The 57,671-nt window shown below is 62.8% G+C and carries 51 protein-coding genes (1 of these 51 only partly in view); 27 read left to right on the forward strand and 24 right to left on the reverse strand.

The features are described 5' to 3' along the window. Nucleotides 1-117 precede the first annotated feature (117 nt). The 3 genes from HDE78_RS18000 to ugpC form a co-directional block, all read right to left on the reverse strand. Entirely contained in the window at nucleotides 118-993 is an 876-nt protein-coding gene (locus HDE78_RS18000; protein WP_179482054.1) for a ParB/RepB/Spo0J family partition protein, read from the reverse strand. A gap of 2 nt (nucleotides 994-995) precedes the next feature. Further along, the gene (locus tag HDE78_RS18005) at nucleotides 996-1,871 is read right to left on the reverse strand and encodes a ParA family protein (protein ID WP_179482056.1); all 876 of its coding nucleotides are present in this window, start codon (nucleotides 1,869-1,871) and stop codon (nucleotides 996-998) included. Nucleotides 1,872-1,960: 89 nt separating this feature from the next. Continuing rightward, entirely contained in the window at nucleotides 1,961-3,052 is a 1,092-nt protein-coding gene (gene ugpC, locus HDE78_RS18010; protein WP_179482058.1) for a sn-glycerol-3-phosphate ABC transporter ATP-binding protein UgpC, read from the reverse strand. A 142-nt stretch (nucleotides 3,053-3,194) separates the two neighbouring features. Here ugpC and HDE78_RS18015 point away from each other — a divergent pair, with 142 nt between their 5' ends. Continuing rightward, the gene (locus HDE78_RS18015) at nucleotides 3,195-4,553 is read left to right on the forward strand and encodes a GH1 family beta-glucosidase (protein ID WP_179482060.1); all 1,359 of its coding nucleotides are present in this window, start codon (nucleotides 3,195-3,197) and stop codon (nucleotides 4,551-4,553) included. A gap of 54 nt (nucleotides 4,554-4,607) precedes the next feature. Here the strand turns inward: HDE78_RS18015 and rsmG are convergent, their stop codons facing one another. Both rsmG and HDE78_RS18025 read right to left on the reverse strand, forming a co-directional pair. Continuing rightward, nucleotides 4,608-5,237, reverse strand: a complete 630-nt coding sequence (gene rsmG, locus HDE78_RS18020) for a 16S rRNA (guanine(527)-N(7))-methyltransferase RsmG (protein ID WP_179482062.1) — start codon at nucleotides 5,235-5,237, stop codon at nucleotides 4,608-4,610. Nucleotides 5,238-5,407: 170 nt separating this feature from the next. Then, nucleotides 5,408-5,866: an SPFH domain-containing protein gene (locus HDE78_RS18025; protein WP_179482064.1), complete on the reverse strand. Its 459-nt coding sequence runs from the start codon at nucleotides 5,864-5,866 to the stop codon at nucleotides 5,408-5,410. A gap of 599 nt (nucleotides 5,867-6,465) precedes the next feature. Between HDE78_RS18025 and HDE78_RS18030 the strand changes: the two genes are divergently transcribed. The 8 genes from HDE78_RS18030 (at nucleotide 6,466) to HDE78_RS18065 (ending at nucleotide 19,694) form a co-directional block, all read left to right on the forward strand. Continuing rightward, nucleotides 6,466-7,488 (forward strand): LacI family DNA-binding transcriptional regulator, encoded by a 1,023-nt coding sequence (locus tag HDE78_RS18030; protein WP_179482066.1) that lies wholly within the window; start codon nucleotides 6,466-6,468, stop codon nucleotides 7,486-7,488. A gap of 40 nt (nucleotides 7,489-7,528) precedes the next feature. Next, nucleotides 7,529-10,564 carry a TonB-dependent receptor gene (locus tag HDE78_RS18035; protein ID WP_179482068.1) on the forward strand — a complete coding sequence of 1,012 codons (3,036 nt, stop codon included), beginning with the start codon at nucleotides 7,529-7,531 and terminating at the stop codon, nucleotides 10,562-10,564. A gap of 99 nt (nucleotides 10,565-10,663) precedes the next feature. After that, nucleotides 10,664-12,184, forward strand: coding sequence for a tryptophan halogenase family protein (locus HDE78_RS18040; RefSeq protein WP_179482070.1), 1,521 nt, complete (start codon nucleotides 10,664-10,666; stop codon nucleotides 12,182-12,184). Nucleotides 12,185-12,386: 202 nt separating this feature from the next. Beyond that, nucleotides 12,387-13,736: a glucoamylase family protein gene (locus tag HDE78_RS18045; RefSeq protein ID WP_255457887.1), complete on the forward strand. Its 1,350-nt coding sequence runs from the start codon at nucleotides 12,387-12,389 to the stop codon at nucleotides 13,734-13,736. 113 nt (nucleotides 13,737-13,849) lie between these two features. Further along, the gene (locus tag HDE78_RS18050) at nucleotides 13,850-15,043 is read left to right on the forward strand and encodes a sugar ABC transporter substrate-binding protein (RefSeq protein WP_255457893.1); all 1,194 of its coding nucleotides are present in this window, start codon (nucleotides 13,850-13,852) and stop codon (nucleotides 15,041-15,043) included. Nucleotides 15,044-15,053: 10 nt separating this feature from the next. Further along, complete coding sequence (locus HDE78_RS18055; protein ID WP_179482074.1) at nucleotides 15,054-15,938, forward strand: sugar ABC transporter permease; 885 nt, start codon at nucleotides 15,054-15,056, stop codon at nucleotides 15,936-15,938. Continuing rightward, nucleotides 15,935-16,756, forward strand: a complete 822-nt coding sequence (locus HDE78_RS18060) for a carbohydrate ABC transporter permease (protein ID WP_179482076.1) — start codon at nucleotides 15,935-15,937, stop codon at nucleotides 16,754-16,756. Before HDE78_RS18055 ends, HDE78_RS18060 begins: the two co-directional genes overlap by 4 nt. Before the next feature lie 166 nt (nucleotides 16,757-16,922). Continuing rightward, entirely contained in the window at nucleotides 16,923-19,694 is a 2,772-nt protein-coding gene (locus HDE78_RS18065) for a carbohydrate binding domain-containing protein (RefSeq protein ID WP_179482152.1), read from the forward strand. A gap of 49 nt (nucleotides 19,695-19,743) precedes the next feature. Here HDE78_RS18065 and HDE78_RS18070 read toward each other — a convergent pair whose 3' ends face one another. From HDE78_RS18070 to xth, 5 genes are all read right to left on the reverse strand, one after another. After that, nucleotides 19,744-20,577 (reverse strand): pirin family protein, encoded by an 834-nt coding sequence (locus tag HDE78_RS18070; protein WP_179482078.1) that lies wholly within the window; start codon nucleotides 20,575-20,577, stop codon nucleotides 19,744-19,746. A 117-nt stretch (nucleotides 20,578-20,694) separates the two neighbouring features. Continuing rightward, nucleotides 20,695-21,600, reverse strand: coding sequence for a hypothetical protein (locus tag HDE78_RS18075; RefSeq protein WP_179482080.1), 906 nt, complete (start codon nucleotides 21,598-21,600; stop codon nucleotides 20,695-20,697). 53 nt (nucleotides 21,601-21,653) lie between these two features. Beyond that, entirely contained in the window at nucleotides 21,654-23,435 is a 1,782-nt protein-coding gene (locus HDE78_RS18080; RefSeq protein WP_179482083.1) for a zinc ribbon domain-containing protein, read from the reverse strand. A gap of 87 nt (nucleotides 23,436-23,522) precedes the next feature. Then, nucleotides 23,523-24,200, reverse strand: coding sequence for a YecA family protein (locus HDE78_RS18085; protein ID WP_179482085.1), 678 nt, complete (start codon nucleotides 24,198-24,200; stop codon nucleotides 23,523-23,525). Then, complete coding sequence (xth, locus tag HDE78_RS18090) at nucleotides 24,197-24,979, reverse strand: exodeoxyribonuclease III (RefSeq protein ID WP_179482087.1); 783 nt, start codon at nucleotides 24,977-24,979, stop codon at nucleotides 24,197-24,199. The genes HDE78_RS18085 and xth overlap by 4 nt, the downstream gene beginning before the upstream one ends. A 337-nt stretch (nucleotides 24,980-25,316) precedes the next feature. On the opposite strand from xth, the gene HDE78_RS18095 reads away from it, so the two are divergent. Next, nucleotides 25,317-25,526 carry a cold-shock protein gene (locus HDE78_RS18095; RefSeq protein ID WP_007809889.1) on the forward strand — a complete coding sequence of 70 codons (210 nt, stop codon included), beginning with the start codon at nucleotides 25,317-25,319 and terminating at the stop codon, nucleotides 25,524-25,526. A gap of 152 nt (nucleotides 25,527-25,678) precedes the next feature. Here the strand turns inward: HDE78_RS18095 and HDE78_RS18100 are convergent, their stop codons facing one another. Continuing rightward, nucleotides 25,679-27,736: a M3 family metallopeptidase gene (locus HDE78_RS18100; RefSeq protein ID WP_179482089.1), complete on the reverse strand. Its 2,058-nt coding sequence runs from the start codon at nucleotides 27,734-27,736 to the stop codon at nucleotides 25,679-25,681. 150 nt (nucleotides 27,737-27,886) lie between these two features. On the opposite strand from HDE78_RS18100, the gene HDE78_RS18105 reads away from it, so the two are divergent. Then, nucleotides 27,887-29,614 carry a patatin-like phospholipase family protein gene (locus tag HDE78_RS18105; RefSeq protein ID WP_179482091.1) on the forward strand — a complete coding sequence of 576 codons (1,728 nt, stop codon included), beginning with the start codon at nucleotides 27,887-27,889 and terminating at the stop codon, nucleotides 29,612-29,614. A gap of 38 nt (nucleotides 29,615-29,652) precedes the next feature. Here the strand turns inward: HDE78_RS18105 and HDE78_RS18110 are convergent, their stop codons facing one another. Continuing rightward, nucleotides 29,653-32,553 carry a type 2 lanthipeptide synthetase LanM family protein gene (locus tag HDE78_RS18110; RefSeq protein ID WP_179482093.1) on the reverse strand — a complete coding sequence of 967 codons (2,901 nt, stop codon included), beginning with the start codon at nucleotides 32,551-32,553 and terminating at the stop codon, nucleotides 29,653-29,655. A gap of 106 nt (nucleotides 32,554-32,659) precedes the next feature. Then, a complete protein-coding gene (locus tag HDE78_RS21145) occupies nucleotides 32,660-32,863 on the reverse strand; it encodes a DUF6229 family protein (protein WP_179482095.1) in 204 nt (67 codons plus the stop codon). Nucleotides 32,864-33,298: 435 nt separating this feature from the next. Here HDE78_RS21145 and HDE78_RS18120 point away from each other — a divergent pair, with 435 nt between their 5' ends. Next, nucleotides 33,299-33,835: a gamma carbonic anhydrase family protein gene (locus HDE78_RS18120; RefSeq protein WP_179482097.1), complete on the forward strand. Its 537-nt coding sequence runs from the start codon at nucleotides 33,299-33,301 to the stop codon at nucleotides 33,833-33,835. Further along, nucleotides 33,835-34,164, forward strand: a complete 330-nt coding sequence (locus HDE78_RS18125) for a low molecular weight protein tyrosine phosphatase family protein (RefSeq protein WP_218862521.1) — start codon at nucleotides 33,835-33,837, stop codon at nucleotides 34,162-34,164. The genes HDE78_RS18120 and HDE78_RS18125 overlap by 1 nt, the downstream gene beginning before the upstream one ends. A 37-nt stretch (nucleotides 34,165-34,201) precedes the next feature. On the opposite strand, the gene HDE78_RS18130 is transcribed toward HDE78_RS18125, so the two are convergent. The 4 genes from HDE78_RS18130 to aroE form a co-directional block, all read right to left on the reverse strand. After that, the gene (locus HDE78_RS18130; RefSeq protein ID WP_255457889.1) at nucleotides 34,202-34,669 is read right to left on the reverse strand and encodes an energy transducer TonB; all 468 of its coding nucleotides are present in this window, start codon (nucleotides 34,667-34,669) and stop codon (nucleotides 34,202-34,204) included. 237 nt (nucleotides 34,670-34,906) lie between these two features. Beyond that, a complete protein-coding gene (locus HDE78_RS18135) occupies nucleotides 34,907-36,685 on the reverse strand; it encodes a peptide-N4-asparagine amidase (RefSeq protein WP_255457890.1) in 1,779 nt (592 codons plus the stop codon). Nucleotides 36,686-36,803: 118 nt separating this feature from the next. Next, nucleotides 36,804-37,070: a YkgJ family cysteine cluster protein gene (locus HDE78_RS18140; protein WP_343205712.1), complete on the reverse strand. Its 267-nt coding sequence runs from the start codon at nucleotides 37,068-37,070 to the stop codon at nucleotides 36,804-36,806. Continuing rightward, nucleotides 37,067-37,897: a shikimate dehydrogenase gene (gene aroE / locus HDE78_RS18145; RefSeq protein ID WP_179482103.1), complete on the reverse strand. Its 831-nt coding sequence runs from the start codon at nucleotides 37,895-37,897 to the stop codon at nucleotides 37,067-37,069. Before aroE ends, HDE78_RS18140 begins: the two co-directional genes overlap by 4 nt. Nucleotides 37,898-38,097: 200 nt before the next feature. Here aroE and HDE78_RS18150 point away from each other — a divergent pair, with 200 nt between their 5' ends. After that, entirely contained in the window at nucleotides 38,098-38,370 is a 273-nt protein-coding gene (locus tag HDE78_RS18150) for a hypothetical protein (protein WP_179482105.1), read from the forward strand. Between the two features lie 19 nt (nucleotides 38,371-38,389). On the opposite strand, the gene HDE78_RS18155 is transcribed toward HDE78_RS18150, so the two are convergent. Beyond that, nucleotides 38,390-39,874, reverse strand: a complete 1,485-nt coding sequence (locus HDE78_RS18155) for a RimK family protein (RefSeq protein WP_179482107.1) — start codon at nucleotides 39,872-39,874, stop codon at nucleotides 38,390-38,392. A 341-nt stretch (nucleotides 39,875-40,215) separates the two neighbouring features. Between HDE78_RS18155 and HDE78_RS18160 the strand changes: the two genes are divergently transcribed. Continuing rightward, nucleotides 40,216-40,689, forward strand: a complete 474-nt coding sequence (locus HDE78_RS18160) for an N-acetyltransferase (protein ID WP_179482109.1) — start codon at nucleotides 40,216-40,218, stop codon at nucleotides 40,687-40,689. A gap of 57 nt (nucleotides 40,690-40,746) precedes the next feature. Here the strand turns inward: HDE78_RS18160 and HDE78_RS18165 are convergent, their stop codons facing one another. Then, complete coding sequence (locus tag HDE78_RS18165; RefSeq protein ID WP_179482110.1) at nucleotides 40,747-41,436, reverse strand: hypothetical protein; 690 nt, start codon at nucleotides 41,434-41,436, stop codon at nucleotides 40,747-40,749. Between the two features lie 125 nt (nucleotides 41,437-41,561). On the opposite strand from HDE78_RS18165, the gene HDE78_RS18170 reads away from it, so the two are divergent. The 9 genes from HDE78_RS18170 (at nucleotide 41,562) to HDE78_RS18210 (ending at nucleotide 50,293) form a co-directional block, all read left to right on the forward strand. Further along, complete coding sequence (locus tag HDE78_RS18170; RefSeq protein ID WP_179482111.1) at nucleotides 41,562-41,780, forward strand: lipoprotein; 219 nt, start codon at nucleotides 41,562-41,564, stop codon at nucleotides 41,778-41,780. A 13-nt stretch (nucleotides 41,781-41,793) separates the two neighbouring features. Further along, nucleotides 41,794-42,642, forward strand: coding sequence for a diaminopimelate epimerase (gene dapF / locus HDE78_RS18175; protein WP_179482112.1), 849 nt, complete (start codon nucleotides 41,794-41,796; stop codon nucleotides 42,640-42,642). 148 nt (nucleotides 42,643-42,790) lie between these two features. Beyond that, entirely contained in the window at nucleotides 42,791-43,474 is a 684-nt protein-coding gene (locus tag HDE78_RS18180) for a DUF484 family protein (RefSeq protein WP_179482113.1), read from the forward strand. 7 nt (nucleotides 43,475-43,481) lie between these two features. Next, the gene (gene xerC / locus HDE78_RS18185) at nucleotides 43,482-44,384 is read left to right on the forward strand and encodes a tyrosine recombinase XerC (protein WP_179482114.1); all 903 of its coding nucleotides are present in this window, start codon (nucleotides 43,482-43,484) and stop codon (nucleotides 44,382-44,384) included. Continuing rightward, nucleotides 44,385-45,533 carry an acyltransferase gene (locus HDE78_RS18190; RefSeq protein WP_179482115.1) on the forward strand — a complete coding sequence of 383 codons (1,149 nt, stop codon included), beginning with the start codon at nucleotides 44,385-44,387 and terminating at the stop codon, nucleotides 45,531-45,533. A 72-nt stretch (nucleotides 45,534-45,605) separates the two neighbouring features. After that, complete coding sequence (hslV, locus tag HDE78_RS18195) at nucleotides 45,606-46,142, forward strand: ATP-dependent protease subunit HslV (protein WP_179482116.1); 537 nt, start codon at nucleotides 45,606-45,608, stop codon at nucleotides 46,140-46,142. A gap of 174 nt (nucleotides 46,143-46,316) precedes the next feature. Beyond that, a complete protein-coding gene (hslU, locus tag HDE78_RS18200; protein ID WP_179482117.1) occupies nucleotides 46,317-47,657 on the forward strand; it encodes an ATP-dependent protease ATPase subunit HslU in 1,341 nt (446 codons plus the stop codon). 115 nt (nucleotides 47,658-47,772) lie between these two features. After that, complete coding sequence (locus tag HDE78_RS18205) at nucleotides 47,773-48,384, forward strand: hypothetical protein (RefSeq protein ID WP_179482118.1); 612 nt, start codon at nucleotides 47,773-47,775, stop codon at nucleotides 48,382-48,384. A 190-nt stretch (nucleotides 48,385-48,574) separates the two neighbouring features. Further along, nucleotides 48,575-50,293 carry a thiamine pyrophosphate-dependent enzyme gene (locus HDE78_RS18210; RefSeq protein WP_179482119.1) on the forward strand — a complete coding sequence of 573 codons (1,719 nt, stop codon included), beginning with the start codon at nucleotides 48,575-48,577 and terminating at the stop codon, nucleotides 50,291-50,293. 50 nt (nucleotides 50,294-50,343) lie between these two features. Here the strand turns inward: HDE78_RS18210 and HDE78_RS18215 are convergent, their stop codons facing one another. After that, nucleotides 50,344-51,045, reverse strand: a complete 702-nt coding sequence (locus HDE78_RS18215; protein WP_179482120.1) for a glutathione binding-like protein — start codon at nucleotides 51,043-51,045, stop codon at nucleotides 50,344-50,346. A gap of 167 nt (nucleotides 51,046-51,212) precedes the next feature. On the opposite strand from HDE78_RS18215, the gene HDE78_RS18220 reads away from it, so the two are divergent. Beyond that, complete coding sequence (locus HDE78_RS18220) at nucleotides 51,213-51,668, forward strand: hypothetical protein (protein WP_179482121.1); 456 nt, start codon at nucleotides 51,213-51,215, stop codon at nucleotides 51,666-51,668. A gap of 70 nt (nucleotides 51,669-51,738) precedes the next feature. Here HDE78_RS18220 and mnmE read toward each other — a convergent pair whose 3' ends face one another. The 4 genes from mnmE to rpmH all read right to left on the reverse strand — a co-directional run bounded on the left by mnmE (nucleotide 51,739) and on the right by rpmH (nucleotide 55,572). After that, the gene (gene mnmE / locus HDE78_RS18225; protein WP_218862525.1) at nucleotides 51,739-53,112 is read right to left on the reverse strand and encodes a tRNA uridine-5-carboxymethylaminomethyl(34) synthesis GTPase MnmE; all 1,374 of its coding nucleotides are present in this window, start codon (nucleotides 53,110-53,112) and stop codon (nucleotides 51,739-51,741) included. A 76-nt stretch (nucleotides 53,113-53,188) separates the two neighbouring features. Continuing rightward, complete coding sequence (gene yidC, locus HDE78_RS18230) at nucleotides 53,189-54,925, reverse strand: membrane protein insertase YidC (RefSeq protein WP_179482123.1); 1,737 nt, start codon at nucleotides 54,923-54,925, stop codon at nucleotides 53,189-53,191. Nucleotides 54,926-55,057: 132 nt separating this feature from the next. Next, nucleotides 55,058-55,423 (reverse strand): ribonuclease P protein component, encoded by a 366-nt coding sequence (gene rnpA, locus HDE78_RS18235; protein WP_179482125.1) that lies wholly within the window; start codon nucleotides 55,421-55,423, stop codon nucleotides 55,058-55,060. Nucleotides 55,424-55,437: 14 nt separating this feature from the next. Then, complete coding sequence (rpmH, locus tag HDE78_RS18240; RefSeq protein ID WP_007082494.1) at nucleotides 55,438-55,572, reverse strand: 50S ribosomal protein L34; 135 nt, start codon at nucleotides 55,570-55,572, stop codon at nucleotides 55,438-55,440. A gap of 216 nt (nucleotides 55,573-55,788) precedes the next feature. On the opposite strand from rpmH, the gene dnaA reads away from it, so the two are divergent. Both dnaA and dnaN read left to right on the forward strand, forming a co-directional pair. Continuing rightward, complete coding sequence (dnaA, locus tag HDE78_RS18245; protein WP_179482127.1) at nucleotides 55,789-57,123, forward strand: chromosomal replication initiator protein DnaA; 1,335 nt, start codon at nucleotides 55,789-55,791, stop codon at nucleotides 57,121-57,123. Nucleotides 57,124-57,379: 256 nt separating this feature from the next. After that, nucleotides 57,380-57,671, forward strand: the start of a protein-coding gene (dnaN, locus tag HDE78_RS18250) for a DNA polymerase III subunit beta (RefSeq protein ID WP_179482129.1). Its footprint extends 809 nt past the window's final position; 292 of the gene's 1,101 nt are visible here — the first part of the coding sequence; it begins with the start codon at nucleotides 57,380-57,382; its stop codon lies off the right edge, out of view.

A 57,671-nucleotide genomic window follows, 5' to 3' on the forward strand; every position in this document is an offset into this window, starting at 1 on the left:
GCCAAGTTGTCTAGATTCGGGGCGTCACAGCATGAGTCTTTTCCACATTTTTCGTCGCATCCCGTCGGAGCGCCCTCGCTACTCGCCCCTCGCCCTCTTCCCTGCTCTATCCCTGCTTTACCGTATCTTGCCCAGAATCCCTTCCAGCTCGTCGTTGCTGTGGTAGTGGATGACCAGTTTGCCGCGCCCGCCGCGGCCCTGCGCCAGCTCGACGCGGGTGGCGAAGCGCTCGCCCAGCTCGCGTTCCAGATCGCCGATGTTCGGATCGCGCGCCGGGGCGGCTTTGGCCTTGCCCTTCGGCACGGTCTGGGCGCGCCGCGCGGCTTCTTCGAGTTCGCGCACGCTCCAGCCGTTGCGCGCGGCTTCCAGCGCCAGGCTTTCGGCCTGATGTTCGGGCAGGGTCAGCAGGCAGCGGGCGTGGCCCATGTCGAGCTTGCCTTCGTCGAGCAGTTTCTTGATCGAGGCGGGCAGTTCGGTGAGACGCAGCAGGTTGGATACCGACGCGCGCGAACGGCCGACCGCGTCGGCCGCCTGCTGATGGGTGAGGGCGAAGTCGTCGATCAGCCGCTTCAGCGCATCGGCTTCTTCCAGCGGAGTGAGGTCTTCGCGCTGAATGTTCTCGATCAGCGCCATCGCCGGCACCGAGGCCTCGGGCACGATTTTCACCAGCGCCGGCAGCTCGCTCAGCTGGGCGCGCTGCGCCGCACGCCAGCGGCGCTCGCCGGCGATCAGCTCGTAGCTGTCCTTGCCCAGCGCGCGCACCACCACGGGCTGGATCAGCCCCTGCGCCTTGATCGATGCGGCCAGTTCGTCCAGCGCCTCGTCGTTCCAATGCCGGCGCGGCTGATACTTGCCGGGCTGGATCTGCTGGATCGGCAGGATGCGCAGCTCGCCTTCCTGCCCGATCACCGACGGCGAGCCCTCGCCGTCACCATCGCCGCCGAGCAGGGCGTCGAGCCCGCGTCCGAGTCCACGTTTTTTTGCAGCAGCCATGCCTAGTCCTGTTGATTGGCCGCCGGCGCCTTCAGCGTCGGGCCGTTTTTGCTTGGGGCCGGTGGTTCGACCGCTTCGATATCGGCTTCCGCGTCGACGTTCGCGGCCGGCGGCAAGCCGCGTTCGCGCCGGATGATTTCGCCGGCCAGACCGATATAGGCGATCGCCCCGCGCGAGCTGCGGTCGTACAGATGGATCGGCTGACCATGGCTCGGCGCCTCGGCGAGGCGCACGTTGCGCGGAATGATCGAGCGCAACACCTTGTCGCCGAAGTGCTGGGTCAGCTGTGCGGAGACCTCGTTGCCGAGGTTGTTGCGCACGTCGTACATCGTGCGCAGCAGGCCTTCGATCTCGAGTTTCGGATTCAACCGGTGACGCACGGCCTTGACCGTATCGAGCAGACTGGACAGACCTTCCAGCGCGAAATATTCGCACTGCACCGGGATCAGCACGCCGTTGGCGGCGGTCAGCGCATTCAGCGTCAGCAGATTCAGCGACGGCGGGCAGTCGATCAAAATGGTGTCGTAGCTGCCGAGCACCTTGGCCAGGATTTCCTTCAGCCGGTGCTCGCGCGCCAGCGCATCCATCAGCTTCAGCTCGGCGGCGGTGACGTCGCCGTTGCCGGGCAGCAGGTCGTAGTGGGCGTCGGTGGGCACGATGGCGGCCGTGATCTCCGCTTCTTCCAGCAACACTTCGCACGCGTTCGGCTTGGCTTCGCGCTTGTTCACGCCCGACGCCATGGTGGCGTTGCCCTGTGGGTCCAGATCGACCAGCAGCACGCGACGTTTCGCCGCCGCCAAGGCGGCCGCGAGATTGACGGCAGTGGTGGTCTTGCCGACGCCGCCCTTCTGGTTGGCGACAGCGATGATGCGGGCCATGGATAGATAGCTACCGGACGCGTGAAGAGGGCTAGTGTAATGCGTCGACCCGACCGGTGCGCTGACGGCGCTCGGCGTGCTGCCCTAGCTCAAACGCCGATGCGCAGGCCGCTGGCGGGATCGAACAGGTGCAGGCGCTCGGCAGCCAGCCCCAGCGGCACCGTGCTGCCGGCCTCGGGCAAAGCGCGCGGCGACACGCGCGACACCAGCGCCTGGCTACCGTAGCGCAGGTTGAGAAAGATCTCATTGCCGACCGGTTCGAGCACTTCGAGCTGTGCGATCAACGCTGCCTCATCCGCTTCCACGGGCAGCAGGTCTTCCGGACGTATGCCCAGCACGATCTCGCGATCGCGCCATTCCTGCCAGCCCGCCGCCTGCGCCGGCCGGCCCAGCATCACCTCGCCGTGCTCGGTCACCACCGACCAGCCCCTGCCGAGAGTCAGCCTGCCGCGCAGCAGGTTCATGCCGGGACTGCCGACGAAGCCGGCTACGAACAAATTGGCCGGCCGGTCGTACAGATGCATCGGCGTGTCGATCTGCTGGATCACACCGCCGTCGAGCACCACGATGCGCTGGCCCAGGGTCATCGCCTCGATCTGGTCGTGCGTGACATAGATCATCGTGGCCTTGAGCTGGCGATGCAGCCGCGCGATCTCGACCCGCATGGTCAGGCGCAGCTTGGCATCCAGATTGGACAGCGGCTCATCCAGCAGAAACACCTTCGGATCGCGCACCAGCGCCCGACCGAGCGCCACGCGCTGGCGCTGACCGCCGGACAATGCACCTGGCCGCGATGCCAGCCGCGGCTCCAGTTCCAGCGTCTTGGCGGCCTCACGCACGCGGCGGTCGATCTCGCCTTTGGACTGGCCGCGCAGCTTCAGGCCGAAGGCCAGGTTTTCCGCTACGGTCATATGCGGATACAGCGCGTAGTTCTGGAACACCATCGCGATATCGCGATCCTTCGGTTCCACGTCGTTCACCACGCGACCGTCGATGCTCAGCGTACCGCCGCTGATCGACTCCAGCCCAGCAATCATCCGCAACAACGTGGTCTTGCCGCAGCCCGATGGCCCGACCAGCACCAGCAGCTCGCCATCGGCGATATCGAAACTCGCGCCGGCGACGCCGACGTGGCCGCCGGGGTAAACCTTGCGCAGTTGATCCAGACGAACGGTGGCCATCGGCATTTCCTGTGCGGTCGGCCACAAAGGCCAGCATTCGGCGTGTGAAGGTGTCTGCACATCGGCGAAACATTCGGCTATTCTGCCTACGTAATCGTTTACATCAAGCCTTAATCACCCGTTTTCATCTGCAGGAAGCTCCATGACCGGTCGTTTTCGTTTTCCCGAGGGTTTTCACTGGGGTGCCGCCACGTCGGCCTACCAGATCGAAGGTTCACCGCTGGCCGATGGCGCCGGCCCCAGCATCTGGCAGCGTTTTGCGCATACGCCAGGCATGATGTCCAACGGCGATACGGGCGACGTCGCCTGCGATCACTACAACCGCTACAAGGACGACGTGCAGCTGATGCGCGCGCTGGGCCTGCAAGGCTATCGTTTCAGCATTAACTGGGCGCGCGTGCTGCCCGAGGGCACCGGCAGGGTCAACGCCAAGGGCCTGGGTTTTTATTCGCGACTGGTCGACGAACTGCTGGAAAACGGCATCGTGCCGAACGCCACGCTGTTCCACTGGGACCTGCCGGCGGCGCTTGACGATCGTGGCGGCTGGCTCAACCGCGACGTCGCGCACTGGTTTGCCGATTACGCCGAAGTGATGTTCAAGGCGCTCGGCGATCGCGTGCCGCGCTGGGCCACGCTCAACGAGCCCTGGGTCGTCACCGACGGCGGCTACCTGCACGGCGCGCTGGCGCCCGGACACCGCAGCAAGTACGAGGCGCCGATCGCCGCGCACAATCTGATGCGCGCCAGCGGCGCCGGCATCCAGGCATATCGCGCGCACGGCAAGCACGAGATCGGCGTGGTGTTCAACATCGAGCCCAAGTACCCCGCCTCGGACAGCGCCGAGGATCTCGCCGCGACCAAGCGCGCCCACGCCTATATGAACAAGCAGTTTGCCGACCCGGCGCTGCTCGGCAGCTATCCGCCTGAGCTGAAGGAAATCTTCGGCGATGCGTGGCCGGATTTTCCGGAAGACGACTTCAAGCTGACGAATCAGAAGGTCGATTTTGTCGGCATCAACTATTACACCCGCGCCGTGGTCAAACACGACGCCGACGCGTATCCGCTGAAGGCCGTGCCGGTGCGCCAGCCCAACAAGACCTACACGGAAACCGGCTGGGAAGTGTTCGAGCAGGGCCTGACCGACACGCTCACCTGGTTCAAGCACCGCTACGGCGACATTCCGCTGTACATCACCGAAAACGGCTCGGCTTTCTACGATCCACCGGTGGCGGAGAACGGTGTGCTGGACGACCCGCTGCGCACCAACTATCTACGCAAGCACCTCGGCGCCATGCACAAGGCGATCGAGGCGGGCGTCAATATCAAGGGTTATTACGCCTGGTCGCTGATGGACAACCTCGAATGGTCGCTGGGCTTCTCCAAGCGCTTCGGGCTCTACCACGTCGACTTCGCCACGCAGAAGCGCACGGCGAAGGCGACGGCCAAACTCTACGCCCAGGTGATCGGGAGCAACGGCGCCGTGCTGGACGAACAGGGGTAAATCCACGAAGGTCAGGTTGCGCGACACGCCACCTGACCTTCCGGCACCCTGCAATCAGGCCCTGCCGAGCACCACGAGACGGCGCTCGGCATCCAGCCCCGGTACCGTCAGCACATGCGTTTCCCGCACGGCGAAACCGGACGGCACGCCCGACAGTTCGTCCTCCGACAGCTTGCCCTTCATGGCCAGCCAGATGCCGTCGGGCGCCAGCAGGTGTCCGCCCCAACCGAGCATGTCGGCGAAGCTGGCGAAGGCGCGCGCGGTGACGCAGTCAAACTGGCCTTGCACGTCTTCCACGCGCGACTGTACGGCGCGCACGCCGTCGAGCTTCAGCGCGCGGATCGCCTCGCGCAAAAAACGCACCTTCTTGCCGTTGGAATCGACCAGCAGCATCTCCCGGCCCGGCGCCGCAATCGCCAGCACGATGCCGGGCAACCCGGGGCCGGTGCCCAGATCCGCCAGGGTGGCGCCGCGCACATAGGGCAGAATCGCCAGCGAATCGAGCAGGTGGCGGGTAATCATCTCGCCCGCGTCGCGTACGGCGGTGAGGTTATAGGCGCCGTTCCAGCGCTCCAGCAGTACCTGATAATCCAGCAAGCGCGACACGGCCTCTGCCGGCAGGCCAAGCCCCAACTCGGCGATGCCGCGTACCAGTTGGGTCTGCAAGAGGTCGCGCGCGGTCATCCGGATTCCTGGTAGCTTGGCGTAAGAGAGCAGTATCTCCGGCAACGACCGGCAATGCCAAAGCGCGTGCCAAGAAACTATGCAAAAGAAAACCCGCCGCAGCGGGTTTCGGTTTGCCAGTCGTGCGAGCAACTCGGCCTATTTGACGCCAGTCGAGCGGCGCAATGGGCTCAGGCCGCGTCCAGTTCGACCCGCGTCACCATCATGCCGCGCTCGCGCAGGCTCTGGTTGAGCAGCTGCTTCATATGCGAGCCGAGCACGCGGCGATCGGCATGCGCCACATCGCGCTCGGTGCACAGCGCCTCGTGAGCGCCGCGAAGAATCAGCTGGTCGACTTGGCCGAATACCGCATCGGCGCGCTCCGGCTCCAGCACCTGCCAGTAAACCGTGCCGCTGACGTCGCGATCGTCCGCCATCGGCTCTTCGAATCGCAGTACCTGGCCGGAGAGGTTGATCTTGTTGGCGATGCGCTCCACCAGCGGCAGCACCACGTGCACACCCGGCTGCAGCAGCCGCGCCGGCTTGCCCTGGCGATAGAGGCTGTAGACCTGACCCGCAGGCACGCGCTTGACGGCGCTGACGAACAGCGCGGCGAAGAACAGGGCGATAACGATGAGCGAGATGAACATAATGTTTCAGAAACAGCGACTTAATCGCTTTATGGTGAATGTTTGCAGGAAGTTGATGGTACAGGCGCTTGAGCGGTCAAATATTAACCTTGATTTAACGGCATCTGCAAAACTTTAACAAGTCCTTCTTTTTGCGTGGACATAACCCTCGGCGATCAATCAGCGGCCGGCTTGATCCAAGTAGCAGGCAACAAATACGCACCCCCTTCAACGCCACCCATCACCGACAGCCATATCGCTTTCTCCAAACGCTTTCCGTTCAGCGCGGGTGCGTGCGTGATCGTCTCCATCTACTTAAACGTCTGCTGGCGCCAAAACTTTAGCGAGGACACTGAGCGTGTGACGATGCAAAAGTCACCCATCGCCCGATCCCGAGACCCGACGGTGTCAGCGCCTGATGTTGCGGAGCCGCACTGGTTTTTTCGACGCTCAAACGTAATATTTAGCGCCAATTAGGCGTTTTCCGATTCGGCACGCTCGGCATCCCGAAAACCCTTTTGCGCTGCAACAAATATTTGTTTTGCAAACACTTTACAAGCAGCCATGAAAACGTTTACGTTCCCGCCACTGGGGGATTCCGGGGGTTAGCGAAGCTTGTCATGGCAACCATCACAATCAAGGATGTAGCGCGCGAAGCCAACGTGTCGGTGGCTTCGGTGTCGCGTGCGCTGAACGGCGGCAGCGGCGTCACCGCCGAAACCGGCCAGCGTATTCGCGACGTGGCCCTGCGCCTGCGCTATATCCCGCACGCCGCGGCGCGCATGCTGATCACCCGTCGCACCAACACCATCGGCGCCCTGCTTCCGGATTTATACGGCGAATTCTTTTCCGAATTGATTCGCGGCATCGATCTGGCCGCCCGCGCGCACGGCTTGCATCTGCTGGTTTCCAGCTCCCACGACAGTTCCGAGGACGCCGCCGCGGCCCTGCGCGCCATGCAGGGCCGCGTCGACGGCATGCTGATCATGTCCGCGCACGTCGACGACGCATTCCTGCGCGCCAATCTGCCCGAGGATCTGCCGACCGTACTGATCAACAGCCCGGTGCAAGATGAGGCCTACCGCGTCATCAACGTCGACAATTACGCTGGCGCGCGCGCGATGACCAAGCATCTGATCGACACCGGTCACCAGGACATTGCGTTTATTGCCGGCCCAGAGAACAACTTCGACGCACAGCAGCGCGAGAACGGCTATCGCGCGGCGATGGCCAAGTACGCGTCCAAGGTCGAACCCGTTGTCGTCGCCGGCGACTTCACCGAGGAAGCCGGCTTTCGCGCCGGTGAAGCACTGCTAGCTCGGAAGAAGCGACCGAATGCAGTATTCGCGGCCAACGACATGATGGCGGTCGGTTGCATGCACGCATTCCGCGAAGCCGGTGTCTGTGTACCCCAAGACATCGCTTTGGCCGGCTTCGACGATATTCCGGTCGCCCGTTATGTCGCGCCGCCCCTCAGCACGGTGCGCGTGCGCATCGTCGACCTCGGACGCAGCGCGCTCGAGGCTGTGGCGAGCATGCTGGAAAACCCCGATCACCAAGTCACAGCCGGACCGACCTTCGGCTGCGAAATCGTTGTGCGCGAAACCTGCGGTGCCAGTAGCGCCCCAGCGTCCCACGAATAAAGTCCGAATTAGCACGTCACATTGCCCGGGGAGGGGAATCATGAAAACGTCAACGCGCTTCAAGAAGAAATTGCTCGCCAGTCTGATCACGGCATCGGTTACCGCGATCGCGGCGGGTGTACCCAGTATGTCGGTCGCGGCGAGTGCCGATGCCAACCTTCGAGGACATGCCGCTCCTGGAGCCGTGATAACGGCCAAGCAGATTTCCACCGGTGCCGTTCGTCGCACCAAGGCCGACACGGACGGCAGCTATGCGCTGGTCGGCTTGCCGCCGGGCACGTATCAGGTCGATGCCGGTCCGGGAACCGAAAGAACCGTCACGCTGAGCGTAGCCTCCACCGCGTCTCTCGACCTGCTTGCGGCGGCCGCCAACGCACCATCGACCGCCAACGCCACCAACCTCAACGGCGTCACCGTGTCGGCCACCGATCTGCGCGAAGTCAAAACGTCGGAAGTCGGCACCACGGTCTCGCTGCATCAGATCAACACCACGCCGCAAGCCTCGCGCAACTTCCTCGAGTTTGCCGACGTCGTGCCGGGTATGGTTTTCACCCGGAGCGCCGATGGCACCACCAGCCTACGCGCCGGTGCTCAGGCGACATCGGCCATCAACGTGTATATCGACGGCGTCGGCCAGAAGAACTACGTGCTGTCGGGCGGCGTCACCGGCCAGAACAACAGCCAGGGCAATCCGTTCCCGCAACTTGCCGTCGGCGAATACAAGGTCATTACCTCCAACTACAAGGCGGAATACGACCAGATATCGAGCGCCGCCGTGACCGCCGAAACCAAGTCCGGCACCAATGAATTCCACGGCGATGTGCTGGGCAGTTTCACCAACACGGCCATGCGTGCGGAAACGCCCGCCGAACAGGCCGCCGACAAGAAAACGTCGTCGCATGAAAAGGATTATGGATTCGATCTGGGCGGTCCGATTGCGAAGGACCTGGCGCACTTCTTCATTGCTTACGAAGGCAAGGAATTCGATAGCCCGACGACCGTCGTCCCGGCCGGTGACGCTTCTTACATCAGCCAGCTGCCCACAAGCGTGCAGAGCCTGCTGGGCCCAGCCAGCCTGCCGTTCAAGGAAAACGACTGGTTCGGCAAGATAGACTTCGAGCCGACCGACCGCGATCGTTTCGAAATAAGCGGCAAATATCGCGATGAAAGCGCGATCAGCGGCATTGGTGGGCCTATCGCTGCCACCGCCGCACTCAATACCAAGAACTTCGACAAACGCTTCGATATCCGCTGGGATCACAGCACGGACAGCTGGTTCAACCGTTTGCAGGCAACCTACGAAAATGCTTTCTACACGCCAACGCCTGTGTTTACCGGTGACGGCAGCGCCTACGTCGAGCAGCAGAACCAGAACCAGACCATTCTGACTACCGGCAACTCGCCGCTGTCCCAGCAGAACAAGGGTCAGAAAGGTCCGGCGCTGCAGGACGACCTGACCTTCAACGACTTCGAATGGCATGGCGACCACGTCATCAAGATGGGCGTGAAGTACAAGGAGGCGAAGCTCACCGCACAAGACGCTGGCGACACGAACGCGCTCTACAGCTACGCCGTCAGCCAGAACAATGGCACCGAGAGCATTCCGTATCAGGTGCAGTTCGGCTCGCCTACACCGGGCTTGAGCCCGGTGGCGAGAAGCTCGGACAAACAGTTCGGTACGTATATCCAGGACGACTGGGCGGTCAACGACAAGCTGACCTTGAACCTCGGCATCCGCTGGGATTACGAGAAAACGCCGTCGTACCTCAACTACGTCACGCCGCAAAATGTCATCGACGCCTTCAACAGCCAGGATCCCAACGCGCCGCCGGGCCAGACCTATGCCCAGACGCTGGCTAAAGGCGGCGTCAATGTAAACGATTACATCAGTACGGGTCACAACCGCAGCGCGCCGAAGAACGAGTTCCAGCCAAGGCTGGGCTTCTCCTACGACCTCAACGGCGACGAGGCGCACGTGATCTTTGGCGGCATCGGCCGCTCTTACGACCGCGACCTGTACGAGGCTTTGCAGGTCGAACAGACCAAGTCGGTCCTGTCGCAGCCAACGCTGCTTTTCAATACACCCGACAAACCCTGCGTCGTGGGGCAGAACTCCTGCTACGCGTGGGATCCGAAGTACTACCAGATTCCCAATCTGCAGGCGCTCGTGGCAGGCAGCACCTCCGGCAAGGAAGTCGATCTGATCACCAACAACCTGAAGGCGCCGTATTCCGACCAGCTCAGTCTCGGCATGCGCAACAAGCTGGGCGACTGGAATACCAGCGCCGCGGTGGCCTATGTGCACAGCCACGATGGTTTGGTCTACACGCTCGGCAACCGCTATCCGGACGGCGCTTTCTGGCAGAACGGCAGCCAGCCCTGGGGCAACGGTATTCCCGGTTTCGGCAGCCTGATCATCGGCAACAACGGCTTGGTCACTAAGACCACTCAGGTACTGCTGTCAGCCGAAAAACCGTACACCCACGAATCCGGCTGGGGCGCGACCATTGCCTACACCTACACCCATGCGCTGCAGAACAACGACAACAACTCGCCGGACGACCAGTACGCATTCGATTACGAGACGATCGGCAACTACCCGTATACCGGCTCGGGCGTTTCCAAACATCGCCTGGTCGCCACCGGGACCATCGACGGCCCCTGGGGCTTCGTGTTCGGCTCCAAGCTGACGCTTTCCACGCCAGTACCCGATCTCAACCTGGCTTGCTACGGGGCCGCTGCCACCAATCAAGATGCCAACGGTATCAACGGTGCGGGCTGTCGGTCGGTGTCGTTTGCTCCGGCGGCCACCGGCCGCTTTCTGATCGGTGGAAAGTTCTTCGGCTATCGCGACATCGATTTTCAGGCAACGAAGAATTTTACCTTCTACGGCGGCCTGGGTGGCTACGTCCGGCTGGACCTGATCAACGCGTTCAACTGGGACAACTACACCGACTATATTGAAACCTTCGGCGCCAACGGCGTGCTCAACAAGGTACGCGTTTCGTACAACCCGACCGGCGAAATCACCGGCTACACGCGCACGCTGAAAGTATCCGTAGGCATCAACTTCTAGGCTTGCCCTGTAGGCTCCGTGCCGGCAACGGCACGCGGGCCTCGACCCGAGCCCGCGACGTGCGGGCTTTGTTTTTTGCGACACGATGAGCGCTTTTCGATGACAGCTGACCGCATCAAAAACATTCTTATCGTCGGTGGCGGCACGGCCGGCTGGATGGCTGCATCTGCGATGGCCAAGGTACTTGGCCCCGGTTATTCGATACGCCTGATCGAGTCGGAAGAGATCGGCATCGTCGGCGTGGGTGAGGCGACAGTGCCGCATCTGAAGCTGTTCAACGACCTGCTCGGCATCGACGACATCGAGTTCGTCAAACAGACCCAGGGCACGTTCAAGCTCGGCATCCAGTTCAATGACTGGGGTCAGCTGGGCGACTCGTATATTCATGGCTTCGGCAGCATCGGCCACGACATCAGCCTGCTGCCTTTTCATCAGTTCTGGATCAAGGCCCGTCAGTTGGGTCTCGCGACCGACATCGGCGCGTATTCGATCAATACCGTAGCGGCGCCGCGCGGCAAGTTCATGCCGTCGGCGACGGACGTTCCCGCCGGTTCGCCGCTGGCGGATATCGCGTACGCCTATCACTTCGACGCCGGGCTGTACGCCAAATTTCTGCGCGGCTACGCCGAGCGCATCGGCGTGACGCGCACCGAGGGCAAGATCGCGCAGACGCGCCTCCGTGCGGACGACGGCTTTGTCGAATCCGTTGTTCTGGAAAGCGGCGAAACCATCGAGGCCGATCTTTTCATCGACTGCTCGGGCTTTCGCGGGTTGCTGATCGAACAGGCGCTGCATACCGGCTATATCGATTTCACCCACTGGCTGCCGTGCGATCGGGCGCTCGCAGTACCCTGCGAAAAGGTCGGGCCGCCCACGCCGTATACGCGCTCGACCGCGCGCGCGGCCGGCTGGCAGTGGCGCATTCCGCTGCAGCACCGTACCGGCAACGGCTACGTTTACTCCAGCGCACACCTCAGCGACGACGAGGCGGCCGCCACGCTGCTGAAGCATCTCGACGGTCGCCCACTGGCCGAACCGCGACCGCTGCGCTTTACCACCGGCATGCGCCGCAAGGGCTGGAACAAGAACGTGGTCGCACTCGGCCTGGCCAGTGGGTTCATGGAACCGCTGGAATCGACCAGCATCTATCTGATCCAGTCCGGCATCACCCGTCTGCTGAGCCTGTTTCCGCAGCGCGATTGCAGCACGGTTCTGGCCGACCGCTACAACGCACAAACAGCCTTCGAGTTCGAGCGCATCCGCGATTTTCTGATCCTGCACTACTGCGCGACCCAGCGCGACGACACGGCGTTCTGGAACGACTGCCGCACCCTGTCGATTCCTGAATCGCTGCGGGAAAACATGCGCTTGTTCGAGGATAGCGGGCGCTTCTATCGCAACGCCGAAGAGATGTTCGCCAGCGTGAGCTGGGTGCAGGTGATGATCGGCCAAGGGATCGTGCCACAGGGCTATCACCCGATGGTCGATCAGATGCCGCAGGACGACCTGCAGAAATTCATGGCCAGCGTGGGTCACGTGATCTCCAGCTGCGTCGATGCGATGCCGATGCATCAGGCGTTTATCGACCGGCATTGCGCCGCGCCAAAGGTGACTTTCTAACGGCAGCCGACATGTTCTCCGCGGTCCAGCGCGATTGCCTGGCCGCACATTCCCCTTCACCGCAACAACATCGAGCCTTTTGACGATGGCAAAAAAACTGCTTCGCACCCTCGCTACCAAACTTTTTGTCTCGCTTCTCGTCGTCGGCGTCGGCGGTGTCTCTGCGCTATCTGCCAGAGACGTCCCCACTGGCTACGCTGCGTTGGCAAAGCCGCAGCAGGCGATGGTGGCGGATATCGAAAAACGCAGCTTCGACTGGTTCTGGCAGAGCGCCAACCCCGTCAACGGCCTGATACCGGACCACTACCCGGCGGATTCGTTTGCCAGCATCGCGTCGGTCGGCTTTGGCCTGACCGCGTACGGCATCGGTGTGGAGCGCGGCTACATCACGCGCGACCAGGCGATCGATCGAACCCTGGCCACGCTGCACTTTTTCAAGGAAGCGCCGCAGAACGACAGCGAGGACGATGCCACCGGCTACCACGGCTTTTTCTATCACTTCCTCAATATGCAGACCGGCAAACGCGAGGCGCGCTGGGTCGAAGTATCCACCGTGGATACCTCGCTGCTGCTCGGCGGCATCCTGTTCGCGCAGTCGTATTACGACCGCGACACGCCGAAGGAAAAGGAAATCCGTCAGCTGGCCGACGCCATTTATCGCGGCGTCGACTGGACCTGGGCACAGCCTCGCGCGCCACTGATCAATATGGGCTGGACGCCCGGCGGCAAGTTCATACCGCACGACTGGGAGGGCTACAACGAAGGCATGCTGATCTACGTGTTGGCGCTGGGCTCGCCGACGCATGCCGTGGGCAGCGATGCGTGGGCGGCGTGGACGTCCACCTACGATCGTCAGTGGGGCAAGTTTCAGGGGCAGCAGCTGCTGAACTTCGCGCCGCTGTTCGGCCACCAGTACAGCCAGTCGTGGATCGATTTTCGCGGCATCCGCGATGCGTGGAACCGCCAGCACGATCTGGACTATTTCGAGAACAGCCGCCGCGCGGCCTACTCGCAGCAGGCGTATGCGATCGCCAACCCGGGCCATTGGAACGACTACGGCAAAAACATCTGGGGCCTGACCGCCAGCAACGGCCCCGGCGGTTTCGTAGTGAAGGATGCCGGCGGCGAGCGCACGTATTACGGCTACACCGCACGCGGTGCGGGGATGGATTACATCAGCGACGACGGCACCATCGCACCGACAGCCGCGGCCGGCTCGATCGCCTTTGCACCGGAAATCGTGGTGCCCGCACTGCAGGAAATGCAGCGCCGCTACGGCAAGCGCGTGTACAACCGATTCGGCTTCGTCGACGCGTTCAACCCTACCTTCCACACCAAAACCGAGACGCGCACCGGTCAGCTGCTGCCAGGCCAGGGCTGGTTTGACACCGAACAGCTGGGTATCGACCAGGGTCCGATCGTGCTGATGAGCGAGAACTGGCGCAGCGGTTTTGTCTGGCGGGTGATGCGGAAGAACCCCTATATCCGCAAGGGGCTCGAGCGCGCCGGCTTCACCGGCGGCTGGCTGGATGCGGAGAAGGCAGCGCCGTGAATCGCCTTCGCTCACTGCGCATCTTTCGCTATCGACGCCTGTGGTCGGTCGGCCTTCTGCTATGCCTTGGCGCGCTTGGCAGCTGCGCGAAAACCACGGTAGACGATAACGCGCTGGTGTTCTGGACGATCGGTCGGGAAGGCGAAGCCATCGCCAAACTGCTGCCGGATTTCGAACGCCTAAATCCGGATATCCACGTCAAGGTGCAGCAGCTGCCGCTGACCGCCGCCCACCAGAAACTGCTGACCGCCTTCGCCGGCAACTCGACGCCGGACCTGACCCAGCTCGGCAACACCTGGCTGCCGGAAATGGTGGCGCTGGATGCGCTGGAACCGCTGCAGTCGCGCGTCGATCGTTCGAGCATCGTGAAACGCGACGATTACTTCCCGAGCATCTGGTCGACCAATCTGATCGACGGCACGCTGTACGGGGTACCGTGGTATGTCGATACGCGCATTCTGTTCTATCGCACCGATCTGCTGAAGCAGGCCGGCTTCGACCGCTCGCCGCAGGACTGGGCGCAGTGGCGAAACGTTCTCGGCGCACTCAGCGATCCTGCAAGGCACCGCTACGGCATTCTGCTACCGACGAATGAATACGAACCGCTGATGGCGCTGGCGCTGCAGTCACCCGACCCGCTGCTGCGCGACGGCGGACGCTACGGCAACTTCGAAAGCGCGGGCTTCAAGCGGGTGCTGACGTTTTATGTGGACACGTTCAAGCTGCATCAGGCACCGGCGATCACCAATGTCGAAGCCGGCAACCCGTGGTCCGAATTCGGCCGCGGCGTCTACGCGTTTTATCTTTCCGGCCCTTGGAATATCGGCGAGTTTCGCTCACGCCTTCCCGCTACCGAACAGGCCGACTGGTCGACGATGCCGCTGCCCGGTGAGAACGGCCCCGGCGCATCGGTGGCCGGCGGCTCCAGCCTGGTGATCTTTCGCACGTCCACGCACAAGCAGGCGGCGTGGACGCTGATCGAATACCTGTCGCAGCCGGCGGTGCAGCAGCGCTTCTACGATCTGCTGGGCGACATGCCGCCGCGGCGGTCGTCGTGGGAAGGTGCCAGCCTGCGCGACGACCCGAAGGCGCACGCCTTCCGCGAACAGATGGAACGTATGAAACCGACACCGCCGGTGCCGGAATGGGAGCGCATCGCCAGCGAGATGCAGCTCGTCGCGGCGCAGGCCATCGCCGGCGAACTCAGCATCGACCAGGCGACGGCAAAACTCGATCAGCGTACCGACGCGATTCTCGAGAAGCGTCGCTGGATGCTCGATCACTCGCTGCGGAGCGACGCACGATGAAAGGTTTCCGATGAACAAGCAGCGCATGGCATGGCTATTCCTGGCACCGGCACTGATCGTGCTGGGGCTGTTCTTTCTGCTGCCGGTAATTGCGGCGCTGGCGCTGAGCCTGACAGACTACGATATCTATGCGCTGGCGAATATCCACAACCTGCGCTTCGTGGCGCTGAGCAATTACTGGCTGCTGCTGCAGCGGCCGCTGTTCTGGTCGGCGCTCGGGCACACGGTGTATTTCGTCGCCGTCGGCGTACCGCTGTCGATGGGAGCTTCACTGGGCGCCGCCATGCTGCTGAACTCGCCGCTGGCACGGATGAAGCCGTTCTTCCGCACCGCGCTGTTTGCGCCAGTGGTGACCACGGTGGTGGCGATGGCGGTGATCTGGCGCTACCTGTTCAACACCAAGTACGGCATAGCCAACTATGTGCTCGGACATTTGGGCGTCCATCCGATCGACTGGCTCGGCGATCCGCACTGGGCCATGCCGACGATCATTCTGTTCGCTGTGTGGAAGAACTTCGGCTACAACATGATCATCTTTCTGGCCGGCCTGCAGGCGATTCCGATCGATCTGTACGAGGCCGCCCGCATCGACGGCGCCTCGGCGTTGCGGCAGTTCCGCCACATCACCCTGCCGATGCTGGGGCCGACGCTGTTGATGGTGAGCATTCTCACGGTGTCGGGCTATTTCCAGCTGTTCGCCGAACCCTATGTCATGACCGAGGGTGGGCCACTGCAGAGCACGACCAGCGTGCTGTACCTGATGTACGAGGAAGGTTTCAAGTGGTGGAATCTTGGCTCGGCCTCCGCCGTGGCCTTTCTGCTTTTCCTGATCATGTTTGCGGTGACGGCGATGATGCTGCGCCTGTCCCGGCGCAGCGAAGGAGCCGACGCATGAGCCCGCGCATGGCCAAGGCAATGATCAACGGGCTGCTGATCGGCGGCGCCGTGATCGCGCTGTTTCCGCTTTTGTGGATGCTGTCCGTGTCTTTCATGCAGCCGGGCGAGGCCAGCTCGCTGCCGCCGCCGCTGCTGCCATCGCATGCAACACTCAACAACTATCGCGAGCTGTTCGTGCATGCCGGCATGGGTACGTACCTGCTCAACAGCCTGCTGGTATCGGGTGCCATCACGCTGCTGTCGCTGTCGTTCAATCTGATGGCCGGCTATGCCTTCGCCAAGCTGCGCTTCGCCGGGCGCGAGCGCCTGTTCCAGGCGCTGATTGGCGCGTTGGTGATTCCCGCCCAGGTCGCGATGTTGCCGCTTTTTCTGTTGCTGAAATACATCGGACTGGTGAACAGCTATGCCGGCGTGATCGTGCCCGGGATGGCCACGGTGTTCGGCATCTTTCTGGTGCGCCAGTATGCGCGCGGCATTCCCGACGAGTTGATGGAAGCCGCGCGCATCGACGGCGCGGGCGAATGGCGGATCTTTCTGCAGATCGTGATGCCGCTGCTGAAGCCGATCATGGTGACGCTGGCGATCTTCAGTTTTCTCGCCGCTTGGAACGATTTCATGTGGCCGCTGATCGTGCTGACCGGGCAGGAACATTACACCCTGCCGATCGGGCTGGCCTCGCTGGCGCGTGAGCACTCGCAGGACAGCGAACTGATGATGGCCGGTTCGGTCGTCACCGTGCTGCCCGTGCTGGTGCTGTTTCTGGCGATGCAGCGCTATTACCTGGAAGGTCTGCTGCTGGGCAGCGTCAAAGGCTGAGGCAGGCAGAGGTTGAAACACACGGGATAGGGCAGGCAGGGTAGAAATGATGATGGTTAAGCCATTGAAGTGCGTGTGCATCGACCTTTGTCGCCATGCCGGCGCGACGCTAGTGATGATGGCTGGCCTGTTGCCGACGTTGGCCGTCGCGGGGCATGCGGCAAAGATGCCTTCCGTCGAAGCGTTGGATGATTTCAGCCACCCGGACGCCTGGAAGGCCACCGGCACTGATGACATCAGTGCGTCGGTAAAAGCGGTCAAGGGCAAAAGCGGCGATGCCGTCTGCGTGGATTTCAATTTCAACGGCGTGTCCGGCGGTGTGACGCTGCACCGCGCGCTGCCTATCCGGTTCCCCGCCAACTATGCGCTGTCGTTCGACGTGCGTGGTGCGATGCCGGCGAACGATCTGCAGCTGCGCCTGGTCGATGCCAGTGGCGACAATGTGTGGTGGTACCGTCACGAGGCGTTTCAGCCCGGCGAAAACTGGCAGACGATCGAGGTCGGCAAGCGGGATATCGATTTCGCCTGGGGAACCGCCAAGGACAAGGTGTTGCACCAGAGCAGTGCGATCGAGTTCACCGTCTACGCCGGCCACGGCGGCAAGGGCGAGCTTTGCTTCGGCAACCTGCGCCTGACGCCGCTGCCGGTGACCGCTGCTTCGGAACAGACTACGCCAACCGATGATCCGAACAAGACCCCGCTGGTGCAGCAGGCGCGGCGTGCGGTACGCGGTATGTACCCGCGCGGTCTCAGCGGCGAACAGAGCTACTGGACTCTTGTCGGCGTCGATGGTGGCGCGCCGCATTCGGCACTGATGTCCGAAGACGGCGCGATCGAGGTGGGCAAGGGCGGCTGGTCGATCGAGCCGATGCTGTTCGATGGCCATACGGTCATCGATTGGGCGACGGTAAAAACGCAGCAAAAGCTTTTGGACGGCTATTTGCCGATACCCACGGTACGCTGGCAGGCGAACGGCCTAAGTCTGGAGACGACCACCTTCGCCAGCGGCACGCCAAAGGATTCGAACCTCTTCGCGCAGTATCGGCTGCATAACGACGGCGACGCGCCACGCTCGCTGATGCTCGCGCTGCTGGTCCGGCCGTTCCAGGTCAATCCGCCGACGCAGTTCCTGAATATGAAATCAGGCATCAGCCCGATCCACGATCTGGACTGGAGCGGCCGCGCGCTGCGCGTGAACGATTCGCAACAGATCGTGCCGTTGCAGGCGCCGTCTGCCTTTGTGGCCAGCCCACATGGCACGGTCACCTTGCCCGAAAAGCTGGCCAGCGGCACACCGGCGAAAATCGATGCGGGCATCGAGAAGGCCTCACTGCACGACGGCTCCGGCTACGCTCAGGGCGCACTGCTCTACAGACTCACCTTGCCCGCGCATGGCGAGGTAACGCTCGGGCTCGTCGTGCCCAACCTGGGCGCTACCGGGGAACAGCCGTCGTTCGCGCTGCCACCAGATGCTGCGCAGTGGCTTCGGCAGCAGCAGGATCAAACCGCGGCGGCCTGGCGCGAAAAGCTCAACCGCGTCACGCTGCAGCTGCCCGACGGACAGCAGGCCATCGCCGATACCGCGCGCAGCACGCTGGCGCAAATTCTGATGTCGCGCGACGGCGACGCGCTGCAGCCGGGCACGCGCTCCTACGCTCGTTCGTGGATCCGCGACGGCGCCATGATGAGCGAGGCTCTTCTGCGCAGTGGCCACGCCGACGCGGCCGGCGACTTTATCAACTGGTACGCACCGCAGCAGTTTCATACCGGCAAGGTGCCCTGCTGCATCGACAAGCGCGGCGCCGATCCGGTGCCCGAGAACGACAGCCAGGGCGAGCTGATTTTCGCCATCGCGCAGTGGTGGCGCTACAGCGGCGATCGCACCGGCCTGGAAAAATTGTGGCCGCACGTCGAACAAACCGTCGCCTATATGGACACGCTGCGCGCAAGCGAGCGCACATCCGTCAACGCCGCGGATGCGAAGCGTGCCCTGTATGGACTGATGCCCGCATCGATCAGTCACGAAGGTTACTGGGCCAAGCCCATGCATTCGTACTGGGACGATTTCTGGTCGCTGATCGGCTATCAGGATGCCGTGCAGCTGGCCACGGCGCTGGGCAAGACCGAAGAGACAAAGAAATTTGCCGCCTCGCGCGATCAGTTCCAGGCCGATCTGAAGGCCTCGATCCTGCTGGCCATGCAGCAGCATCACATCGACTACGTTCCGGGCTCGGCCGAGCTCGGCGATTTCGACGCGACCTCGACCACGATCGCCCTGTCGCCTGGCGATGCCATCGACTGGCTGCCACCGGACCTGCTGCCACGCACATTCGAACGCTACTGGCAAAATTTCATCGCGCGTCGCGACGGCAAGCAGCCGTGGACCGACTACACACCGTACGAAATCCGCACCATCGGCAGCTTCGTGCGGCTGGGCTGGCGCGATCGACTGCAGCAGCTGTTTACGTTCTTTTTCGACGGCCGCCGCCCGGCGGCATGGAACCAGTGGGCCGAAGTGGTCGGACACGACCCGCGCCAACCGCGCTTTGTCGGCGACATGCCGCACGCGTGGATCGCCTCGGATTTCATGCGCTCGGTTTACGACATGTTTGCCTATGAGCGCAGCAGCGATCGCGCGCTGGTGTTGGCGGCCGGCATCTCACCGGCGTGGATGGGCGGCAAGGGTGTCGGCATCGCGCACTTGCGCACCCCGTACGGGGAACTGAGTTATTCGCTGCGGGAAACCGGCACGGCACTCGAACTGAAGATCGACGGCGGCCTGACCGTGCCACCCGGCGGTCTGGTTCTACCATGGCCTTACCCGGGCAAGCCAGGCGCAAAAAACGCGTCGCTGGATGGGCGTCCGGTGATGTGGCGCGGCGACGAAATCGTCATTCGCCGCGTTCCTGCCCAATTGCGCGTGCAGCACCCGCGCTGAATTCCCTAGACCGAGTGAGCGTGCCTTCCCGTGGCGGAAGGCACAGGCCTCAGAACTTGCCGGCGCGGAAGTCGGCAATCGCCTCGTGGATCTGCGCCTGCGTGTTCATCACGAACGGGCCGTAACGGGCGACGGGCTCGTTCAATGGGCGACCTGCGACCACAATCAGTCGCGAGGCCTTTTCAGCGCCCTTGAGTTGAATGCTGTCGCCGTCGGAAAACACGCCCAACTCGCTGCGCTTGAGCTGCTCACCGCCGACCAGGGCCGACTCGCCATCGAACACGTAGGCAAAGCCGTGATGACCCTTCGGCAGATCCAGCGTGAGCGCGGCGCCCGCCTGCAGGCTGACATCCAGATAGACGGGGTTGGTGGCGATGCCCTCGACCGGGCCGGTTGCACCAGCAAGCTCGCCGGCCAGCACGCGCACCTCCACACCGTCGGCGGGATGCACGACCGGGATGTTCTCCGGCGCGATGTCCTGGTAGCGCGGCGCGATCATCTTGTCCTTCGCCGGCAGGTTCACCCACAGCTGGAAACCCCACATCAGGCCGTTTTCCTGCTGTGGCATCTCCGAATGCAGGATGCCGCGGCCGGCCGTCATCCACTGCACGCTGCCGGGCTTCAGATCGCCGCTGTTGCCGTGGTTGTCCTTGTGCAGCATGTTGCCAGCGAGCATGTAGGTCACGGTCTCGAAGCCGCGGTGCGGATGCTCGGGAAAACCGGCGATATAGTCGCCCGCCTGATCGGAGCGGAATTCGTCCAGCATCAGGAACGGGTCGAGCATGTCGAGCCCCGGCTGGCCGATGATGCGCTTGAGCTTGACGCCCGCGCCGTCGGAGGTATCCATGCCGCGGATACGGCGGACGATATGGCGATCGGTCATGTCTGCTCTCCGTCAAAAGATTCCAGCAAGATGGACCCGACGCGGCACGCTGCCAAGGGCGCTCATGGGAACGGATTGTTTCCTAGAGCTCGCCAGTTAGGGCTCGATGCGCTTGAATCAGGCCATAGGCAGACGGGGGCGCAGGAACGATGTGCTGCAAAGTCCGCGTACCGTGCGCATATTCAACGGAAGCTCCAGCAGCACATGGCCAAGGCTCAGCGGCAAGCTGACAAGCAGGCCGACAACGATGCTCTGCGCATAGGCAAACATCACCACAGCCCACGCACTCGCCAGCAGCACCAGCCGCGTCGATGACACACGGTGCCAGCCCAGCAGTCCCGTTTTCAGGAACCAGTTTACGTAGTGATAGGCATAAGCAAAGCCCAGGAAGCCCACCAGCCGTAACGCAACACCGTGGCCTGGTACCGACAACAACTCCAATAGTCGTGGAAAACTTTTTTCGGCCGTCTTCAAGAAGCTGCCGTCGCCGAGATCCACGGTCGGCAGCAAAAGAAAACTGGCCGCCGCCAGCCCCAGAGCAGCAAGCGGCAAGCAATCCTTTGTTTGGCGCGTGCGGCTCGCACCGGCCAGCATGAACATCGTCGTGAATGCAAAGACGTGGATAAGCGTTGGCACGAGCACGACCACCGCCAGAACGAAGCCCCAGCCCAGCTTTGCGCCCGCCATGCCAATACCGGCCGAGAAAGCCGTGACGAGGACAGTCACGACCATCGACATGCCCAGGCCCGCGGCGACCAATCCTCCAAGCAACGCGCAAAACACACCGTCGGCCTCGGGCTGGTTCGGGCGCACGAGCATGATCATCAGCACCGCAAGCGCCGTGATGATCCACAGCCTTGGACGGCTCACAAAATACTTTCGGTCATGCAGCCAGGAAATTTCGGTGAGGTAATGGGCCGGACCGAGGACCGCGTAGGCGCCGAGCCATGTCGTTGCGGGAAGAACGTGCGCGAGGACAGCGCAAAGGAAGATGGCGAGCACATTCAAATGCGTTTGCGACACGCTGATTCCTTTCGACTAGCATCTGTCTGACGTCGATGATAGACCCGATGGCTTCACATGGCTCCCAGAGAATGACCGCAGCTGGCGCAGAAACGTGCGCCGACCGATGTCGCTACACCGCAGTGAGGGCAAAAGGCCGGTGGTTTCGGTGCATCGGTTGGCGCGCCGGCTGGCGCGGGTGCACCGCCCATCGCCTTGAGCAGCGCATCCGGTGAGGCGGGCCGGCCGCCGAACTGATTCATCGCGCCCAGGGCGGCGATCTTTTCAACGTCGCGGCGCGAGGTCGGCATGTCGACGCTGCTCTGGTCCGCGGCAAAGTTTTCCAGCTGTTTGCGCAAGGCGCTGGCCCGATCGGTGAGGCCGCGCAGGCCGACGATGCGCCGTTCGGATTCGCTGCCGAAAGTGACCGAGTCCACTTCGGCCACCCACACCCGCAGGGTCATGTCGTTGACGCTGACGATGTCTTTCTCGGTGCGCACGCGATCGGTGAACGGCGCACCGACTGCCGTATGCGCGCGCTGAAAGCTGCCGTCGATCTCGACCCAGGTCATAAGCGAAACAAAATCAAACCGCGCCCACAGAATATGCCCGGCACGCAGGCAGAACAGCGCCAGCGAAAACATGCCACCGGCGTAGCAGACGTATTTCCATAGCGTCGGCGCCAGCTCGCCCATCGTCACCTGATGGGTAAACAGCAGCAGCGCAATCGAACCGGCCACGGTATACAGAACGCCCAGCGCGCTGAGCACGGTCAGCCAGCGGTAGCGCGGTTCGGCCAGCGCATGCGAAAAGCTCACCGTGCGCATGTCCTCACGCGGCATCGGCTGCGTTTCCTCCAGCAGTTCGCCGTGGAAGGTTCCGTTGTCGCCCACCGTTTGCGGCACGTAGCGCGCGTAGCGGCGGTTGGGAATCTGCTCGATCCAGTTGCGCTGCATTTCGCGATCGAGCTCGACCAGGATCTGGTTCGGCGGCGCGTTCATCGATACCGTCGCCAGTTCGCAGGCCATGGTGGTCTGCGGCGGCGCCACCATCTGCCGCAGCACGGCGACGAAAAACACCAGTACGGATATCAGCGCGCAAAGCAGCAGAAACAGCGCCTGCCCGCTGAGGTCGATGCCGCCGAGATTGGGCAGCGCGGGCGAAATCGTATGGATCAACACCGGCGCGAGTATCGCCACCAGTACCAGCACGATCAGCCCGGCGGAGCCCAGGTGCGTGCTCGCCTGCGAGCCGCTTTCCAGCGGTTTGAGAAGCAATGCAGCGGTGTAGATGAAAAAGAACAGGCCGAGCCAGGCCATGTCCTTTTCGCTCAGCACACCGAGCAACGAGACCAGCAGGCCGAGCAGGACGACGGCAAGAGTCAGGCCGGTGCGAAATAAACGCTGCGCCACCCACTGAATCCGCTGCGGCGCCCAGATCAACGATCGCACCAGGCTGTAAAGCAGGCCATTCAAGGCGCCCGTGGGCTCGTCGACCGAGATGGCGCCACCGCGAATGGTCGACTTCAGCGCGACCGCGCCGGCCAGTTCGCCGAGCTGGGCGTCGGCCAATTCACCGGCCAGGCCGGCCGGTTTGCCGCGACCGAAGAAAAAGCGCAGCCGGCTCAGCCCCACCGCCGCGTGCTGAATGCCTGCTGCGAACATCGCCACGCCGACGATGATGGGCGCCAACGCCCAGCCGCCGATATGCGCGTAGAGGCCGGCGCGACCCTGAAAAAGCGCGATCAGTCCGCCGCCGATCAGAATCGCCGCGGCGATAAAGCGGAAGACGTTTTCGACGCGGAAGGGATTGGGAAAATCCAGGCCTTTGGCGCTGGAACCGTATTCATAAGCCATGGATATTCCCTGTCGACACGGTATGGATAACGGCGTGATCGATGACGGCGCGCGACCGCCCAACGGCCGGGACGAGCGTCGCTCGAATCAATGCACCCAGTGGCCGCTGCGCTGGCGCGGTGGTGCGTTGTCGTCGTCCTTGGTCTCGGGGATGGCCTGCACCATCGCCTCCACCTCGGCCTCGGTCGCCGGCTTGGCCTGCCAGTATTGATTGACTGCACCGAGCACGGCCGGCACCTGCGACAGACACTCGTCGTATTCGTCGTCGCTGAGCTTTTCGAATTCGGTATCGGCGCTGAGGATGCCTTCGTCCACCGCCAGCGCCATCACCGGGCCAAGCAGCTCCATCAGCTGCGGGTCTTCCGACAGGCGGTTTTCCCACAGGCTGGCGCGCAGATCGATACCGCGGCTGAAGCCTTCGCACCAGCCGGCGGCCGACAGCATCGGGCCGGTTTCCAGCTCCACTTCGCCGAGAATCGGCTCGTACGCGTCGACATCGAGTTCGGCGCTGATCGAATCGTTGAGCTTGGCCAGCAGGGCCAGCACGCGGTTGCCCTCGTCCTCGTCGGCGAAGGGCTCGTGCAGCACCTCGGGCAGCCACTCGTCCGGCAGCACCAGCAGCGGGCCGACCGCCAGCGCGCTGAGCAGGCCGTGCACGCCATCGAGCAGCAGGTCACCTTCGCCAGAATGGGCGCGTAGATAGCGGTCCAGTTCTTCCAGTTCGTTATCGTCCAGCGAGCTGGGCCATTCGGTCTTTGCAGTCATTTCGTGTCCAGTTCCAGCAGCACCGGCGTGTGGTCGGAAGGGCGCTCCCAGCGTCGCGGTTCGCGGTCGATGGCGGCGGCCTTGGCTATCGATTTCAGAGTATCGCTGATCAGGATCAGGTCAATACGCAGGCCCAGATTGCGGCGGAATCCCGCCTGCCGATAATCCCACCAGCTGAAGTATCCGGCGTCGGGCTCGAACAGGCGGAAGCTGTCGTGCAGGCCGAGCTCGGTGATGGCCTTTAGACCGGCACGCTCCGGCGGCGAGCACAGAATGTCCTCGCCCCAGGCGACCGGGTCGTAGACGTCGCGATCGTCCGGGCAGATATTGAAATCGCCCAGCACGATCAGCTTCGGATAGCGCACCAGTTCGGCTTCGAGAAAGTCACGAACTCTGGCCAGCCAGTCCAGCTTGTACGCGTATTTTTCGTCGCCGACCGCCTTGCCGTTGACGACGTACAGATCGACTACGCGCAGATCGCCGATGTTGACGGCCAGAATGCGCCGCTGCGGATCGTTCAGCCCTGGAATGTCGGTCACCGCGTCGCGCGGCTCGGCGCAGGTATCGGCTCGCGTCAGGATCGCCACGCCGTTATAGGTTTTCTGGCCGGAAAAGACCGCGCGATAGCCGGCGGCCGCCAGCTCGTCGACCGGAAACTTGGCGTCTTCCAGTTTGGTTTCCTGCAGGGCGACGATGTCCGGCTGCGCGTCGGCTAGCCACTGGGTGAGGTGGGGTAGACGCACCTTCAGCGAGTTGACGTTCCATGAGGCGATTTTCATGGCGATATTGTAAGGGATGAGCCAATGCCGGCCCCGGCTATTTCAACCATCCCGCCATCATCAGCGACCGCAGGCCAGGCAAGGGGCTCGATCGAGCATGACCCTGAAACCGGCAAAACCCTTGATTAGATTTGGATAAAGCGCAAAAAGAGCGGCCTTTTTCCGATGAGGAAAAGGAACTTTCAGGATTTTCGGGGATAAAACCGACCGGTAACCGTATTTACGGTGTATGCTTAGGAAGCAAGCCCTCGGGGAGACCCTAGGTTCCTGCTCATACTGCGGTAAAGTGCTATTCGCTCCGAGCCGCAAACCATCACTGCTTCAAAGGTAATGTTACATGTCGGATCGTCAGAGCGGTACAGTCAAGTGGTTCAACGACGCCAAAGGTTTTGGCTTCATCACGCCGGAAAGCGGTGATGACCTGTTCGTGCATTTTCGCGCGATCCAGGGCACGGGCTTCAAGTCCCTGCAGGAAGGTCAGCGCGTCACGTTCGTAGTCACCAAGGGCCAGAAAGGCCTGCAGGCTGAAGAAGTCCAGGTTGCCTAAGTCCTTCGGACTTTAGCGATTTGAAAAGCCCGCTTCGGCGGGCTTTTTTTATGGCCGTGGCTGGCCGGCACACCGGAAATGCAGAAGCCACGCCCAGGAACGCATGAAAGTTCGGTCGCCCCCCGAACGAGCGGCGACCGTCTAGTTCTGGCTCACGCCAAACCGTGACTGCGCAGTAGCGCCTCCGGCTCGGGCTTTCGTCCGCGGAAGGCGATGAAGCTCTCCAGCGCCGGCCGGCTGGCCCCCACGGACAGTACCTCGCGGCGGAAGCGATCGCCGGTGGCGCGGTCGATGACGCTGCCCGATTTTTCCGCCTGCTCCTCGAAGGTGCCGAAGGCGTCGGCAGAGAGCAGCTCGGCCCACAAATAGCTGTAGTAACCGGCCGCGTAACCGCCGGCAAAGACGTGACTAAAGGCGTGCGGAAACCGCTGCCAGGCCGGCGGATACAATACCGCCACCTGCTTACGCACCTCGTCCAGCACGCTCATGGTCCGCGCGCCTTGGGCCGGGTCGTATTCCAGGTGCAGGGTGAAATCGAACAGCGCGAACTCCAGCTGACGCACCAGAAACAGGCCAGCTTGAAAATGCCGCGCCGCCAGCATGCGCTCGAATAATTCGTCAGGCAGCCGCTCACCGGTCTCGTAGTGGCGGGCGAACAGGTCCAGCGCCTCGCGATTCCAGCCGAAGTTCTCCATGAACTGGCTAGGCAGCTCGACCGCATCCCACTCCACGCCATCAATACCGCCGATCGACGGCAGGGCGATTTCGGTCAGCAGATGATGCAGGCCGTGGCCGAATTCGTGGAACAGGGTCAGCACGTCGTCGTGGGTGAGCAGGGCCGGCTTGCCGCCGGTCGGCGGCGGAAAGTTGCAGGTGAGAAAGGCCACCGGCAGCTGACGTTGCTCACCGTCATCGAAACGGGCTCGGCAGACGTCCATCCATGCGCCGCCACGCTTGCCGTTGCGGGCATACAGGTCGATGTAGGCGCCGGCAAACACGCGGCCGTCGGCATCGCGCACGTCGTAAAAGCGCACGTCAGGGTTCCACACGTCGACATCGTCCCGGGCCGCCAACGTGATGCCGTAGAGCTTGCTGGTCAGCGCGAACAGGCCGTCGATGACCGCCGGCAGCGGAAAATACGGTTTTAGCTGTTCCTCATCCAGCGCGTACTGCCGCTGGCGCAGCTTTTCGGAGACGTAGCCGACGTCCCAGGGCTCGAGGTTGTCGAGCTTGAGTTCGTCGCGGGCGAAGTCGCGCAGCGTGGCCAGCTCCTGCTGCGCGACCGGCTTGGCCCGTGCGGCCAGGTCATGCAGGAATTCCATCACCTCGGTCGGCGAGCCGGCCATCTTGGTCGCCAGCGATTCCTCGGCGGCGTTGCGGAAACCGATCAGCTGGGCCGACTCGTGCCGCAGCGCCATGATTTTTTCGATGCGTTCGGAGTTGTCGAACTTGCCGGCGTTAGGGCCCTGATCCGAGGCGCGCGTCTGGTACGCCCAGTACACGCGCTCGCGCAGGCCGCGGTTGTCGGCATAGCCGAGCACGGCCTGCACGCTGGGTTGTTTCAGCGTGACCAGATAGCCGGCGAGCTTTTGATCTTCGGCGTACTGACGCAGCACCGCGCGGCCGGATTCGGGGATGCCGGCCAGATCGCGCTCGTCGGTCACGTGCTCCTGCCATGCCTCGGTTGCGTCGAGCACCGCGTTGGAGAATTCGGTAGAGAGTTTGGACAGCTCCACGCCGATGTCGCGATAGCGCGACCGCGCCGGCTCATCCAGCGCCACGCCGGAAAGGGTGAAATCGCGCAGCGAATGCTCCACCAGCGCGCGCTCGGGCCGCGGCAGCTGCGCAAAGTCCGGCGCATCGGCCAGTGCCTGCACGGCGGCATACAGCTCGCGGTTCTGACCTAGTTCGATCGAGTGTTCGGTCAGTTTCTCCTCGGCCGGCCCGTAGACCTGGCGCAGCGCGTCACTGTCGGCCACCGAATGCAGGTGGCCCACCGGTCCCCACGCACGCGACAGGCGCTGTTCGAGCCGCTCCTGGGTCAGCATCACGGTGGCGAAATCGCGCGGTGCGTCGGGCGCGGTCAGCGCGGCGATATCGTCGCGATAGTCGGCCAGCAGCGCATCGATCGCCGGCTCGACGTGTTCCGGAAGAATCTGGGAAAACGCCGGCAGGACGTCGTCGGCGAGCAGCGGGTTGGCCTGGTTCATGCGCATCTCATGCAAGTTCTCTCAAGACCCCCAGCGTGGCGACGCCAGCGCGCGAAATCAAGCGGAACAAAGCCGCACAGGGCGCGCTTGCGCCACGTTCGCGTACCGTACGCGCCGTATTGTCATGATTGGCCCCGTAACATCCTCGCCATGTGGCGAACAGATGTCAGAGAACTGCTGAAAGATAGCGCCACGTTCGCGCAGCTGCCGCCGGCGGCGCTGGAAGCGTTGGCCGATGAGCTGGTCTGGTTCGGCCTGCCCGGCGGACGGCCGCTGTTCAAGCCGGGCGAGCCGGCCGACGCATTGTATTTGGTAAAAAGCGGCAGCCTCGGCGTATTCGACAACCCGACGGTGCTGCGTCACCTCGTCAGCGCCGGCGAAAGCGTGGGCGAGATCAGCCTGCTCGGCGGCGAGACGCGCGGCCGCATGGTGCGAGCGTTGCGCGACAGCGAACTGCTGCGACTGGACCGGGCCGCGTTCGAGCGCGTGCTGGCCGGGCATCCGCAGGCGCTGCTCGGCGTCGCGCGCGCCGCGATCGAACGCCTGCAGCGGCGTGACCGCGGCGAAGAAACGCCCGGGCTGCCGAGAACCTTCGCCGTGCTGCCGTTCGATGGCGCGGTGCCGGCGCGCGCGCTGACCATGCAGCTGGTGATGGCGCTGGAAACCTACGGCAGCTGTCTCGTGGTCGACGCCGAACTGGGACACGGACGCGGCAGCGACTGGTTTGCCGCGCGCGAGGCACAGCATCGCTTCGTGATTTATCTCGACGTGCCCGGCCAACGAAACGACGACGGCCTCTGGCGCGAACGCTGCCTGCGTCAGGCCGACGTGCTGCTATTGCCGGCCCTCGCGGCACAGCCGGCGCGCGACTGGCCGACGATGGTGCCGGTGCACGCTTCGCGTGCGCGCCATCGGCCGCGACATCTGATCTTGCTGCATGCCGGTCATCAGGTGTCGCTGAGCGCAGCGCTGCGCTGGCGCGCGGTGTTCAGCGGCGAACTGCAGCATCACCATATTTGCGGCGATGGCGACATCGCGCGAATGGCGCGGCTGGTCAGCGGCCACGGTCGCGGACTGGTGCTGGCCGGCGGCGGCGCGCGCGGGTTGGCGCATCTGGGCGTGCTGCGCGCCCTGCGCGAGGCAGGCCACGATTTCGATGCCGTCGGCGGTACCAGCATTGGCGCCATCCTCGGTGCCGGCGTGGCGAACGGCTGGGATATCGAAACGATGACCGAGATCTTCCGCCGTGCCTTCGTCGAAGGAAGACCGCTGTCGGACTGGACCCTGCCGCTACTGGCACTGACCCGTGGCCAACACGCCTCGCGCATGCTGCGCCGCACGTTCGGCGTGCTGGGCATCGAGGATCTTCATCTACCCTATTTCTGCGTATCGACCCGGCTCTCCGGCGGCGGTCAGGCCGTGCACCGGAACGGGCCGCTGTGGCTGTGGCTGCGCGCCTCCAGCGCGATACCCGGCGTGCTGCCGCCGGTGCTGCAGCACGGCGAGGTGCATGTGGACGGCGCGCTGGTCAACAACCTGCCCACCGACGTGATGGCCGCCGATGGCATCGCCCACATCACCGCGCTGGACGTGCAGGCGGATATCGCGCTGCGCACCGACGTCAATGAATCCTCCAGCCCGCCGTGGTGGCGATTGCTGCTGCAACGAAAAACACTGCAGCGTCCGGGGCTGGTTTCCACCCTGGTGCGCGCCGGCATGGTCAACGGCGAGGAAGCCAGCCTGCGCCGGCGCGCGCAGGCACAGCTGCTGTTCACACCGCCGCTGGATCACATCGGCATGCTCGACTGGAAGGACTGGCAGCGCGCGATCGACTCGGGCTACCGGCATGCGATCGAGGTGCTGAATCAGCTGCAATAGCTTGATTGAAGCGATGCTCGACTCGATCTTTTGGCCGATTATCGCTCAGCCTGCATCTCTGACGTTTTGACCGTTTTCTGCAAAACGGCACTTTTCAAGTTATGTCTCTGCCCACGACGTTCAAGCAGCAACGGTGAGGCGAGAGTGCACTGCGGATGCATTCGGTTGAGGCCATGTATCGCCCCAGCCAGGCCAGTCATGAGACCCGGTGTGAAAGCCGCACGCGTCAGCCCGCCGACCATACCTCGGTGCTCTTCAATGGCAGAGACGATCTCTGCGGTGGCCTCGTCTGGATCGGTAGCGCAGCCGTCGGGGTCCAGTTCCGCGGCGCGCACGTGCAGTTCCCATAGAGACATGTCGCCATGGCACAGCGTATGGCTGGCACCCCACTTCCCGCGGGCAGCGGCAGCCGCACGGCGCAACGTCCGCAAATGACGCAGATCGCGCGTGCGCGCATACAGATCGCCGGCAGCCAGGCCAATGCCGACGCTACCGTTGCACCAGGTATGGAAGCTGTTATCGCCGGCATTTGCGCGTATGTCGATCCAGTTGCCTTGCGCCTCATCGTAGAGTGAGTCCTGAAAGGCGAACGCCTGATCCGATAGGGCAACCCAGCGAGCTCGATCTTCCGCGCTGCCAGCGGCGGTCAGCGCCAGCCGCGCCAGCGACCAGGCGACGCCGGCCGCACCGTGCGCGAATCCACCGGCCGGCTCCGCGGTCCCTGCCATCGGCCAGCGCGCACCGCGCTCGTCAATGATCGCGGTCGTTTCCAGACGCTGCGCCGCGCGAGCTGCGAGCACGTGCCAGCGTGAGTCGCCGGTGACTTCGGCCAGCCCCAGCAAAGGAATGATCGCGCCGCTGGCGCCATCAATGATGTCGAACAGTTCGTCGCCTTCGAAACCTTCTTGTTCCAGAGCTTCGGCACGCGCAATGGCACGCGCCAGCAACTCCGGATCTTGCTGCAGCTCATACAGGCTCAACCAGGCCCAGATCTGTGCGCCATAGCCGGAAAAACCGCCAACTGTCTGCGGTTTGTCGGCCACCTCCATGGACCGCATGACCTTCAAGGCTCCCGCCAATGCTTCATCGAGCCCAGGCACTGCGTCGGCACGGCCATGCTCGACCTCGAACCGGTAGCCAGCCAACGCCGACGCAATGCCGCCGAGACCGAAGTACACATCCGCATAGACGGGTTGAACCGCCCAACCGCTCCGACCGATTTCTGGCGTAATCCAGGTTGCCGATCCATCGTCGCCCCTCACGGCCAGCCGCAACAGACGCTCGACCGCATTGGCGGCCAGCTTGCGTCGGCGTTCGTCGAGCCGGTGGGTGTGTGGCCGCTGAGCGGCGTAGAAACGTCCGCTACTTTCTTCTTCGCGATCGCGAAGACGCTGGTTGAGATCGGTCGCAACGAGCGCACTGCGTATCGTCAGTTCCTCAAGCTCGATGCGCATGGCCCGCCAGTCGGCATAAACTTCATCGATCTGGGACCGGCTCAACGACGCAACGAAGATCGGCACATCGCCATGACGCAGGTCGTCGATCTCGGCCATGATCTCTTCTGGCGCCGATGGTGCGATCGGCACTATGGCGGCATTGCGTGCGAGAAGGTCGCGAACACGCTCGATGGCCTTGCCTTCATCGTGCAGCGAAGCTGGATGCCACAGCATGCGACCAAGCTCCACATAAGCCTGGGTAGGTCGACGGACATCGCGCACTCGGCAACCCTCGAAGCAAGCCAGCAGCGGTGCAAGACGCTCCTCGGCATCCAGCGAGTGCAGACGTGCGCTGGCTTCGAGGAATCCTTCGCTGATCTGGTCCCAGTAAAGGGATACCTTCGGACGCGGACTGGGATGGTTCAATGCCGGAACCATGTCCACGCTGACGACCTCGACCCTTGCCGACATGGTGCCTTCGTCGACAATGATCGGCTTGTGCACCAATGGCTGTTGATCGGGCAGTGCGCCAGCAGAGGAAACATCGACCCCATTGAATCCAAGCGCTGGCGTGCGATACGGCACGATGCCCGTGCGCAATACCGAGCTGCGGATCATCGCGGCCGCAAGATCGTAGGCTTGGCCGTATCCGGAAGGTGGCGCGGAAGTAGGGGTCGAAAACAGGCTTTCCACATCGATCACTATCGGCACCGGACCGACGGCAATGAGGTTTTCCAGGTGAATGTCGGTACCACCGAGCAGGCGTAATACGGCCAGCCAGTGACCCAAGCCACGATAGAAGGTCCGCAGCTCATCTTCACCGGAGCAATAACGATGCGCGACAAAGGCAGCCCAACCATAGTCGCCGCGATCGATCACCTGCGGCACACGCACACGATCGACCGCGTCACCGAATACGCTGCCAAGAAACACCTCAAGCGTCTCGTCGACACGCAGCGAACGTGGCTTGTACATGACCTCGCCGCCTTCCAGCGACAACCGAGCCACGGTCTGGCCACCCGCATGCAAATCGCCCTGGCCCAAAGTCACTCCGATCAAACGCCCGGCAGGCTGTTTCAGCAGGCGCCCCAGTTCTGCGCGATCGGCAATAAAGCGCACCACCAGCGAGTGAATGGCGTTGGACTGCTGAGCGAGCAGGCGCCGCAGACGCGCGCGCAATGGTGGATAGCGGCGGTCGAGATGTTCGGCGAACGCAGGCTTTAATGCGTTTTCGACGAATTGTGCAAATTGGCCGGCTTCGTCTCCTGCGTTCAGCTCACCCGCCAACTTGGACGCATGAAGTTCCAGCAGCATTAATCGACTCAGTCTGAGCCGCGCACTATTTTGCAGAGCTTGTTCGGCAACCGACTGGATCAGTGCCGCTTCTTCAGGATCCAGTTCATAGGCGATTTCCGCAAGCTGCGCGGCGAAGGAAACGCACGTTGGAGCAGCAAAGTGTTCGATGATGCGCGCGAAGGCATCCGATGCGTTGGTTTCGGTCATCGTGCACCAAGAGTCCTTTCAGTTCATGGGGCCGAAATTGGCTGGAAAGACCGCCTGCGCGTACCTAAGCACAAACAAAATTGATACCCGCAGGCGGCAACCTAGATCAACAGCAGGCGCAACCACCAGCCACTGAACAGGTCGTACTTCCGCGCAATGTCAAAGTGATTATCTCGGGGCCTGCGCTCGTTAGTGCCGCTTCAGTAACCGCCAGTCCCTCGATATACAGCGGTCCGGCCGGATTGTCGTAGCCACCGCTGCTATCGGAACCGCTGAGCCAACCTGAAACGATTTCGTCATTCAATTGCATAATCTTTCTCCATTTGATTATTGACCATGATTTGTATCAATCATGAGTTGTATTGAAGAATCCGGTAGCTCCCTTACTAGATCAATCGCACCATTGGAGCCAGCTCCGGACATTGACGTTCACGTGCTTGCGAAACTCCCACAGGCCTAATTGATTAACAGTCCAATCGTGCCCCATATCCAAGTTCCGCCTCCGGACAGTGCTTTCAGGCACGCCGACCTGTCAACAGGTTTCTATGTTACATCGCAGCATGGCAAGAATTTACGCCTCGAAAGTTTTGAGGCGTGATGAAATCGATGGAAAGTACCTAGAAAACTAGGCAGCGACCTGCTCTCGGTGCCAATTAGCGCCATCGCTTGCGAGGTAATAGAAAGGCAGATGCACCGTGCTGCGGTGATTGACCCGCCCCACGATCGCGAACGCTAGAATGCTGCCATGACATCGATACGAAGCTACAAAGGATTGCTCCCAACCCTCGGCGAACGCGTCTACGTTGACACCGCGGCAACCGTGATCGGTGACGTCGTACTCGGTGACGACGTATCGATCTGGCCTGGCGTGGTCCTTCGCGGCGACGTGCATTACATCCGCGTCGGCGCACGCAGCAACGTGCAGGACGGTACCATCGTGCACGTGACTCACGACGGCCCGTATTCGCCTGGCGGCTTCCCCACCATCATTGGCGAGGACGTCACCATCGGCCACGGCGCGGTAATTCACGCCTGCACGATCGAGGACTTCTGCCTGATCGGCATGGGCTCGACCGTGCTCGATGGCGCCACGATAAAAAAGTACGGCTTCGTCGGCGCGGGCAGCGTGATACCGCCGGGGAAAGTCGTCGGCGAGCGCGAACTGTGGCTGGGCAACCCGGCCAAGTTCGTGCGGCTGCTCAGCGATACCCAGGTCGAGCAGCTGCATTACTCGGCCAGTCACTACGTGCGCCTGAAAGACGAGTATCTGGCAGCCGGCTGATGGCTGTGCGCCATGTACTGTTTCTCTGCAGCCGCAACCGGCTGCGCAGCCCGACGGCAGAACAGGTGTTTGCCGCATGGCCCGATGTTGAAACCGACTCGGCCGGGCTCGCCGATGACGCCGACGTGTCACTGTCGGGCGAGCAATTGGAATGGGCCGATCTGATCGTCGTGATGGAGCCGTCGCACCGGCGACGGCTGATGCAGCGCCACCGCGGGTATCTGAAAGGCAAGCACGTCGTAGTGCTGGATATTCCAGACAACTATGCTTTCATGCAGCCCGAGCTGATCGAGCTGCTGCTGCGAAAAGTGGGGCCTGTGCTGCGATAGACAGATGTCGCGCCCGCCGCCTGCGCGCGACGAGGAGCTACAGTGTCGCGCTTTCCGTACGCGCCTGGATCGCCGCCGCCTGCGCTTCGTGCTCGCGCATCATCACCATGCGCTGGGCGCTGAGCTTGCTGCCCAGCAGTGCCAGCTTGTAATTGTTGCTGTCGTAATCGCGCAGCAGGGAAAGCTCGCGCTGCGCTTCGTCGACATCGCGCGCGTTGATGGCTTGCTCGACGTCGTTGCAGGCTTGCGTAAAAAGCGTATTCAGGTCGTCCCGCGCAACCGCATTTTTCGGATCGAGCTGCAGCAGACTGAGGTAGAACTCGTAGGCGTTGCTGCCGGCGGGCGCAACGAGCCGGTGTTCGCTGACCGCGGATTTCGCCAGGCCCAGCAGAATGCCCTCGCCGCTGGCGTCGGTCGAGGTGCCGGAACCCGCGGCTTCGGCTTGGGCTGAACCTGCCGCGTGAACATACCAGCCGATGCCGCCGGCTAAGACAATGAGTGCCAAGCCAGACGCAAAAATTGGTCCGCGTCGGGAAAACGCAGCAGACGAAAAAGTAGACATGGCGCTCGGATAGTGATCGTACCGCGCGCGAAGGCGCCCGCGATCGGGCGCTTCGGCGGAAGCGGTCGTCACCATAGTCATGCCATATGTCAGCGGCGTGACGAAACGCGAGGAAGAATACGGCTATGTAACCGTCGCCGCTCCACGCAAGCGACGATCACCTGTTAGCGTGCGCGAGAATCACCAGCCGAGCACGGCGTTGCCGTTCTCCGGCGAGCCGTCCGGGTGGGTGAACCAGAACACGCGGTTCTGTTTGTTCGGGCAGCCGGTGCCGGTGGCATAGCTGGATACCGCCCCGTTGAAGCTGCCGACGTCGGTGCGATAGCAGCCACCCAGCGAATCGTTGAAGGTGAAGCTTTGCGTGCTCTGCTGGTTGCTGTGCGAGGTAAGGTTGCCGCTGGCGTCGAAGGCCAGCGTGTCGTCGCTATCGACTGTATTGTTGAGCTTGGCCGAATACAGCGTGATGCCGAACAGCTGATGCACCGTGCTCTTTTCGTCGCCCTGATGCGCCACCGTGGCCAACCTAAAGCTGCCGTCGGCAGCAATCGCTTCGTTGACATCCAGATGCAACGGATAGCGCACGTGTTCGCTGTACTTGCCGGTAACGAATCCGCCGATGCTGCTCTGGCTGGTGCTATCGGACGAGGTCTGTTGATCGGTCACCTGGCGGTACGTGGTGTCGTTGATGGTGAACGTCTGCACGTCGCCAAAACCCACGGTCTGATCCACCGTGGTTTCCACGCGGCCACGCGAGGTATTGGCGTACCCTGTGATGATGAAATGCCGGCTCAGCTGCGTGGTGATGGCGCCGGTGATATTGCCCGAGGCATCGGTGCTCAGCGTACTGCCGATGGTCGGCGTGGGCGGCTGGCCAACCAAGGTATTGCGCTCGATCTGGCCGCTGACGGTTTTCGCATGCGGGTCGAGATACAGCAGCAGGCTGGCCGTGGCCGAAAAATAATTGTTTGCGCCCGCGACGCTTACCGCGACCTGATGCGCCGCGCCGTTGCTGAGCACGCCGGCGAACGGCGTCAGGTCGATGCGGTACGGCATGAAGTTCAGCGTCTGCACACCGGTAGTCGGCCGCCACAGGTAAGGATCGATGCCGCCGCTGTAGATCCATGGATACACCGGCGCCACGCCGGCCGGCTGGCCATCGATGCTGACTTCGGCCTCGCGGAAATTGCCGCCGCCGCATTCCTGTACCTCGGCGGCGTACTGATCGGGCACGCAGGTGTACCAGAACTCGTCGGCATTCTGGCTCTGCGCGAATACGTCCAGATAGGCACGCTCGACGTTAGTGGGCAGGGTCAGCGACTTGCTCAGCTGACTGGTGGATGTCGTCAGCGACACTGTGTTCCCGATCGGATCGCTGCCCAGCGGGATCACGGCGTCGGGCGCGGGCGCCGCCGGTGCCAGAATCGAGACCGGATAGAACAGCAGCTTCGCGCTGCCGTAGATCACGCCGGTATAGGTGCTGTCGACCACGTTGCCGATCAGGGCCTGGCCGTTGCCGGCCTGACGCAGCAGGGCGCTGTAGTCGGTGAGATCGCGCTCGACGTGCCAGCTCGGTGCGACCGTGGACGAGGGTTCCTCGGTCGTACCGAAATACAGGTTCACACCGCCGAGCCAAAGAGTGGCGGTGCGATCGAACTGGCGCCCGGCAGTGACCGAAAAATCCGCTTCCAGCACCACTTTCGACCAGTGCGTGCCGCAGCCCGTCGGCGGCGTGTAGGCATAGGGACGCGGGTTGAAGTCGTTGAACGCCACGCCGCTGAACAGCTGCACCGTGCACGGCGTGCCCGGCGGCCGCGGCACGGTGGGATCGGCTACGGTGACATTGGTCGAGCCGATCGGACTGGTGTTGCTGGCAGCGGCGCCAAAGGCGCTGCCGGCCAGAACCAAGGCCAGACCCGCCATAACTACCGCTCGACGATCGAAAAACCCTTTCGGCAACATGCGTGACTCCCCCACGAGATGGTGCCCCTGTTTGGGAAAAGTAGCACACGGTTGAGGGATGAAAAGCGGGGTGCAGAAAATTACGCGGCGAAATATCTGCCGCACTTCACAACACGGGTCAGCCGGCAGCGGTGGCGGTCTCGAGTGCTGTCAGCCACGCCATCGCCTGTCCGCGATCGCTGCCGCACATCGCGGGCTCCGGCTGCAGGCTCGCGCATACAGGTGGGCGACGTGGGTCACCGAAAATGGCGCAGCGGTTTTCCTCGGTGAGCTGCACGCAGCGGACGCCGGCGGGCTTGCCGTTCGGCATGCCTGGGATCGACGAGCTGATCGACGGCGCAATGCAGCAGGCGCCACAGCCCGCGCGGCACGGCAACCCGCTCACGCGGTTTGCCGGCGCATCGACTGATAGACCGGCTCCGTCTGCGGGCGCTGGCCGTGCCATAGGGCGAACGTATCGGCGGCGGTTTCCAGCAACATGCCCAGGCCATCGACGGCCTGGCGTGCACCGGCGCTCTTGGCCCATGCCAGAAAGCCGGCAGCCGCCGCGCCGTAGGAGAGGTCGTAGCCGATCGTATGTTCGTCGACCAATGAAGTAGGCAGCGGCAGCGCCTCGCCCAGCACCCCTGCCGAGGTGGCGTGCACGATCAGGTCGAAACAGCCAAGCTCGGCCAGCTGCTGCCAGTCATGGGACTGCACGCGCTCGGCATCGTCGATCAGGCCGGCCAGCGCATCGGCAGATGCGCGCGAACGATTGACGATGGTCAGCGTCTGCACACCGGCATCCAGCAGGTTCCACGCGACGCCGCGAGCCGCACCGCCGGCGCCCAGCATCAGCACCGACTTGCTCCGTAGCGCGATGCCATGCCGTTCGGTCATGTCTCGCACCATGCCGGCACCATCGGTGTTATGGGCGGCCAGACGGCCATCCGGTAGACGCGTCAGCACGTTGGCCGTGCCGACGCGTGTCGCGGCCTCGCTGCGGTCATCGGCCAGAGCAAAGGCCGCGGCCTTGTGCGGCAGGGTGACATTGGCGCCGCGGCCAGCGTCGGCAAAGAACTGCTGCACAGCATCGTTGAACTCGGCCGGCGCCGCGTCGATGGCTCGGTATTCCAGCGCAATGCCGAACTGCTCGGCGAACGCCCGATGGATCGGCGGCGACACGCTGTGCTTGATCGGATGGCCGAAGACGGCAAAGGAAAGGGGAGCCATGGTTTTCCAGAATGCTGGGGGGTTCGCCGCGTCCGGCCTCATCGAGGCCATTCTACTAGCCATCTATTCGCGATGATTCTGCGGAAACCGGAACCGCTTGCCGTCGCGGCACCACCCGTTTGAATTGACTGCCGACCGGTCGCAGCCTGTGAGATACGCGTATTGGAAGCTGCAGGCATCCGAACCCGAGGAGTCTGCCGATGCGACCACAACCGCTTTCCGACAACCACCGCGACAATACCAGCCACCGGCACCTGCTCGGGAGCGCCGTGCTGTGGCTTCTGGCCGGCAGCTTTCTGCTGGCCACCACCCTGGTGCCGGTTTATAGCGAAATGCTTGGCTGGACATCGGCGTTCTGGCTGGTCGGCGCGCCGCTGATCGTGCTGCTGACGCTGGAGCCGTCGCTGCCGCGTCAGCTGCTCGCCCTGCGGCGGCCCCGCCAAAGCACCCTGCGCACGGCCATGTGGCACTGAGACCCGACCAACGAATTCCCTAACCGGTGATGCCCTGCCGCTTGCGCTCCATCCGGCGCAGGAACTCCTGCATGATCTGCAGATACAGCGCGTCGCCCAGGTGGTCGTCTTCGACGCCGGCATCGATCGACGGATTGTCGTTGACCTCGATCACCACCGGCTTGTTGCCCACCTGCTTCAGATCGACGCCATAGAGGCCATCGCCGATCGGCGCGGTGGCTTTCAGCGCGAGCTTCACCACGTCGGCCGGCGCCTCGCTCACCGCAATGGTTTCGAAGCCGCCGCTCTTGGCTGTGCCCTTGGCGCCGTGGTTGTAAATCTGCCAGTGACCGCGCGACATGTAGTACTTGCAGGCAAACAGCGGCTCATGATTGAGCACGCCGATGCGCCAGTCGAACTCGGTATAGAGGTATTCCTGCGCCAGTAATAGCGCGCTGTGCTGGAACAGTTCGCCGGCGGCCTTTTCCAGCGCTTCCTCGCTCTGCACTTTCACTACGCCGCGCGAGAACGAGCCGTCGGGGATTTTCAGCACCAGCGGAAAACCGAGTTTGCCGACCACTTCCTTCATGCCCTTGGCATCGTCGCGATACAGAATTTCGGTGTGCGGCACGGCGAGCTTGCGCGACACCATCAGGTCGTTGAGAAAGATCTTGTTCGTGCAGCGGAGAATCGACGTGGGATCGTCCATCACCACCATGCCTTCCTTCTCGGCGCGATGGGCGAAGCGATAGGTGTGATTGTCGCTGGCGGTGGTTTCACGAATGAACAAACCGTCGTACTCGGCCAGGCGCTGATAGTCGTTCTTGCCGATCATGTCGACTTCGATACCGAGCTGCTTGCCTGCCGCCACAAAGGACTTCAGTGCCTTTTTGTTCGACGGCGGCATCATCTCTTTCGGATCCACCAGCATCGCGATGTCGTAGCGATACAGCTTGCGCGCGCGCGGCTTGCGCCACAGCTTGCGCGAGAAGCGGTCGAGCTCTTCGGCGAACGCGTCTTCCTGCGCGTCGTCCAGCGTGTGCAGGCCGACCGGCTTGATCGAGCTCACCTGCCATACGCGGTCGCGCTCGAACTCGATGCGCATGAGCGGGCAGGGAAAGGTTTCGAACACCTGCCGCGCCAGATCCTGCAGCGCGGGATACGCCGTCTCGCCGAAGTAGACCAAGATGCCGAGGTCGGTGGTATCGCGGCCGCCGGCAGGGAGAAAGTGCGTGAGCTTCTGGTTGAGATCGTCGATATCCACACCGTAGAGCGAGCGGCGGCGCAGATCGTTGACCGTGCGTACCGACGGCATCACCTTGTGCCCGCGCGCTTCGGCCAGCAGCGACACGTAATAGCCGGTACCGAGATATTTGTAGCTGCGGCACAGGTTGATGACGTGGGTTCGCTCGTCGTCGTTGCTGATCGGCTCGCGCAGATAGTCCATCGCGCTCATCACGTCGACGGACGGGTAGTACGAAGCCCAGTCGGAGGCTTTTTCGACAACGATGACCAGACGGGTCATGACACCACTCAGGCAATGCGGTTGGAGCAGATTGCCCAGCAGTGGCGGGGCGCGATTTGCACGGCGCGCAGTTTGGCACAGGGGCGGCATCGCACAAGTCAAAGCGCTGAAGCGGGATTAAACGCGATCCGCGCCGACGTTGGCTGCAATGAAAAATACACGCGGCGAATGCCGCCGGCTGCTAGAGTCCGCGCGGTTCGAATGGCGATTCGATTTCTCTGCACATCCGCCGCGTCACTCATCTACTGCGGGACTTCGACTCCATGGCATCAGGATTTTCTTCCACTGACCGTCAGCCGCCGATGGCATTGGAAAACGTGCGACACCAGGATCCCGCCAGCATGCGTCCAACGCCGTCCACCGCCAGCGTGCGCGTGCGCCGCGCCGAAACCTCCGATCTCGACGATCTGGTCACGCTGGAAGATCGCACCTTCGACAGCGATCGCATGACGCGCGACCAGTATCGGCGTCATCTCGACAGCGATACGGCACTGGTGCTGGTCGCCAGCGCCAACCACCGCCGCTTTCTCGGCACCGCCGTGGTGTTTTTCCGCAAAGGCAGCAGCGTGGCGCGGCTTTACTCGCTGGCCAGCCAGCCCGAATCGCGCGGCAAGGGCGTAGGTACCGCGCTGGTCGAGGCGACCGAGGCGGCGGCTCGACTGCGCCGCTGCCGACGGCTGCGGCTCGAAGTGCGCACCGACAACCTCAGCGCCATCAAGCTGTACGAGCGCCTCGGCTACCGATGTATCGGTTCACTCCCCGGCTACTACCAGGATGGTGCCGATGGCTGGCGCTACGAGAAGCAGCTCGACTGAACGATCGCTTTCACGGCAGCGCTTTCTGAACAACCCGAGGCCGGCGTCCGGCGCGCATCAGCCGCCGAACGGCTGACCGATCTTCTGCTGTGTCGCTTCGTCCGGCCTGGCCACCAGCGCGCCGGTACGCATCAGGCTCACGGTGTAGTGCCCCTGATCCACCAGCGGCAGAAAGGCGCCGCTGCCGTACAAGGTATCTACCTCGGGCAGCCAGTCGGGATACTGCTTGTGCAGGTCGAGCAGATCGAAACCATCGGCGTGATCGAAGCTGACGACCGTGCGCGGCGCGCTCATTTCCTGGGCGGGGTCGTCGTAGCGACCGGACAGACGATCGAGCCGGTACAGCGGCGGGATGCCCGAAAGCAGGGCGGGCAGCTTCCATTTCAACACGATGGCCTCGACCCGCCAGTCGTCGCCCGCGAGTTCGACCTGCCGCGTACTGCCGTCGGGCCAGCTCAGGGTCAGCGCCCAGCGCTGTGGCGAGAGAATATGGGCCTCGATGTCGACCACCGGCGTCTCTTCGCTGAGCAGTCGATAGCCGCGCAGCGCGTAACCGGTGCCGCCCAGAACCAGAGCCAGCACGAAGAAAATCACGCATAGCAGCGCGCGTCCCGCGGCGGCAGCTCGGCGACCGCCGTGCAAGTGCTGACGCAGTACGACCAGTTGCACCAGCGTGATCAGCAGGAAAACCGCCGCCAGCACCAGCAGCACGGTCATCGGCATGCGCAGCAATGTGCTCCAGTCCATCGTGAGATCCTCGCCGCCCGGGCGTAACGTGATTCGATGCGCGCATCATAACGGCATGACCACGCCGTGCTGCGGTGAATCGGGCGCGCCTCGCTATACTGCATGCCTCTTCAGGAAACCTCGTCATGCGCCGACCGATCTCACTGAATTCGCTTTTGCTGGTCTCGTTTTGCATCGCAGCCAGCACGCTCGCCGGCTGCGGCCAGAAAGGCCCGCTGTACCTGCCGCCGGCCACCAAGCCGGTACCAGCCTCGGCCACCAGCACGGTAAAACCGCAGCAGCCAGCCATCACTGGTAACAGCGCGATACCCGACAACCAGCGGCCGGACAACACGCAGTACTGAGTCGCGATCGATCATGAAGCAGCGCTTTTCCAAGATGCATGGGATCGGCAACGATTTTGTCGTGCTGGACTGCCGCGACACGCCTTTTTCCATGACGATGGCGCAGATCCGCGCCATGGCGGATCGGCATACCGGCGTGGGTTTCGATCAGCTGCTGGGGATCGGCCGGCCGAGCGATCCTACCTGCGCGTTCTATTACGGCATCTCCAATGCCGACGGCTCGCCCTCGGGCCAGTGTGGCAACGGCGTGCGCTGCGTGGCCGCCTGGTTGCATCGGGAAGGTGCGCTGGCGATCGGCGAGACGGTACGCATCGAAAGCCCCTCCGGTCCGGTAGCCGTACGCTTGATCGACGCCAATGAAGTCGTCGTCGACATGGGCGTACCCGTCTTCGAGCCGGCACAAAGCGGCTTCGATGCGACGCGCGCGGCCACGCATTACCCGATCGATATCGCTGGCGCCATACGGCAGATCGGCGTGGTCTCGATGGGCAACCCGCACGCGGTGATCGAGGTCGAGCATCTGCACAGTCCCGAACTGGAACGGCTCGGCCCGCTGCTATCTACCCACGCACGCTTCGCTGAAGGCGTCAACGCCGGCTTCGTGCGGCGCATCGATCGGGGTCACCTGAAGCTACGCGTGCACGAGCGTGGCGCGGGATGGACGCTGGCTTGCGGCACGGGTGCCTGCGCCGCCATGGCCGTGCTGCATCAACGCGGCGATGTCGACGACAGCGTGCAGGTGAGCCTGCCCGGCGGCATGCTGCAGATCGACTGGACCGGCCCCGGCCAGCCACTGTGGATGAGCGGCTCGGCAACCTTCGTCTTCGACGGCGAATGGATCGTGCCCGAGGGTTTGCCGTAAACGCTGGCACGCGATTTCCCATGCGTTTTCGTCGCTCATCGGGCCTCGCAGTTGAAGCGCGGGCCGGTCCATCGCACACTGCGCCAGCCGACGCCGCTTTTTGCGCGCACAGGCCTTGTTTCGACCCGCCCTGCTCCGAGGTACCCGCATGACCGCCACCCTGCTCGATGACGCGACCCAGGCGCGTGTTGTTGCCTCCTACCTGAAGCTGCATCCGGAATTCCTCAGCGACTATCCGGAGCTGGCGGCACAGCTGAAGATGCCGCACGACAAAGGTCCGGTCGCCTCGCTGGCGACTTATCAGCTGCAGAGTCTGCGCGAGAAAAACGCCGAGCTCGAACGCCGGCTGGCCGAACTCATCGCGATTGCGGCCGAGAACGAAAAGCTGATGGAGCGCGTGCATGCGCTTACCGTTGCGCTGCTGCGTGCCAACACTATCGAAGTCACGGCGCGCAGTGTGGTGGCCAAACTGACGGCCGATTTCCACACCGATCAGGTGCGCCTGGTGCTGTTCGGCAGCGAAGCGCTGCTGCCGCGCGCCGAATGGCTGGTGCAGGTGACGGGACCGGATGCACTGCCGGAGTTCAGCGACTTTCTGCAGCAGAACGAGCCGATGTCCGGCCGCTTGTCGAAGGAAAGGCTGGAGCGACTGTTCGGCAGCGCCGCGTCCGAAACCCGCTCGGTGGCGATGATGCGCCTGGGTGCCGCCGGCATTTTGGCGATAGGCAGCGGCGATCCGGACCGCTTCCAGCCCGGCATGGGCAATCTGTTCCTGAAAATGATCGCCGCCACGATCACCGCGGCCCTGGCCCGCTCGCGGGACGTTTCCTGAGCCGACAGTGACGCCTGAACGACAGATCGAGGACTGGCTGGGACGCCTCGCCAGCGAGCGGCAGGCGTCCCCGCACACGGTCGCCGGCTACCGGCGCGACCTGGCGAAGTTGACCCGCTTTATGCAGGAAAACGCCATCGCATCGTTCGATGCGCTCGACGCCAACCGCATGCGCAGCTTTGTCGCCACCGAACATCGCGGCAGCAAGGGCAGAGAAGCACTGGCGCCGAAAAGCCTGCAGCGGCTGCTGTCATCCTGCCGCAGCCTGTTTCGCCAGCTCACCCGCGAAGGTCGGCTCAGCCACGACCCTCTGCTGGGCGTGCGCGGCCCGAAGGTACGGCGCAAGCTGCCGCAGGTGCTGGATGTCGACGAAGCCAGCGCGCTGGTCGAAACCGACAGCGGAGGCAGGCTGGCCGTGCGCGATCGCGCCATGCTTGAACTGTTCTATTCCAGCGGCCTGCGCCTGTCCGAGCTGGTCGGTCTGCGCTGGCTCGATCTTGACCTCGACGGCGGCGAAGTGCGCGTACTCGGCAAGGGCAGCAAGACCCGCATCGTACCGGTCGGTCGGCATGCCGTGAGCGCGCTGCGCGCGCTCGGCGCCGAGGAGGGCATGATCGCCGAAAGTGCGATCTTCCGCGGCCGCGGCGGCGCGCCGATCAATCCACGCACGATCCAGCTGCGCATGAAAAAGCTGGCGCTGCAGCAGGGCATTCCCAAACACATCCACCCGCATCTGCTGCGGCACACGTTCGCCAGCCACATGCTGGAATCCTCCGGCGACCTGCGCGCCGTGCAGGAGCTGCTCGGCCACGCCGACATCGCCACCACGCAGATCTACACGCACCTCGACTTCCAGCACCTGTCCAAGGTGTACGACGCCGCGCACCCGCGCGCACGGAAAAGGGGCTGAATGCGCACGCTTCTGCGGTCATCGTCGCCGGATCTGCCTAACTCCAACGAGCGCCGAACCATTTTGGACAACGACGCGATCCGTGCTGTCGACGATCTTGCGCGAAGCGATCAGCCGGCGCGCTACTTTCCTGCGGTCGACGGATTACGCGGAATTCTCGCCATCCGTACGATTCTGATGCACGTGAATCGATCCTGGTTTCCGGGGGCACCGGCGGTAATGGACATTTTCTTTGTGGTCTCCGGCTTTCTGATCACGCTGCTGCTTCTGAACAATATCCACCGTGACGGCAAGATCGAACTGAAGGTTTTTTGGGCGCGGCGCTTCAAGCGTCTTTATCCAATGCTGGCTATCGTGGTGAGCGTATATCTTGTCCTGGGAAGCTTTCTGATTGATCACCCCGCGCGACTTTACGCGGATGGCATTGAAACCCTGTTGTACGTGTCCAACTGGACCAAGCTCTACAACTACGTGTATCCCCCTCTTTTCGCACACAGCTGGTCGCTGTCGATCGAAGAACAGTTCTACCTTTTGTGGCCGCTGCTGCTCACGGTCTTGCTGCGCTGGGGTATCTCGGCCAAAGGAATGCTCGTGACGTGTCTGTGCCTGGCGAGTATCACGCTCATCTGGCGCAATTATCTGATTGGCTCAGGCGTGCCGTGGTCACGCATTTACTACGGTTTGGACACCCGTGTTGATGGATTTCTGCTTGGCGGCGTTCTCGCCATGCTTTGGCAGCGATCGAACGACATGCTCTATCGCAAGCGTTGGCTAAATATTGCTTGGCAGGGCTGCTTTCTTGCGCTTTTTGTATTGGTGATGAACTGGAACCCCTGGGAAGTCCAGTACTTTGCCTGGCAGCAGAGCGTGATTATCTTATTGTCATGCGGCACGCTTGTCGCCTTGGCCAGCCCGTTCGACACCCCCGTGAAGCGTCTCCTGTCATCGCGACCGCTGCGCCAGCTCGGACTGATGTGTTATGGCATCTATCTGTGGCACTGGCCAATAGTTTGGCTATTGGTTGTTCGAACCCATTTGAAGCCGTTAGCCGTACTTGGCGTCGTGCTTCCGACCACGCTTGCGCTGGCCTATCTCTCCTACCGCTATATCGAGTCACCGATCCTTTCAAGGCGACCCAGGGCGACCTGAAGCGCTTTTTAGGCGTTGAATCCTCGTCACGTGACCGCACATCGTGTCACTAGCACATCATGCGGAGCGCTCATGGAATCGTTTCACGCCACCACCATCGTCTGCGTCCGTCGCGAAGGCCGCGTCGTGATCGGCAGCGACGGCCAGGTCACGCTGGGCAACACGGTGATGAAGGGCAATGCGCGCAAGGTGCGCCGGCTCGGCAAGGCGGGTGATGTGGTGGCCGGTTTCGCCGGCGCTACCGCCGACGCGTTCACGCTATTCGAGCTGTTCGAACAGAAGCTCGAGAAGCACAACAACAACCTGACTCGCGCCGCGGTGGAAATGGCCAAGGAATGGCGCACCGATCGTCGCTTTGGTCGGCTCGAGGCGATGCTGGCGGTTGCCGACAAGGAAGCTTCCCTGCTGATTTCAGGCAACGGCGACGTGGTGGAGCCAGAACACGGGCTGATCGCGATCGGCTCCGGCGGTCCGTTTGCGCAATCCGCCGCCCTGGCCCTGCTCGAAAACACCGAGCTCGATGCGCGCACCGTGGTCGAGAAGGCGCTGAAGATTGCCGGTGACATCTGTATCTACACCAATCACAACGTGTCGATCGAAGAGCTTTGAGTCGAGCGGGGAGAGGGGACTGGGGAACGGGAAACGTGCCGTTCGTCGTAATCCTTCGCATCCCGCTCTGATTTCAGACCTCTTGTTGGCGGTCTGCGTACCAAACTTTCAGCCATTCAAAAAGCACGCGTTCCCCGTTCCCGGTTCCCCATTCCCGCTTTTAAGAAGTACACCATGTCCGAACTCACTCCCCGCGAAATTGTCAACGAACTCGACCGTTTCATCATTGGCCAGAACGACGCGAAGCGCGCGGTGGCCGTAGCGCTGCGTAGCCGCTGGCGGCGCATGCAGCTGGCGCCGGAGATGCGCAATGAGGTGACGCCGAAAAACATCTTGATGATCGGCCCGACCGGCGTGGGCAAGACCGAAATCGCGCGCCGCCTCGCAACGCTGGCCAACGCGCCGTTCGTCAAGGTCGAAGCGACCAAGTTCACCGAGGTCGGCTATGTAGGCAAGGATGTGGAATCGATCATCCGCGATCTGGCCGATGTGGCGTACAAGCTGACCCGCGAACAGGCGGTCAAGCGCGTGCGCACGCAGGCCGAGGACCGCGCCGAAGATCGCATTCTCGACGCGCTGCTGCCGCGACGGCAATCCGCGCCGACCGACTGGACGCATGACGCACCCGCACCGGCGATCGAGAACGACACTCGGCAGAAGCTGCGCAAGCAGCTGCGCGAAGGCGCGCTGGACGAGCGCGAGATCGAGCTGGATTTCGCCATGAACGTCGGCGTGGAAATCATGTCGCCGCCAGGCATGGAGGAGATGAGCGCGCAGCTCAAGCAGATGTTCCAGAACATCGGCGGCGCCAAGACCCAGCAGCGCAAGGTCGCCATCAAGGTGGCGCGGCCGATGCTGATCGACGAGGAGGCGGGCAAGCTGCTCAACGACGATGAAATCCGCTCGCTGGCAATGGAAGCGGCCGAGCAGAACGGCATCGTCTTTATCGATGAGATCGACAAGGTCGCGCAGCGCGGCGACCACGGTCACGCCGGCGTCAGCCGCGAGGGCGTGCAGCGCGATCTGCTGCCGCTGGTCGAAGGCTCCACCGTGTCGACCAAGTACGGCCCGATCAAGACCGACCATATGCTGTTCATCGCCTCGGGCGCGTTTTCCCTGGCCAAGCCTTCTGACCTGATTCCCGAGCTGCAGGGCCGGTTGCCGATACGCGTGGAGCTGTCGGCGCTCAGCGTCGACGACTTCAAGCGCATCCTGCGCGAGCCGCACAACGCGCTGACCAAGCAGTACGTGGCCTTGCTCGGTACCGAAGGCGTCACGCTCGAGTTCGTCGACAGCGGCATCGACCGCTTGGCCGAGGTGGCATTTCAGGTCAACGAACGCACCGAGAACATCGGCGCCCGGCGGCTGCATACGGTGATGGAGCGGCTGTTGGAAAAGATTTCCTACGAGGCGGCCGACAAGTCCGGCGAGCACTATCGGGTCGACGCCGCGATGGTGGACAGCAGCCTGGCCAGCCTGGTGCAGAACGAGGATCTGAGCCGATACATCCTTTAAATAAAAAGGCGGGTTCTCTGAGGAATCGGCCTGTTCGCAAGTTCCTGCTGCGCAAACGCCCCCTGTAAAGCCAGCCCTAACAAGCCGCCTGACCCGATCTGGTAAAATCATGCCCGTGAGCAACATCATAGAACTCAAAACCACCGGCCAGCGCGCCCAGTTGCGCGAGGCGCAGCAGAAGCAGACGCTGATCCGGCTGTGGCGCGAAGACCTCGAACACGGCAGCTTCTGCGGCTACGTGGGTGGCGTCGGGCAGGAGTTTTTCCTGCTCTGGGTGGTCGGCGACGGCATTACCTACGATGGCATGTACATCATGCGCCATCGCGATATTTCCGAACTGGAAGCACCCGACAAGCACCACGTTTTCTTCGAAAAAGCGCTGGCGCTGAAGCATATTCTGCCGCGACCGCCGCGTGGCTTTCCGCTGGACAACATCCGCGAAGTGATCCAGGCCGCGGGTGCACAGGCGCCGGTAATCGGCGTACATGTGGACAGCGAAGACGAGTCCGAGGTCTGCTACATCGGCCGGCTCGCCAGCATGGATGACGACGGCTTCTACATGCAGGAGCTCAGCCCCGACGCGGAGTGGATGCGCGAGGTGTCGTTCTTCGGCTGGGACGAGGTTTCTACCGTCAGCATCGAGGATAGCTACGCGCAGGCGCTGCTGGCCGTAGCCGGCACGGCGCCGCCGCTGGAACAGAGCGATGCCGGCGTCAGCCGCATTTGATCTGACGTCGCGCCCGAGCAGTAAACGTATGGCGTGACAACGAACGCCTGCCGCCAAAAGCGGCGGGCGTTTGCGTGTTCGCACCCGCTGGCGCCGCCCTGCATTCACCCGGAATTTTCACCGACGCGCATTCAATCAAGCTTTGCGCGAGCCGCCCGGTGCCCGCGTTTGCCTGCCGCGGAGATCACCCATGAGCAAGAAAAAAGTCGCCGACATCATCATCGAAACGCTGCAGGCTGCCGGCGTGCAGCGCTGTTACGGCATCGTCGGCGACACGCTCAACCACATCACCGACGCAATCCGCCGCAGCGATATCGATTGGGTGCATATGCGCCACGAAGAGGCCGGCGCCATGGCTGCCGGTGGCGAAGCGCTGATCACCGGCCGCCTTACCGCCTGCGCGGGCACCTGCGGGCCAGGCAGCCTGCATTTCATCAACGGCCTGTTCGAAGCGCACCGCAACCGCGCGCCGGTGGTGCTGATCGCCACCCAGGTCGCCACCAGCGAGATGGGCATGGATTTCCCTCAGGAAGTGGATCTGAAGCCGATTTACGATACCTGCAGCCATTTCTGCGCCTATATTCACTCGCCGGCACAGGCGCGCCGCGTGACCGCGCTCGCCGCACAGGCCGCACTCAACAAGCGCGGCGCCGCGGTGATCATCGTGCCGGGCGACATCAGCCAGATGGAGGTCGAGGACGGTCTGGCCTTCCGCCCGCACCAGCCGCAGCCGGTGCTGCGGCCGTCCTATGCCGAGCTGGACGAGATCGCCGCGGTGATCAACGCGGGCAAGCGCGTCACGCTGTACTGCGGCTCCGGTTGCGAGGGCGCCGAGCAGGAGATCGTCGCGCTGGCCGAAAAGATCAAGGCGCCGGTGGCGCATACCTCGCGCGCCAAGGATTTCATCGAGCCGTACAACCCATACAACATGGGCATGACCGGCATCCTCGGCGTGGAGTCCGGTTTCCGCGCGCTGGACGCTTGCGACACCCTGCTGCTGCTCGGCGCTGATTTCGCCTGGAGCCAGTTCTACCCGAACGAGGCCAAGCTCATCCAGATCGACAGCGACGCCACCCATCTAGGCCGACGCCATCCCGTCGATATCGGCGTGGTAGGCCACATCAAGGACACCATCGAAGCGCTGCTGCCGCGCCTGCACGCGCGCGAGGAGCACGCCTTCCTGCGCAACAGCCTCAAGCATCGCGAAGCCACGCTCAAGCAGATCGCCGAGGAAGAGCACGCCGGCAGCGACGGCCTGATCCATCCGCAGTATCTGACCAAGCTGATCGATCGATATGCCGACGACGATGCGATCTTCAGCGCCGACGGCGGCAGCCCGATGGTCTGGTTACTGCGCCACATCACCAGCAATGGGAAACGACGCACGCTGACCAGCCTGGTCCACGGCACCATGGCCAATGCGATGCCCGAGGCGCTCGGCATCAAAAAGGCGCTGCCCGGTCGGCAGGTGATCTCGCTCTCCGGCGACGGCGGTATCAGCATGCTGCTGGGCGACCTGCTTACCGCCGTGCAGGAAAACATTCCGATCAAGGTCATCGTCTACAACAACAGCTCGCTCGGCTTCGTCGAGATGGAGCAGAAAGTCGAAGGCCTGCTGGACGCGTTTACGGAGTTGAAGAACCCCGACTTCGCCAGGCTGGCCGAAGCCATCGGTTTCTACGGTCGCCGGGTGGACGACGCGTCGACGCTGGAGGAAGCCGTGCGCGATGTGCTGTCGCAGCCCGGCCCCGCGCTGCTCGACGTCAAGGTCAATCGCTACGAGCTGGTGATGCCGCCGAAAGTGGAAGTCGGGCAGGTGCTCCACACCGCGCTGTACTCGGCCAAAGCGATCATCGCCGGCCGCGGCATGGAAGTCGAAGAACTGGTGCGCACCAACTTTGCAGACTGATCTCTCGCAACCGCTGGCTCCGATCGGACGCCAGCCGTCGCGATCGCGCTCTATTTTTTCAGGGCGCCCTGTCCAAACATGTGCTTTCGCGCCTCCTCGTCGGTGGCCAGATCGGTTTTGCCCTTGATCGTGTCGGCCAGCGCATAGGCACGGCGAGTGCCGTCGCGATCGCGAATCTGCTCGAACCACATTTTCAGATTCGGAAAATCGTCCAGTGTCATGCCCTGCGCCTCGTACGGCACGATCCAGGGATAGGCGGCCATATCGGCAATCGTGTAGTCCTTGCCGGCAATATAGGCACGGCCTTCCAACCGCTTGTCCAGCACACCGTAAAGCCGGCGCGTTTCATTGACGTAGCGGTCGATCGCGTAAGGAATTTTTTCCGGCGCATAGCGGTTGAAGTGATGATTCTGACCCAGCATGGGGCCCAGTCCACCGACCTGCCAGAACAGCCATTCGGTCACCACATAGCGTTCGCGCACCTCCTTGGGCGAAAACTTGCCGGTCTTTTCGGCCAGGTACTGCAGGATCGCCCCGGATTCGAAGACGCTCAACGGCTCGCCGCCACCCAGCGGATCGGTATCGACGATGGCGGGCATCCGATTGTTGGGCGACATCTTCAGGAACGCCGGCGCGAACTGTTCACCCTTGCCGATATTCACTGGCTTGACCTCGTAAGCCAGCCCGGCTTCTTCCAGAAACATGGTTATCTTGTGGCCGTTCGGCGTTGGCCAGTAATGCAGTTCGATCATGGGGAGTCCTCGAGTACGCGGTGAGCACGATAAAGCCAGCGGCTGAATATGGCCCAGCTGCCGATAAGACTTTGCGAAGAAAGGCCCTGCGTGTCGTCAACCCGCCACCCGTGGCTCGCGTTCGTCGAGGTGTTGCCATCGCTCGGCACACTACCGGAGATATCGCTATGAAGTTTGTCCGTTGTTTCGCCGTGCTCGGCTTCGCCCTCGGCCTCGTCGCCACGAGCGCCGCTAATGCCCAACCTTTTCAGGACACGCCACCTGCCGGAAACAGCGACTCGGCGCACGGGCAGCACGCTATGCCCGACCCGCAGAAGCAGACCGCGCGATTGAGCCGCAAACTGCAGCTGACGCCGGACCAGGCCGCGAAGATCGAGCCGATCCTGGCCAACCGCATGCAGCAGATGCAGCAGATGCGTGGCGACACGTCATCCTCGCCGCGCGATGTGCATCAGAAAATGCGCGCGCTGAAGCAGGACACCGACAGTCAGATCCAGGCCATCCTCACGGACAGCCAGCGCCAGCAGTATCAGCAGATGCAGCAGCAGGCGATGCAAAAGCGCCTCGATCACAAACAGGGTGCACCTGCTGCCGGCGGTGGTAGCGACGAAGACGGCGGTTAAGTCGAGTCACTGAAGCGTTCGACGGTTCGATGCCTGCAGCCAGCGAAATTTCTGCCTGCAGGCATCGTCGTTATTTTCCGATGCAGAACGAGCTGAAGATCGCTCCAAGCAGATCGTCGCTGCTGTAGCTTCCGGTGATTTCACCCAGCGCCTGCTGCGCCTGGCGAAGCTCTTCGGCGGCCATTTCGCCAGCTCGGCCTTCGCGCAGATGAATTGCGGCGTCATGTAAATGGACGTCTACTTGTTGCAAGGCAAGGACGTGGCGGCGGCGTGCGCTGAAGGCGCCTTCGCCGCTGCCGGCACCGGCAAGCTGCTTCAAGGTCTCGCGCAACGCGTCCAGCCCCACGCCGGTTTTTGCAGAGGCCCATAGCCAGCGGCGGCCGTCGCGCTCCTCGCCATGCGGTAGCTCGTTATCGAGATCAATCTTGTTGACCAGCACCAGCTGCTCGACGCCTTCGGCCACATCGACAAGCAACGCGAGATCGGCATCGGCCTGCTTTGCGTCCGTGACCAACAGCGCCACATCGGCCCGCTGCAGCTCACCGTGGGCGCGGCGCACGCCCTCGCGTTCTACGACATCATCCGTCTCGCGCAGGCCGGCGGTATCAGCCAGTTCCAGCACGATGCCGTCCAGGCTCAGCTGCTCGCGCAGCACGTCGCGCGTGGTGCCTGCGGCCGCGTTGACGATGGCGCGATCGCTGCCGGCGAGCGCGTTCAACAGGCTCGACTTGCCGGCGTTTGGACGTCCAACGATGGCCACGCGCAATCCGTCATTGAGCCGCAAACCGCGGCGCGCCTCGCGCAGCAATTCGGCCAGCTCGGCCTGCACGGTCACCAGCTGGCGATTGATGGCGGGGTCGGCGAGAAAGTCGATCTCCTCTTCCGGGAAGTCGATCGCCGCTTCGATATGCACGCGCAGCGCGACCAGCGCCTGCAGCAGCGCGTCGACCTTGCGTGAGAACACGCCTTCCATCGACTGCAGCGCCGCACGTGCGCCAGCGTGCGAGCGCGATGCAATCAGGTCGGCGACAGCTTCGGCCTGCGCCAGGTCGAGCTTGCCGTTGAGAAAGGCCCGCTCGGTGAATTCGCCGGGACGCGCCAGACGCGCACCCAGCTCGCATGCGCGGCGCAGCAGCAGATCGAGCAATACCGCGCTGCCGTGTCCCTGCAGTTCCAGTACGTGTTCGCCGGTGTACGAGGCCGGCGCCGGGAAGTACAGCAACAGGCCGCGATCGATCAGTTCGCCCGCTGCATCGCGGAAGGCGGTGAAATGCGCGTAGCGCGGCGTCGGCGCACGACCCAACAGCGTTTGTGCGATCGCCGGAACGGCCGGTCCGGACACCCGCACCACGCCCACACCGGCCATGCCGGGCGCGCTGGCCACGGCGGCGACGGTCTCGCTGGAAAGATCGATCACCTGATCGGACGGGGAAGTGGATGTCATCGGCATGCACTCTAAACGAAGACAGCCGCGACGGTTTCCCGCTCGCGGCTGTCGAGGCGTCTCTATCGAAACGGACTCAAGCCGCCTTGATGCCTTCTTCGCGATCCACGTGATGCGTCACCCACCACTGCTGGCCCAGACCCACCAGACCGTTGATCGCGTAGTACAGGCACAGGCCGGACGGGTAGAACGCGAATAGCAGGGTGAACAGCAGCGGCATTACCTTCATCATCCGCGCCTGCGCCGGATCCATGCCGGCCGCCGCCGGATTGAGCCACTGCGTGCCCAGCATCACCAAGGCGTAGATGATCGGCAGGATGTAGAACGGGTCGGGCGAGCTGAGGTCGGGAATCCACAGGAACGGCGCATGGCGCAGCTCGATACTGTATTCCAGCACGTAGAACAGGCCCAGGAACACCGGCATGGTGATCAGCACCGGCAGGCAGCCGCCCATCGGATTGACCTTTTCCTTTTTGTACAGCTCCATCGTCGCCTGCTGCATCTTCAACTTGTCGTCGCCGTAGCGCTCTTTCAGCTGCGCGATGCGCGGCTGCAGCTTGCGCATCTTGGCGCTGGACTTGTACTGCATCGCCGTCAGCTTCCAGGTGGCGCCCTTGATCAGCAGCACCAGCAGGATGATCGCCACGCCCCAGTTTTTGGCGATGGCATGCAGCTGCGACAGCACCCAGTGCATCGGCACGGCGATCGCCTTGAACATGCCGTAATCGATGGTGAGATCGAGACCCGGCGCAATCGCATCGAGGCTGCCTTGGATATTCGGGCCCAGATACAGCTGCGACTGGCTGCTGACGCTTTGACCCGGCGCCACGCTCAGACCCGGACCCATCGTGCGGATCAGATAATGCGGCTGGCCGCTGTCCGGGTTGATGGTACTGGTGACGTAGCGGTCGGTCTGGTCAGCCGGCGGAATCCACGCCGCGAAAAAGTACAGCTTCAGCATGGCGGCCCAGCCGCCCTTGATCTGCGCGTCCAGCTGATCCTTCGGCTCGGAGAAATTCTTGAACGGCAGCTTCTCGAATTTCTCGCCGGTGTACCAGCCGGCGCCTTGGGCAAAGCGCGTCTGCGGGTCGGTATAACCCTTGATCCAGCTGCTCGGCTTCGGCGGCGCCGCGCGCAGCAGCTGCTGATAAGCGTAGCCCTGCCACGGCTGTGTGCCGCCGTTGTCGATCCGCTGAGTCAGGCCGATCTGGTAGCTACCACGCTTGAAGGTATAGGTCTTGGTGACCTTGAGGCCGGCGGCGTCCTGCCAGGTCAGATCGACCTTCAGCTCGTTCTGGCCCGGCGCCAGGGTGTAGTCGGTCTGCGCCGCGGTGAAGATCGCCTGGTGATTGGGCTGATCGGCCGGCGCCTTGTCGCTGCTGCTGACCAGGCCGTTCTGCGCGACGAAATAATCGTCCTCGCTATTGTCCAGCAGCACGGTCGGGGCCGGATGCGGCATCGCATGGGTCGGCGGCAACGAGGGGTAGGCCAGCAGCTGGGTTTTCACCACGCTGCCGCCGCGGGTATCGATGGTCAGATGCAGCACGTCGGTATTGATGTTGACCAGCTTAGCTGTCGTCGCCGTGGCCGACGGCGCGGTGCTGGAAGGCGTTGCCCCAGGGATCGCCGCGCTGGCATTGACGCCGTCGTTGGCGGCCACCGGTACGCTGCCATCGGCCTGTGTGCCCGCGCTGCTGGAGCTGGCGATAGGCATGGACGGCGGCAGCGGCGCGTAATCCTTTTCCCAGGCCAGAAACAGGAAATACGCCACGGCGAGCAGGGCGAACAGGAGAAAGGTGCGCGTTTGATTCATCGCGTAGCAAATCCGGGTAACGCCACGACAGTGCAGAGCCGCGGATGGTCAGGAAGAAAGGATGGGATAAAGGGCAGCAGTCAACACGCGATTGTGGCGGTCACGGCGGCTGGCTTCAATGGCGGGAGCGTTTCAACGCGATGTTTCGTTGCGACTTGCCAGCAACTTCTTCCACAGCAGATCGATTTCCGCCAGCAGTTCGGGCCCCGGCACACCGGCCGCCTGCTCGCGCGCCATGACCATCAGGTCGACGGCAGGGAGCTGGTGGCGTACCCGCCGGAACGACTCACGCAACAGACGCTTGATCCGGTTGCGCTCGACTGCGCGTTTGGAAACACGCTTGGATATTGCCAGGCCAAGCCGGGCTTGGCCAAGTTCGTTGCCGCGAAAGCGCATATGAAAACAGCGGCCGCCTGCGCGTCCGCTGCTCGACCGCAAGGCGGCGAATTCACCCGGCCGGCGTAACCGCGCATCGCGCGGCAAACCGGCGGACGACATGATCTACCGCTCGATTACGGGATCAGGCGCTTGCGGCCTTTCGCACGGCGGGCGTTGATGATCTTGCGACCATCGGCCGTGGCCATACGTGCACGGAAACCGTGCGTGCGGGCGCGCTTGAGCTTGCTTGGCTGGAAGGTCCGCTTCATGGCGTACTCCGAAGGGAATGTTAATAAAAGGTCGCAAAGTATGTCTGGTTTGTAGTTCGAGTGTCAAATGGGATTGACATCATACGGGGACGGGCCTGTGGACAGGGCTGTGGGCAAGCGTGTGGATAATTGCCGGTGACGCTGCCGACGCTGCTGCTAGACTTGCCTGCCCGTCACGCGCGAAAGCGCCCTTAAAGTCTGTGGTTGAAACTATTCATGAGTGATTTGTGGCGGCGCTGTCTTGAGCGTCTGGAAGGCATTGTTAGCGCCGAAGACCTGCACACCTGGCTGATGCCGCTGCAGGCGCGCGACGAAGCGGATGGCCTGCAATTGTTCGCGCCCAATTCTTATACGCTGGACACGGTGAAAGAGCGTTACCTGTCGCTGATCGGCGAAGTGCTGAACCAGCTGGCCGGGCGCGCCATCGCCGTGCGCATCGACGTCGGCTCCAATACGGCAAGACCTGTCGCAGCGGCAAAACCGGTAGCGCCTCCGCGCACCAAGGCCGCCGAGCCGGCGGCGCCGACGTTCCATCACAATCTCGACCCGCATTACACCTTCGAAACCTTCGTCGAAGGCAAATCGAACCAGCTGGGCAAGGCCGCTGCGATGCAGGTGGCCACCAATCCCGGCCGCGCCTACAACCCACTGCTGCTGTATGGAGGCACCGGTCTAGGTAAAACCCATCTGATGCATGCGGCGGGCAATCTGATGCGTGAGCACAACCCGAACTGCAAGGTGCTTTACCTGCGTTCGGAGCAGTTTGTGGGTTCGATGATCGAAGCCCTGCGCGCCAAGAGCATGGACGAGTTCAAGAAGCGTTTCCGCTCCGTCGATGCGCTGCTGATCGACGACATCCAGTTCTTCGCCGGCAAGGACACCACGCAGGAAGAGTTTTTCCATACCTTCAATGCGCTGTTCGAATCCAAGCAGCAGATCATCCTGACCTGCGACCGTTACCCGAAGGAAGTGGACAAGCTCGAGCCGCGGCTGAAATCGCGCCTGGGCTGGGGCCTGAGCGTGGCGATCGAACCGCCGGACTTCGAGACGCGCGCTGCGATTCTGTTGGCCAAGGCGCACGAAAAGGGTGTCGCCGTGGATGAAAGCGTGGCGATGCTGTTGGCCAAACGAATTCGCTCCAACGTGCGCGATCTGGAGGGCGCGTTGAACACGCTGGCAGCCCGGGCCAACTTCTACGGCAAGCCGATCACCACCGATTTCGCCGAGGAGACTCTGCGCGACCTGCTGGCGACACACGCGCAGGCGATCACCATTCCAAATATCCAGAAGATCACTGCCGAGTATTTCAACGTGCGCCTGCAAGACCTGCTGTCCAAGCGGCGCGTACGTTCGCTGGCACGGCCTCGGCAGATGGCCATGACGCTGTCCAAGGAACTGACTGAACACAGCTTGCCGGAGATCGGCGAGGCATTTGGCGGCCGCGACCACACCACGGTGATGCATGCCTGCAAGACCATCCGCAAGTTTGTCGAAACCGACGCGCGCATGCGCCAGGACTGGGAGCAGCTCATTCGCACACTGACCGGCTGAGCCCAGCCTGTTGCAATATCGCGGCAAAGCTTAGGATAAGCGGGTTGGCGGGCTGTGGATAAACGGTGGATCACTTAGGCCTTGCAGTTATCCACATATGACACACAGGAAAGAACAGGCCACAAGCACAGTCAGAAAAACGTTCAACTTATTGTTTTTAAAAGATAAAAATGTGAATAAAAGTTATCCACCGCCTCTACTACTACTACTAAACTTCTTTTAAAAGACAGAACAGCAGTTACAGGAAAGCATAGATATGCAATTCAGCATTCAACGAGAAGCGCTGCTCAAACCCCTGCAACAAGTAGTAGGCGTCGTGGAACGACGCCAAACGCTGCCTGTTCTGGCCAACCTACTTGTCAAAGTGGCCGATGGACGCTTGTCCTTCACAGGTACCGATCTTGAAGTCGAGATGGTCGCCACCACGGAAGCAGAAAAACTGGACGATGGTGAAATCACCATACCCGCCCGAAAGTTGTTCGATATCGTCAAAGCGCTGCCTGATGGCGCAAAGATCGAGCTGAAGCTCAACGGGGATCGTGTGGCGC

Source organism: Rhodanobacter sp. K2T2 (assembly GCF_013408815.1).
GTDB lineage: Bacteria > Pseudomonadota > Gammaproteobacteria > Xanthomonadales > Rhodanobacteraceae > Rhodanobacter.

Coding starts and splice junctions, on each gene's coding strand:
- HDE78_RS18080 (WP_179482083.1), bottom strand. CDS start 23,435: ATGGCTTATGAATACGGTTCCAGCGCCAAAGGCCTGGATTTTCCCAAT.
- HDE78_RS18210 (WP_179482119.1), top strand. CDS start 48,575: ATGAGCAAGAAAAAAGTCGCCGACATCATCATCGAAACGCTGCAGGCT.
- ugpC (WP_179482058.1), bottom strand. CDS start 3,052: ATGGCCACCGTTCGTCTGGATCAACTGCGCAAGGTTTACCCCGGCGGC.
- yidC (WP_179482123.1), bottom strand. CDS start 54,925: ATGAATCAAACGCGCACCTTTCTCCTGTTCGCCCTGCTCGCCGTGGCG.
- dapF (WP_179482112.1), top strand. CDS start 41,794: ATGAAGCAGCGCTTTTCCAAGATGCATGGGATCGGCAACGATTTTGTC.
- HDE78_RS18160 (WP_179482109.1), top strand. CDS start 40,216: ATGCGTCCAACGCCGTCCACCGCCAGCGTGCGCGTGCGCCGCGCCGAA.
- xth (WP_179482087.1), bottom strand. CDS start 24,979: ATGAAAATCGCCTCATGGAACGTCAACTCGCTGAAGGTGCGTCTACCC.
- HDE78_RS18040 (WP_179482070.1), top strand. CDS start 10,664: ATGACAGCTGACCGCATCAAAAACATTCTTATCGTCGGTGGCGGCACG.
- hslV (WP_179482116.1), top strand. CDS start 45,606: ATGGAATCGTTTCACGCCACCACCATCGTCTGCGTCCGTCGCGAAGGC.
- aroE (WP_179482103.1), bottom strand. CDS start 37,897: ATGGCTCCCCTTTCCTTTGCCGTCTTCGGCCATCCGATCAAGCACAGC.
- HDE78_RS18030 (WP_179482066.1), top strand. CDS start 6,466: ATGGCAACCATCACAATCAAGGATGTAGCGCGCGAAGCCAACGTGTCG.
- HDE78_RS18060 (WP_179482076.1), top strand. CDS start 15,935: ATGAGCCCGCGCATGGCCAAGGCAATGATCAACGGGCTGCTGATCGGC.
- HDE78_RS18220 (WP_179482121.1), top strand. CDS start 51,213: ATGAAGTTTGTCCGTTGTTTCGCCGTGCTCGGCTTCGCCCTCGGCCTC.
- HDE78_RS18085 (WP_179482085.1), bottom strand. CDS start 24,200: ATGACTGCAAAGACCGAATGGCCCAGCTCGCTGGACGATAACGAACTG.
- rsmG (WP_179482062.1), bottom strand. CDS start 5,237: ATGACCGCGCGCGACCTCTTGCAGACCCAACTGGTACGCGGCATCGCC.
- HDE78_RS18105 (WP_179482091.1), top strand. CDS start 27,887: ATGTGGCGAACAGATGTCAGAGAACTGCTGAAAGATAGCGCCACGTTC.
- HDE78_RS18120 (WP_179482097.1), top strand. CDS start 33,299: ATGACATCGATACGAAGCTACAAAGGATTGCTCCCAACCCTCGGCGAA.
- HDE78_RS18065 (WP_179482152.1), top strand. CDS start 16,923: ATGCCTTCCGTCGAAGCGTTGGATGATTTCAGCCACCCGGACGCCTGG.
- HDE78_RS18070 (WP_179482078.1), bottom strand. CDS start 20,577: ATGACCGATCGCCATATCGTCCGCCGTATCCGCGGCATGGATACCTCC.
- mnmE (WP_218862525.1), bottom strand. CDS start 53,112: ATGACATCCACTTCCCCGTCCGATCAGGTGATCGATCTTTCCAGCGAG.
- rnpA (WP_179482125.1), bottom strand. CDS start 55,423: ATGTCGTCCGCCGGTTTGCCGCGCGATGCGCGGTTACGCCGGCCGGGT.
- HDE78_RS18150 (WP_179482105.1), top strand. CDS start 38,098: ATGCGACCACAACCGCTTTCCGACAACCACCGCGACAATACCAGCCAC.
- HDE78_RS18000 (WP_179482054.1), bottom strand. CDS start 993: ATGGCTGCTGCAAAAAAACGTGGACTCGGACGCGGGCTCGACGCCCTG.
- HDE78_RS18100 (WP_179482089.1), bottom strand. CDS start 27,736: ATGAACCAGGCCAACCCGCTGCTCGCCGACGACGTCCTGCCGGCGTTT.
- HDE78_RS18215 (WP_179482120.1), bottom strand. CDS start 51,045: ATGATCGAACTGCATTACTGGCCAACGCCGAACGGCCACAAGATAACC.
- HDE78_RS18135 (WP_255457890.1), bottom strand. CDS start 36,685: ATGTTGCCGAAAGGGTTTTTCGATCGTCGAGCGGTAGTTATGGCGGGT.
- HDE78_RS18170 (WP_179482111.1), top strand. CDS start 41,562: ATGCGCCGACCGATCTCACTGAATTCGCTTTTGCTGGTCTCGTTTTGC.
- dnaA (WP_179482127.1), top strand. CDS start 55,789: ATGAGTGATTTGTGGCGGCGCTGTCTTGAGCGTCTGGAAGGCATTGTT.
- HDE78_RS18165 (WP_179482110.1), bottom strand. CDS start 41,436: ATGGACTGGAGCACATTGCTGCGCATGCCGATGACCGTGCTGCTGGTG.
- HDE78_RS21145 (WP_179482095.1), bottom strand. CDS start 32,863: ATGCAATTGAATGACGAAATCGTTTCAGGTTGGCTCAGCGGTTCCGAT.
- HDE78_RS18180 (WP_179482113.1), top strand. CDS start 42,791: ATGACCGCCACCCTGCTCGATGACGCGACCCAGGCGCGTGTTGTTGCC.
- HDE78_RS18005 (WP_179482056.1), bottom strand. CDS start 1,871: ATGGCCCGCATCATCGCTGTCGCCAACCAGAAGGGCGGCGTCGGCAAG.
- HDE78_RS18015 (WP_179482060.1), top strand. CDS start 3,195: ATGACCGGTCGTTTTCGTTTTCCCGAGGGTTTTCACTGGGGTGCCGCC.
- HDE78_RS18125 (WP_218862521.1), top strand. CDS start 33,835: ATGGCTGTGCGCCATGTACTGTTTCTCTGCAGCCGCAACCGGCTGCGC.
- HDE78_RS18110 (WP_179482093.1), bottom strand. CDS start 32,553: ATGACCGAAACCAACGCATCGGATGCCTTCGCGCGCATCATCGAACAC.
- HDE78_RS18155 (WP_179482107.1), bottom strand. CDS start 39,874: ATGACCCGTCTGGTCATCGTTGTCGAAAAAGCCTCCGACTGGGCTTCG.
- HDE78_RS18095 (WP_007809889.1), top strand. CDS start 25,317: ATGTCGGATCGTCAGAGCGGTACAGTCAAGTGGTTCAACGACGCCAAA.
- hslU (WP_179482117.1), top strand. CDS start 46,317: ATGTCCGAACTCACTCCCCGCGAAATTGTCAACGAACTCGACCGTTTC.
- HDE78_RS18190 (WP_179482115.1), top strand. CDS start 44,385: ATGCGCACGCTTCTGCGGTCATCGTCGCCGGATCTGCCTAACTCCAAC.
- rpmH (WP_007082494.1), bottom strand. CDS start 55,572: ATGAAGCGGACCTTCCAGCCAAGCAAGCTCAAGCGCGCCCGCACGCAC.
- HDE78_RS18035 (WP_179482068.1), top strand. CDS start 7,529: ATGAAAACGTCAACGCGCTTCAAGAAGAAATTGCTCGCCAGTCTGATC.
- HDE78_RS18055 (WP_179482074.1), top strand. CDS start 15,054: ATGAACAAGCAGCGCATGGCATGGCTATTCCTGGCACCGGCACTGATC.
- HDE78_RS18025 (WP_179482064.1), bottom strand. CDS start 5,866: ATGTTCATCTCGCTCATCGTTATCGCCCTGTTCTTCGCCGCGCTGTTC.